This window comes from Lysinibacillus telephonicus (assembly GCF_003966145.1).
In the GTDB taxonomy this organism is placed as follows: Bacteria; Bacillota; Bacilli; order Bacillales_A; family Planococcaceae; genus Ureibacillus; species Ureibacillus telephonicus.
In genome coordinates this window covers 1-57,671 of record NZ_RXNR01000019.1, presented here as the reverse complement: position 1 = coordinate 57,671, position 57,671 = coordinate 1, and the positions used below count along the sequence as shown (strand labels likewise).

Annotated in this window: 58 protein-coding genes, 1 pseudogene and 1 other annotated feature (1 of these 60 running past the window's edge); of the genes and pseudogenes, 40 read left to right on the top strand and 19 right to left on the bottom strand. The window is 35.3% G+C overall.

Annotated elements, in window-relative coordinates:
* Nucleotides 1-215, bottom strand: partial view of a methylated-DNA--[protein]-cysteine S-methyltransferase gene (locus tag EKG35_RS08725; RefSeq protein ID WP_126294058.1) — the start only. Its footprint begins 301 nt before the window's first position; 215 of the gene's 516 nt are visible here — the first part of the coding sequence; its start codon is at nucleotides 213-215; its stop codon lies beyond the left edge, outside the window.
* A 248-nt stretch (nucleotides 216-463) separates the two neighbouring features.
* On the opposite strand from EKG35_RS08725, the gene EKG35_RS08720 reads away from it, so the two are divergent.
* From EKG35_RS08720 to EKG35_RS08690, 7 genes are all read left to right on the top strand, one after another.
* On the top strand, nucleotides 464-2,371 hold the full coding sequence (locus tag EKG35_RS08720) for an FUSC family protein (RefSeq protein WP_126294057.1): 1,908 nt from the start codon (nucleotides 464-466) through the stop codon (nucleotides 2,369-2,371).
* 168 nt (nucleotides 2,372-2,539) lie between these two features.
* Nucleotides 2,540-2,968, top strand: coding sequence for a MarR family winged helix-turn-helix transcriptional regulator (locus EKG35_RS08715; protein WP_126294056.1), 429 nt, complete (start codon nucleotides 2,540-2,542; stop codon nucleotides 2,966-2,968).
* 124 nt (nucleotides 2,969-3,092) lie between these two features.
* The gene (locus tag EKG35_RS08710) at nucleotides 3,093-3,701 is read left to right on the top strand and encodes an NADPH-dependent FMN reductase (RefSeq protein WP_126294055.1); all 609 of its coding nucleotides are present in this window, start codon (nucleotides 3,093-3,095) and stop codon (nucleotides 3,699-3,701) included.
* 538 nt (nucleotides 3,702-4,239) lie between these two features.
* Nucleotides 4,240-4,806 (top strand): GNAT family N-acetyltransferase, encoded by a 567-nt coding sequence (locus EKG35_RS08705; protein ID WP_126294054.1) that lies wholly within the window; start codon nucleotides 4,240-4,242, stop codon nucleotides 4,804-4,806.
* 17 nt (nucleotides 4,807-4,823) lie between these two features.
* Entirely contained in the window at nucleotides 4,824-5,612 is a 789-nt protein-coding gene (locus EKG35_RS08700; RefSeq protein WP_126294053.1) for an ABC transporter ATP-binding protein, read from the top strand.
* A gap of 81 nt (nucleotides 5,613-5,693) precedes the next feature.
* Nucleotides 5,694-6,251 carry a signal peptidase I gene (gene lepB / locus EKG35_RS08695; RefSeq protein ID WP_126294052.1) on the top strand — a complete coding sequence of 186 codons (558 nt, stop codon included), beginning with the start codon at nucleotides 5,694-5,696 and terminating at the stop codon, nucleotides 6,249-6,251.
* A gap of 162 nt (nucleotides 6,252-6,413) precedes the next feature.
* Nucleotides 6,414-6,902, top strand: coding sequence for an SRPBCC family protein (locus tag EKG35_RS08690; RefSeq protein WP_126294051.1), 489 nt, complete (start codon nucleotides 6,414-6,416; stop codon nucleotides 6,900-6,902).
* Nucleotides 6,903-7,300: 398 nt separating this feature from the next.
* On the opposite strand, the gene guaC is transcribed toward EKG35_RS08690, so the two are convergent.
* On the bottom strand, nucleotides 7,301-8,284 hold the full coding sequence (gene guaC / locus EKG35_RS08685; protein ID WP_126294050.1) for a GMP reductase: 984 nt from the start codon (nucleotides 8,282-8,284) through the stop codon (nucleotides 7,301-7,303).
* A 291-nt stretch (nucleotides 8,285-8,575) separates the two neighbouring features.
* On the opposite strand from guaC, the gene EKG35_RS08680 reads away from it, so the two are divergent.
* Both EKG35_RS08680 and EKG35_RS08675 read left to right on the top strand, forming a co-directional pair.
* Nucleotides 8,576-8,809, top strand: a complete 234-nt coding sequence (locus EKG35_RS08680) for a hypothetical protein (RefSeq protein WP_126294049.1) — start codon at nucleotides 8,576-8,578, stop codon at nucleotides 8,807-8,809.
* Between the two features lie 110 nt (nucleotides 8,810-8,919).
* A complete protein-coding gene (locus EKG35_RS08675) occupies nucleotides 8,920-9,135 on the top strand; it encodes a hypothetical protein (protein ID WP_126294048.1) in 216 nt (71 codons plus the stop codon).
* A 46-nt stretch (nucleotides 9,136-9,181) separates the two neighbouring features.
* On the opposite strand, the gene pdxA is transcribed toward EKG35_RS08675, so the two are convergent.
* The 4 genes from pdxA to EKG35_RS08655 all read right to left on the bottom strand — a co-directional run bounded on the left by pdxA (nucleotide 9,182) and on the right by EKG35_RS08655 (nucleotide 14,374).
* The gene (pdxA, locus tag EKG35_RS08670; RefSeq protein ID WP_126294047.1) at nucleotides 9,182-10,177 is read right to left on the bottom strand and encodes a 4-hydroxythreonine-4-phosphate dehydrogenase PdxA; all 996 of its coding nucleotides are present in this window, start codon (nucleotides 10,175-10,177) and stop codon (nucleotides 9,182-9,184) included.
* Between the two features lies 1 nt (nucleotide 10,178).
* Complete coding sequence (locus tag EKG35_RS08665) at nucleotides 10,179-11,468, bottom strand: four-carbon acid sugar kinase family protein (protein ID WP_126294046.1); 1,290 nt, start codon at nucleotides 11,466-11,468, stop codon at nucleotides 10,179-10,181.
* Between the two features lie 75 nt (nucleotides 11,469-11,543).
* Nucleotides 11,544-12,533, bottom strand: coding sequence for a 2-keto-3-deoxygluconate permease (locus EKG35_RS08660; RefSeq protein WP_126294045.1), 990 nt, complete (start codon nucleotides 12,531-12,533; stop codon nucleotides 11,544-11,546).
* Nucleotides 12,534-12,700: 167 nt separating this feature from the next.
* Nucleotides 12,701-14,374 carry a sigma-54-dependent transcriptional regulator gene (locus tag EKG35_RS08655; RefSeq protein WP_126294044.1) on the bottom strand — a complete coding sequence of 558 codons (1,674 nt, stop codon included), beginning with the start codon at nucleotides 14,372-14,374 and terminating at the stop codon, nucleotides 12,701-12,703.
* 272 nt (nucleotides 14,375-14,646) lie between these two features.
* On the opposite strand from EKG35_RS08655, the gene EKG35_RS21410 reads away from it, so the two are divergent.
* The 9 genes and pseudogenes from EKG35_RS21410 to EKG35_RS08610 all read left to right on the top strand — a co-directional run bounded on the left by EKG35_RS21410 (nucleotide 14,647) and on the right by EKG35_RS08610 (nucleotide 23,497).
* Nucleotides 14,647-15,486, top strand: a complete 840-nt coding sequence (locus EKG35_RS21410; protein ID WP_281274601.1) for a 3D domain-containing protein — start codon at nucleotides 14,647-14,649, stop codon at nucleotides 15,484-15,486.
* 676 nt (nucleotides 15,487-16,162) lie between these two features.
* Complete coding sequence (locus tag EKG35_RS08645; protein ID WP_126294043.1) at nucleotides 16,163-17,461, top strand: ammonium transporter; 1,299 nt, start codon at nucleotides 16,163-16,165, stop codon at nucleotides 17,459-17,461.
* A gap of 75 nt (nucleotides 17,462-17,536) precedes the next feature.
* Entirely contained in the window at nucleotides 17,537-18,499 is a 963-nt protein-coding gene (locus EKG35_RS08640) for a DUF294 nucleotidyltransferase-like domain-containing protein (RefSeq protein WP_246020268.1), read from the top strand.
* Nucleotides 18,500-18,526: 27 nt separating this feature from the next.
* The gene (locus EKG35_RS08635) at nucleotides 18,527-19,246 is read left to right on the top strand and encodes an exonuclease domain-containing protein (protein ID WP_126294042.1); all 720 of its coding nucleotides are present in this window, start codon (nucleotides 18,527-18,529) and stop codon (nucleotides 19,244-19,246) included.
* A gap of 362 nt (nucleotides 19,247-19,608) precedes the next feature.
* Nucleotides 19,609-20,349: a GTP cyclohydrolase II gene (locus EKG35_RS08630; RefSeq protein ID WP_126294041.1), complete on the top strand. Its 741-nt coding sequence runs from the start codon at nucleotides 19,609-19,611 to the stop codon at nucleotides 20,347-20,349.
* 11 nt (nucleotides 20,350-20,360) lie between these two features.
* The gene (gene ribD / locus EKG35_RS08625; RefSeq protein WP_126294040.1) at nucleotides 20,361-21,470 is read left to right on the top strand and encodes a bifunctional diaminohydroxyphosphoribosylaminopyrimidine deaminase/5-amino-6-(5-phosphoribosylamino)uracil reductase RibD; all 1,110 of its coding nucleotides are present in this window, start codon (nucleotides 20,361-20,363) and stop codon (nucleotides 21,468-21,470) included.
* The gene (locus EKG35_RS08620; RefSeq protein ID WP_126294039.1) at nucleotides 21,467-22,549 is read left to right on the top strand and encodes an FAD-dependent monooxygenase; all 1,083 of its coding nucleotides are present in this window, start codon (nucleotides 21,467-21,469) and stop codon (nucleotides 22,547-22,549) included. The genes ribD and EKG35_RS08620 overlap by 4 nt, the downstream gene beginning before the upstream one ends.
* Nucleotides 22,550-22,566: 17 nt before the next feature.
* Nucleotides 22,567-23,124 carry a 5' nucleotidase, NT5C type gene (locus EKG35_RS08615; RefSeq protein WP_126294038.1) on the top strand — a complete coding sequence of 186 codons (558 nt, stop codon included), beginning with the start codon at nucleotides 22,567-22,569 and terminating at the stop codon, nucleotides 23,122-23,124.
* A gap of 42 nt (nucleotides 23,125-23,166) precedes the next feature.
* Nucleotides 23,167-23,497: pseudogene (locus EKG35_RS08610) on the top strand (YybH family protein).
* A 224-nt stretch (nucleotides 23,498-23,721) separates the two neighbouring features.
* Here EKG35_RS08610 and EKG35_RS08605 read toward each other — a convergent pair.
* The gene (locus EKG35_RS08605) at nucleotides 23,722-24,273 is read right to left on the bottom strand and encodes a biotin transporter BioY (RefSeq protein WP_410799071.1); all 552 of its coding nucleotides are present in this window, start codon (nucleotides 24,271-24,273) and stop codon (nucleotides 23,722-23,724) included.
* Nucleotides 24,274-24,482: 209 nt separating this feature from the next.
* Between EKG35_RS08605 and EKG35_RS08600 the strand changes: the two genes are divergently transcribed.
* The 3 genes from EKG35_RS08600 (at nucleotide 24,483) to EKG35_RS08590 (ending at nucleotide 27,106) form a co-directional block, all read left to right on the top strand.
* The gene (locus EKG35_RS08600) at nucleotides 24,483-25,730 is read left to right on the top strand and encodes a DNA polymerase IV (RefSeq protein WP_126294075.1); all 1,248 of its coding nucleotides are present in this window, start codon (nucleotides 24,483-24,485) and stop codon (nucleotides 25,728-25,730) included.
* A 27-nt stretch (nucleotides 25,731-25,757) separates the two neighbouring features.
* Entirely contained in the window at nucleotides 25,758-26,696 is a 939-nt protein-coding gene (gene rnz, locus EKG35_RS08595; RefSeq protein ID WP_126294037.1) for a ribonuclease Z, read from the top strand.
* Between the two features lie 116 nt (nucleotides 26,697-26,812).
* Nucleotides 26,813-27,106: a hypothetical protein gene (locus EKG35_RS08590; RefSeq protein ID WP_126294036.1), complete on the top strand. Its 294-nt coding sequence runs from the start codon at nucleotides 26,813-26,815 to the stop codon at nucleotides 27,104-27,106.
* A gap of 304 nt (nucleotides 27,107-27,410) precedes the next feature.
* Here the strand turns inward: EKG35_RS08590 and EKG35_RS08585 are convergent, their stop codons facing one another.
* Genes EKG35_RS08585 through fdhF (EKG35_RS08575) form a run of 3 tightly spaced genes read right to left on the bottom strand, consistent with a single transcriptional unit; the run spans nucleotide 27,411 to nucleotide 31,889 of the window.
* Entirely contained in the window at nucleotides 27,411-28,457 is a 1,047-nt protein-coding gene (locus tag EKG35_RS08585) for a P-loop NTPase (protein ID WP_126294035.1), read from the bottom strand.
* Between the two features lie 15 nt (nucleotides 28,458-28,472).
* Entirely contained in the window at nucleotides 28,473-28,949 is a 477-nt protein-coding gene (locus tag EKG35_RS08580; protein WP_126294034.1) for a helical membrane plugin domain-containing protein, read from the bottom strand.
* Between the two features lie 15 nt (nucleotides 28,950-28,964).
* Nucleotides 28,965-31,889 (bottom strand): formate dehydrogenase subunit alpha, encoded by a 2,925-nt coding sequence (gene fdhF / locus EKG35_RS08575; RefSeq protein WP_126294033.1) that lies wholly within the window; start codon nucleotides 31,887-31,889, stop codon nucleotides 28,965-28,967.
* A gap of 613 nt (nucleotides 31,890-32,502) precedes the next feature.
* On the opposite strand from fdhF (EKG35_RS08575), the gene EKG35_RS08570 reads away from it, so the two are divergent.
* Genes EKG35_RS08570 through moaA form a run of 3 tightly spaced genes read left to right on the top strand, consistent with a single transcriptional unit; the run spans nucleotide 32,503 to nucleotide 34,704 of the window.
* Nucleotides 32,503-32,850, top strand: a complete 348-nt coding sequence (locus EKG35_RS08570) for a Na-translocating system protein MpsC family protein (RefSeq protein WP_126294032.1) — start codon at nucleotides 32,503-32,505, stop codon at nucleotides 32,848-32,850.
* A 12-nt stretch (nucleotides 32,851-32,862) separates the two neighbouring features.
* Nucleotides 32,863-33,666: a formate dehydrogenase accessory sulfurtransferase FdhD gene (fdhD, locus tag EKG35_RS08565; protein WP_126294031.1), complete on the top strand. Its 804-nt coding sequence runs from the start codon at nucleotides 32,863-32,865 to the stop codon at nucleotides 33,664-33,666.
* A gap of 21 nt (nucleotides 33,667-33,687) precedes the next feature.
* Complete coding sequence (gene moaA / locus EKG35_RS08560) at nucleotides 33,688-34,704, top strand: GTP 3',8-cyclase MoaA (protein WP_126294030.1); 1,017 nt, start codon at nucleotides 33,688-33,690, stop codon at nucleotides 34,702-34,704.
* Between the two features lie 41 nt (nucleotides 34,705-34,745).
* Here the strand turns inward: moaA and moaC are convergent, their stop codons facing one another.
* Genes moaC through EKG35_RS08545 form a run of 3 tightly spaced genes read right to left on the bottom strand, consistent with a single transcriptional unit; the run spans nucleotide 34,746 to nucleotide 36,302 of the window.
* Nucleotides 34,746-35,228, bottom strand: a complete 483-nt coding sequence (gene moaC, locus EKG35_RS08555) for a cyclic pyranopterin monophosphate synthase MoaC (protein ID WP_126294029.1) — start codon at nucleotides 35,226-35,228, stop codon at nucleotides 34,746-34,748.
* On the bottom strand, nucleotides 35,221-35,811 hold the full coding sequence (gene mobA / locus EKG35_RS08550) for a molybdenum cofactor guanylyltransferase (RefSeq protein WP_126294028.1): 591 nt from the start codon (nucleotides 35,809-35,811) through the stop codon (nucleotides 35,221-35,223). The genes moaC and mobA overlap by 8 nt, the downstream gene beginning before the upstream one ends.
* Nucleotides 35,808-36,302, bottom strand: coding sequence for a MogA/MoaB family molybdenum cofactor biosynthesis protein (locus tag EKG35_RS08545; RefSeq protein ID WP_126294027.1), 495 nt, complete (start codon nucleotides 36,300-36,302; stop codon nucleotides 35,808-35,810). The genes mobA and EKG35_RS08545 overlap by 4 nt, the downstream gene beginning before the upstream one ends.
* Nucleotides 36,303-36,424: 122 nt before the next feature.
* Between EKG35_RS08545 and EKG35_RS08540 the strand changes: the two genes are divergently transcribed.
* From EKG35_RS08540 to moaD, 5 genes are read left to right on the top strand one after another with little or no spacing between them, the layout of a single operon-like run.
* The gene (locus EKG35_RS08540) at nucleotides 36,425-37,441 is read left to right on the top strand and encodes a thiazole biosynthesis adenylyltransferase ThiF (protein ID WP_126294026.1); all 1,017 of its coding nucleotides are present in this window, start codon (nucleotides 36,425-36,427) and stop codon (nucleotides 37,439-37,441) included.
* Between the two features lie 13 nt (nucleotides 37,442-37,454).
* Complete coding sequence (locus EKG35_RS08535) at nucleotides 37,455-38,744, top strand: molybdopterin molybdotransferase MoeA (protein WP_126294025.1); 1,290 nt, start codon at nucleotides 37,455-37,457, stop codon at nucleotides 38,742-38,744.
* Nucleotides 38,708-39,229 (top strand): molybdopterin-guanine dinucleotide biosynthesis protein B, encoded by a 522-nt coding sequence (gene mobB, locus EKG35_RS08530; protein ID WP_185807688.1) that lies wholly within the window; start codon nucleotides 38,708-38,710, stop codon nucleotides 39,227-39,229. The genes EKG35_RS08535 and mobB overlap by 37 nt, the downstream gene beginning before the upstream one ends.
* The gene (locus EKG35_RS08525; protein WP_126294023.1) at nucleotides 39,226-39,699 is read left to right on the top strand and encodes a molybdenum cofactor biosynthesis protein MoaE; all 474 of its coding nucleotides are present in this window, start codon (nucleotides 39,226-39,228) and stop codon (nucleotides 39,697-39,699) included. Before mobB ends, EKG35_RS08525 begins: the two co-directional genes overlap by 4 nt.
* Complete coding sequence (gene moaD / locus EKG35_RS08520) at nucleotides 39,696-39,929, top strand: molybdopterin converting factor subunit 1 (RefSeq protein ID WP_126294022.1); 234 nt, start codon at nucleotides 39,696-39,698, stop codon at nucleotides 39,927-39,929. Before EKG35_RS08525 ends, moaD begins: the two co-directional genes overlap by 4 nt.
* 209 nt (nucleotides 39,930-40,138) lie before the next feature.
* Here moaD and EKG35_RS08515 read toward each other — a convergent pair whose 3' ends face one another.
* Entirely contained in the window at nucleotides 40,139-40,360 is a 222-nt protein-coding gene (locus EKG35_RS08515) for a PCI domain-containing protein (RefSeq protein ID WP_126294021.1), read from the bottom strand.
* Between the two features lie 247 nt (nucleotides 40,361-40,607).
* Between EKG35_RS08515 and fdhF (EKG35_RS08510) the strand changes: the two genes are divergently transcribed.
* The 4 genes from fdhF (EKG35_RS08510) to EKG35_RS20860 are packed head-to-tail and all read left to right on the top strand — an operon-like array spanning nucleotide 40,608 to nucleotide 44,470.
* Nucleotides 40,608-43,589 (top strand): formate dehydrogenase subunit alpha, encoded by a 2,982-nt coding sequence (gene fdhF, locus EKG35_RS08510; RefSeq protein ID WP_126294020.1) that lies wholly within the window; start codon nucleotides 40,608-40,610, stop codon nucleotides 43,587-43,589.
* Nucleotides 43,564-44,061, top strand: a complete 498-nt coding sequence (locus EKG35_RS08505; protein ID WP_126294019.1) for a helical membrane plugin domain-containing protein — start codon at nucleotides 43,564-43,566, stop codon at nucleotides 44,059-44,061. Before fdhF (EKG35_RS08510) ends, EKG35_RS08505 begins: the two co-directional genes overlap by 26 nt.
* Nucleotides 44,062-44,078: 17 nt before the next feature.
* Complete coding sequence (locus EKG35_RS08500; RefSeq protein ID WP_126294018.1) at nucleotides 44,079-44,288, top strand: heavy-metal-associated domain-containing protein; 210 nt, start codon at nucleotides 44,079-44,081, stop codon at nucleotides 44,286-44,288.
* Between the two features lie 38 nt (nucleotides 44,289-44,326).
* Nucleotides 44,327-44,470 carry a hypothetical protein gene (locus EKG35_RS20860; protein WP_185807687.1) on the top strand — a complete coding sequence of 48 codons (144 nt, stop codon included), beginning with the start codon at nucleotides 44,327-44,329 and terminating at the stop codon, nucleotides 44,468-44,470.
* 254 nt (nucleotides 44,471-44,724) lie between these two features.
* On the opposite strand, the gene modB is transcribed toward EKG35_RS20860, so the two are convergent.
* Together modB and modA are read right to left on the bottom strand one after the other, a co-directional pair.
* Nucleotides 44,725-45,405: a molybdate ABC transporter permease subunit gene (gene modB, locus EKG35_RS08495; RefSeq protein ID WP_126294017.1), complete on the bottom strand. Its 681-nt coding sequence runs from the start codon at nucleotides 45,403-45,405 to the stop codon at nucleotides 44,725-44,727.
* Nucleotides 45,386-46,201 (bottom strand): molybdate ABC transporter substrate-binding protein, encoded by an 816-nt coding sequence (gene modA, locus EKG35_RS08490; protein WP_126294016.1) that lies wholly within the window; start codon nucleotides 46,199-46,201, stop codon nucleotides 45,386-45,388. Before modA ends, modB begins: the two co-directional genes overlap by 20 nt.
* A gap of 449 nt (nucleotides 46,202-46,650) precedes the next feature.
* Here modA and EKG35_RS08485 point away from each other — a divergent pair, with 449 nt between their 5' ends.
* Both EKG35_RS08485 and EKG35_RS08480 read left to right on the top strand, forming a co-directional pair.
* Nucleotides 46,651-47,577, top strand: coding sequence for a helix-turn-helix transcriptional regulator (locus tag EKG35_RS08485; protein ID WP_126294015.1), 927 nt, complete (start codon nucleotides 46,651-46,653; stop codon nucleotides 47,575-47,577).
* Between the two features lie 254 nt (nucleotides 47,578-47,831).
* A complete protein-coding gene (locus EKG35_RS08480) occupies nucleotides 47,832-48,062 on the top strand; it encodes an acyl-phosphate glycerol 3-phosphate acyltransferase (protein WP_126294014.1) in 231 nt (76 codons plus the stop codon).
* Nucleotides 48,063-48,333: 271 nt separating this feature from the next.
* On the opposite strand, the gene namA is transcribed toward EKG35_RS08480, so the two are convergent.
* The gene (namA, locus tag EKG35_RS08475; RefSeq protein ID WP_126294013.1) at nucleotides 48,334-49,347 is read right to left on the bottom strand and encodes an NADPH dehydrogenase NamA; all 1,014 of its coding nucleotides are present in this window, start codon (nucleotides 49,345-49,347) and stop codon (nucleotides 48,334-48,336) included.
* A 69-nt stretch (nucleotides 49,348-49,416) separates the two neighbouring features.
* Nucleotides 49,417-50,223 (bottom strand): pyrroline-5-carboxylate reductase, encoded by an 807-nt coding sequence (gene proC / locus EKG35_RS08470; protein WP_126294012.1) that lies wholly within the window; start codon nucleotides 50,221-50,223, stop codon nucleotides 49,417-49,419.
* Nucleotides 50,224-50,309: 86 nt separating this feature from the next.
* Nucleotides 50,310-50,527 (bottom strand) — a binding site (T-box leader).
* 147 nt (nucleotides 50,528-50,674) lie between these two features.
* Here proC and EKG35_RS08465 point away from each other — a divergent pair.
* On the top strand, nucleotides 50,675-51,616 hold the full coding sequence (locus tag EKG35_RS08465; protein ID WP_126294011.1) for an MBL fold metallo-hydrolase: 942 nt from the start codon (nucleotides 50,675-50,677) through the stop codon (nucleotides 51,614-51,616).
* 90 nt (nucleotides 51,617-51,706) lie between these two features.
* Here the strand turns inward: EKG35_RS08465 and hmpA are convergent, their stop codons facing one another.
* Nucleotides 51,707-52,879, bottom strand: a complete 1,173-nt coding sequence (gene hmpA / locus EKG35_RS08460) for an NO-inducible flavohemoprotein (RefSeq protein WP_126294010.1) — start codon at nucleotides 52,877-52,879, stop codon at nucleotides 51,707-51,709.
* Nucleotides 52,880-53,082: 203 nt separating this feature from the next.
* Here hmpA and EKG35_RS08455 point away from each other — a divergent pair, with 203 nt between their 5' ends.
* The 4 genes from EKG35_RS08455 (at nucleotide 53,083) to argH (ending at nucleotide 57,257) form a co-directional block, all read left to right on the top strand.
* Nucleotides 53,083-53,520 carry an RrF2 family transcriptional regulator gene (locus tag EKG35_RS08455; RefSeq protein ID WP_126294074.1) on the top strand — a complete coding sequence of 146 codons (438 nt, stop codon included), beginning with the start codon at nucleotides 53,083-53,085 and terminating at the stop codon, nucleotides 53,518-53,520.
* 82 nt (nucleotides 53,521-53,602) lie between these two features.
* Nucleotides 53,603-54,352: an SDR family NAD(P)-dependent oxidoreductase gene (locus tag EKG35_RS08450; RefSeq protein WP_126294009.1), complete on the top strand. Its 750-nt coding sequence runs from the start codon at nucleotides 53,603-53,605 to the stop codon at nucleotides 54,350-54,352.
* 251 nt (nucleotides 54,353-54,603) lie between these two features.
* Nucleotides 54,604-55,818 carry an argininosuccinate synthase gene (locus EKG35_RS08445; RefSeq protein ID WP_126294008.1) on the top strand — a complete coding sequence of 405 codons (1,215 nt, stop codon included), beginning with the start codon at nucleotides 54,604-54,606 and terminating at the stop codon, nucleotides 55,816-55,818.
* A 68-nt stretch (nucleotides 55,819-55,886) separates the two neighbouring features.
* Nucleotides 55,887-57,257 (top strand): argininosuccinate lyase, encoded by a 1,371-nt coding sequence (gene argH, locus EKG35_RS08440; protein WP_126294007.1) that lies wholly within the window; start codon nucleotides 55,887-55,889, stop codon nucleotides 57,255-57,257.
* The last annotated feature ends 414 nt before the right edge of the window (nucleotides 57,258-57,671 follow it).

Sequence of the window (57,671 nt, the reverse complement as noted above, 5' to 3'; positions counted from 1 at the left end):
CCCTCGAAATATTCTATTAGTTCCTTTTCATAAGGTATTAACTTCTCTTTATCTTCTATTATTTCACAATGTGGAAATTGCTTATTACAGAATTGTACTAATTCTTCAAAGGATGAATGATGCATCCCGATAAAACAAAGTCCTTTAGTTGTCGCAGCTAAATACACTTTCCAATCTTTATATAGAAGCAATGATGAATAAATGAGCTGTCCCATATAATTTCCCCCCATTTTCTATATTTTATCATTAAAAAGTTAATTTTTAACATGTTTTTCTACTTGTTAAAATTGTATATTAAAATAGTGTTATAATAAAAATAAATACATAGAAAATCTTGCGGTTCTATAATAGCTATTTAACGGTATAAGAGCAATTTCATTTTCCTAATTTTCTTGTTTATGGTTAAAGGGTATAGGGGAATATGGAATTAGCTTCTTTATTTATGTTTTAAGGAGAGAATTTAATGGGGGAAACAACAAAATTATCAACTATCTTAATGGAAGCAATTAAAGTAAATAAAAAGCCATTCCCCTGGTTAAAAGCATTTAAGGCAGGGGTAGCAGCAGGGCTTCCGGTCTTTATTGGTATTTTATTTGATAATCTCCAATACGGTTTGATTGCAGGGTTAGGAGGCTTTGCTTTTCTATATACTTTTCCTATCCCGTATGCCCAATTAGCAAAAAAGTTAACATGGGTAGTTCTTGCGATTACTGCATGTGTATTTTTAGGTACAATCGCAGCTCCGTATCCAATCGCTGCGGCAATTTTAATGGGGGTGATTGGTGCCACGGCCACATTTGTTTTTGGAGCTTTTAGGTTAATTGGTCCTTCAGCACTTTTCTTCGTACTAATCTTTGCTATGACAACTGGTATGCCGATTGCACCAGAGGAAGCCTTTATTAGAGCGGGATTAGCATTTCTTGGTGGAGTTTTTTCTTGGTTGCTTGCTATGAGTGGTTGGTTTTTTAAGCCACACGCTTCAGAAAAAAATATTGTTAAAAGATCCTATATTGAACTAGCCAATTTTATCGACTCAATTGGAACTGACAAAGAAATTGAGTTTCAGTACCGCGTCATGGCCACATTGAAGGAAGCAGAACAAACACTTGTATCTGGGTATATCCCTTGGAGAACAACTAATTTTTATCATCACTTATATGTTTTATATAATTATTCAAATAAACTATTTTTACAGGTTGTGGAACATTTTATCAATCAGCCAAAAATCCCTCCAGAAATAGGAGAATCTTTAAGAATTATCGCTCGAATTTTAGATTCAAAATCAATTCAAGATGCAGCTATTATTCAGTTGCCCCAACCAAATGATATGGATGAAAAGACAGCACTACTTTATAAGGAAATTACTGAAGCAAAGGATAGTCTATTAAAATCTAATAATGATATTAAAGAACAAGTTCATATCGTATCTCCTTCAGTTAAACGAGTAATATTGGGGGAGTTTGATAAAAATTCAATTATTTTTATCAATTCATTAAGGTTTGGAGCCTTTACAATTTTGGCAGCAATTATTGCCTATGAGTTTCACTTTGCCCGCTCGTTTTGGATACCTCTTTCCTGTGTAGCGGTTATGTCAGGAGCAACTGCTGTAGCAACATTTCATCGCGCTATTCAACGAAGTTTTGGAACAATTTTTGGAATTATTATTGCGAGTCTAATTCTCGTACTCCATCCAACTGGCTATACAATCGCTTTATTAATTTTCCTCTTAACTTTCATAACAGAACTGTTCATTGTAAAAAATTATGGTCTAGCTGCGTTATTCTTTACACCAAATTCTTTAATAATGGCCGAAGTTGCATCGGTAAATAATTATTCGTTTTCTTATTTTGCATCAGCGCGGATTATTGATGTTGCAATTGGAGTGATAATTGGTTTAATTGGAGTTTGGTTTGTTGGTCGAAAATCTGCTTCCAGCAGGCTGCCACATTTAACTTCCAAAACAATACGAAGCCAGGCTCAAGTATTATACGCGCTATTTTCAAATGAAACTTATAGTAAATCCAATAAATTTAATAAAATGAAAACGAACATAAATAACTTAAAAACTGTATATGATACGGCGGTTGGTGAAATTCCTAAAGATAAAAGTGCAATAAAATATTATTGGCCGATTATTTATACCATCCAGGAGTTGGAATTTTTATTAGACAAATGCTCGAGGTTGAAAAAGCGACCTGTATTAGATGACGAAGTACTTGCAAAATATTTATTAGTTTTTGAATCAATCGCAAATGCATCAGAACATAGAAGTCATACATCAGTAAAGGAAATTCCTAAAATAGAAGGGTATCCACGTATCAAAGATACAATTGAAAGGTTACAAAAAAGCATTCTTAGTAAAAATGACTAGATATAGGAATGTATTGATTCATCTCTAAATTTTTTGAGATGAATCTTTTTTTAATTTTTGTACAAATTAGAAAGTAATGATATTTGACTTCATTAAAATCATATGATATATTTTATCTCGAAATAAAGATATTTAGTTTCGAGGTATTAGCTGGGAGGAGACAGTGATATGTCTTTAGAAAATAGAAAGCTCAAAGCCTTCACAGTATTACTTCGTTCTGCACAATCAGTTCAAGAAGCAACAAAAAAAGATTTTGCAAACTATAGCCTAAACCAAACTGAATTTGCAGTTTTAGATTTGTTGTATCATAAGGGCGATCAGCCAATTCAAGTAATAGGCAAGAAAATATTAATTGCTAGCAGCAGTATCACCTATGTTGTTGATAAACTTGAGGAGAAGGGATATGTCTCAAGAAAAGCATGTCCAACTGATCGGCGAATTACCTATGCTAGTATTACAGAGTTAGGTAAACAATTAATGAATCAAATTTTTCCTGAACATGTAAAGAAGATTGAAGAACTTTTTGAAGTTTTAACTGATGAAGAGACTGATAACATGATTTACCTATTGAAGAAGGTTGGTTTTAATTCAAAGTAAATATAAAGTATTCATATAATCTAAGTTTATGATTATTCTATTACACTTTTAGATTGAATATTTTACGACTTTGAAGGAAAAAGTAATATTGTTGTAAAAGTTCTTTAATATGGAGGACAATTTAATGGGTTTTTTTAGTAAAGTTTTTGGAAGTAATAATAAAAAAACTAATAAAGATGGAGGGAAAGAAATGTTAAAAATCGGTATCATTTTAGGGAGCACACGTGAAGGAAGAGTAAGTCCGCAAGTGGGACAATGGGTAAAACAAATAGCAGATAAACGCGGGGACGCAACCTATGAAATTATAGACATCGCAGATTTTAAATTACCATTCCTAGGTGAACCTGGTGGGGATGCATCGGGAGTTTCAGGATGGTCATCTAAAATTAACGAATGTGATGGTTTTGTATTTATTGTACAAGAATATAATCACTCGATTACAGGTGCATTAAAAAATGCATTAGATTTTCTGCGTGAGGAATGGAACAATAAAGCTGCTGGTATCGTAAGTTATGGATCTGTTGGTGGTGCTCGTGCAGCTGAACATTTACGTGGAATTTGTGGTGAGCTTCTTATAGCCGACGTTCGTGTTCACCCTGCATTGTCCTTATTCACAGATTTTGAAAATGGTATAGATTTTAAACCAAAAGAAGTACAAACACAATCTGTAAATGATATGCTGGATCAAGTTATTTCTTGGAGTACGGCATTAAAAACAGTACGCAACAAATAATACAAAAAAGACTGGCACAAAACAAAAACGTCATTTTTCTTCATAGGAAAAAAGACGTTTTTTTGACACCAAGAAAATTGATTTCCGTTCCGGGGACGCGCATTCAGAGATGGCCCAGAGCCTCCTCGGGCCAACACGATGTTGATCACGAAGCCGTTGCCACATGGATGTGGCGCTCCTAGGCATGTTCCTTGAATGCTCCTGCGGGGTCTCGAGTCACCGGCTGTTCCTGCAGGAAGCTTTGTACCTGACGCTTCTCTTTCGGTACAGAACAACATTGCTCTGTAGCGAAAGGCGCAGCTGACAGCTATACTCGCCCTTCACTCCTATCAATTTTCAAAAGTTATCCCGATTCTTATTAATAATATAAGCGAATTCTTTCAAAAAGTTCACTTATGTCCCCGTCTCTTTATTCGTCTTGTTTTCTTTAATTAACGACTTTTTTAAGTATTTATAAAATTCCCTCATTTTTAAATTTAACGGTGTAGTTAATTTTGGTAATATTAGTATAAAAAATAATATTGCTAGGGGAGTTATTATGGAACAGTTGCAAAATCATATTGTTACGTTAAAGCCGATGGAAATAGAAGATGTAGAGGGCATTTTTACTGCCGCTTGCTATAAAGAAATATGGACACATATGTCAATCGTTGTTCAAAGCAAGGAAGATATTATGAATTATGTCCAAGATGCATTAAGAGCAAAGAGAGCAGGTAGTGAATTTCCTTTTGTTATTATAGATTCAACAACAAATCAAATTATTGGTTCTACCAAATTAATGGATATACATAAAAATCATAAAAGGGGAGAAATCGGCTTTACTTGGCTTACTCCCAGTTATTGGAGAACAGCTGTAAATACAAATTGCAAGTATTTATTATTAACCTACTGTTTTGAAGTGTTGGGCTGGCAGAGAGTACAGATTAAAACGGACCATGAAAATTTCCGTTCACAAAAAGCAATTGAAAGAATTGGGGCAACAAAAGAAGGAATTCTTCGTCATCATATGATAAGAAAAGATGGTTCAACAAGACATACGGTAATGTATAGCATTACAATTGAAGAATGGCCTGGCGTTAAAAAACATATAGAAGGTTTATTATAAAAATGGGGTGTCATAAAATGATTTCGATACAGCAATTAAATGTTCGCAAGAATAAAAAGGATATTTTAAAAAATATAGATTGGAATATTAATAGAGGGGAACATTGGTCGATACTTGGATTAAACGGTTCAGGAAAAACAACCTTATTAAATATTATTAATGGATATTTGTTTCCAACCTCAGGAAAAGTTGAAGTTTTAGGAGAAGTTTTTGGAAAAACTTATATACCTGATTTACGAAAGAACATCGGATTAATTAGTCACTCTCTTCAAATGCAAATGAAAGATTTTGAAAGTGTTTTAAGCATTGTCTTAAGTGGAAAATTTGCTTCAATCGGTCTATATGAAGCGGTTGAAAAAAAAGATGTTGAACTAGCTCAACACTATCTAGAACTGCTAAACTGTTCTCATTTGCAAGATTCGCAATACGGTATTCTATCGCAAGGAGAGCGTCAAAGGGTATTAATTGCAAGAGCGTTAATGGCTACACCCAAAATACTTATTTTTGATGAACCGTGTAATGGCTTGGACATTATTGCCCGTGAAGAGCTTCTTCAATTTATTGAAAAAATTTCAACCGAACCAGATTGCCCAACATTTATTTACGTTACACATCATGTCGAAGAAATTTTGCCATGCTTTACACATACATTATTGTTGAAAGAAGGACAAGTTTTTGCACAAGGCCCTTCAGCTGAGATGCTGACAGAGTCAAATCTATCCGCATTTTACGACCGCCCTGTATCGGTTCTTGTTGAGCAAAAACGTACTTGGATTGCATTGAAGGATAATTTGCAACATAATTAAAGAAGAGGGTCTCTTCATTTGAGCGTAAATATTTTAAAAGCGATTTTTGAAAATGTAAAAAATAAAAATAGATAGGCGGTAATAATCGTGAATGAAGTCTCAAAACCCAAAAATGATTTTTTATCATGGCTGGTAGTAATTCTTTTTGGAATTGTTATTGCTTTTGTCTGTCGAGAATTTCTCTTTTCTCCTCTTATAGTAAAAGGGGCTTCTATGATGCCTACTTATGAGAGTGAAGATGTTATTATTGTTAGCAAAGTTAGTGAAATTGACCGTTTCGATCATGTTGTTTTTAAGGCGCCTTATGAGGATGAATATTATATTAAACGGGTGATTGGTCTTCCTGGTGATTCGGTAGAAATGAAAGATGATGTTCTAATTATAAATGGGGAAGAATATGAAGAACCATATGTAAATAGGAATACTGAAAATCCTTTTCAAAGAAGGGTAACGGAAAACTTTACATTAGAAGAGATTACAGGTGAAAAAGTTGTACCTGAAGGATATCTATTTGTTTTGGGTGATAATAGATTAAGAAGCTCAGATAGCCGCCACTACGGACTAATTCCAATTGATTCCTTGCTGGGGGAATCTAAAATAAGAATATATCCACTTAATCATTTAAAGTTATTTAATTAACCATTTTTAGTTTAAAACGATTTCATATTTAAAACGTCTATCCTTTATGATGGACGTTATTTTATTGTTAAGGCTGCATCGAAAGTGATAGCGACAGATGCAGGGCGCTTGGGTTTTTCTTGTTGGAAATTGTTTATAATGAATAGAAAGGAGGGATGTATATTGTTAGCATCTATAACAAAAAGCAACAATGAGTATATTGCAGTTTATGAACGGTCATTTAATCAACCGGTTGAAGTTGTGTGGGGAGTATTAACTAAAAATGACCAGTTGACGAAATGGATGAGCCATCTCGAAATAACAGATTTACGAAAAGATGGACAGATTATTTTTAACTATAATGATGGATCTAATAATTTTGAAAAAATGAAAATAACTGATTTTGAGGACCAATCAGTCATTGAGTTTGAATGGGGAAAGAATATTGTTCGATTTGAAGTTCATCCTACTGAAACGGGATCTATTTTATTATTAAAAGAATTTATAAAAGAAATTACTAATCATACACCTAAAGACTTGGCTGGTTGGCATATGTGTTTAAATGTTTTTAAGGATGTAGTAAATGGTACAGCAAATCAATTGCCTAATAATGATGAGTGGGAGAAATGGTATAAGGAATATATTCATATAGTAGGAGCAATTGAAAAGTAGTGACAGATTAAAATCAAAACCTCAAAGAAGCAGAATAGCATCGTTCTTCGAGATATGCTTGTGTCTATAATCTTTTTACTTCGATAGGAGCTAAGGTGAGAAAATGAAGTTTCTATAACGTTGAAGAAGTTACGAAAATATAAAAAGAAACGAGTAGATTACATGGAATGAAAATCTATTCGTTTCTTTTCACTTACTAGGAAATTTTAAAATTTTCACTTGTGGATAAAATGTCTAGCACACAATCCAGCTTCATCGAGATTGCGGTATGCCCCCGGTTGAAAGCTGGTAAAGCTTCATGATTCGGCTTGTAGAGTTACATTGATGTATTAGTACCGACAATGTCATAAAAGTCCTTTTACGACGAGTAAGGGTAGAAGCAGCGCTAACATTTTCTTTTAATAAACCTTATCACCGTTAAAGATTGAATTTTTAACAATTACGTAATCAACTGTACGGATAGCATCAAGCTTTTTGCCGCCTGCATATGAAATAGAGGATTGTAGATCTTGCTCCATTTCAACAAGCGTATCCATCAATGAGCCTTTATGTTCAACATACATTTTTTTGCCTTCAACGTTTTTCTTTTCACCTTTTTGAAATTCTGAAGCAGAACCAAAGTATTCCTTAAACTTTTTGCCGTCTTTTTCAATTGTTTGACCAGGAGATTCTTCGTGGCCTGCAAATAGGGAACCAATCATTACCATTGAAGCTCCAAAACGAACTGATTTTGCAATATCACCGTGTGTACGAATTCCGCCGTCAGCAATAATTGGTTTTGTTGCTGCCTTTGCACACCAGCGAAGTGCAGCTAATTGCCAACCGCCTGTACCGAATCCTGTTTTAATTTTAGTTATACATACTTTACCTGGTCCAATACCAACTTTTGTTGCATCTGCTCCAGCTTGCTCAAGTTCTCTTACTGCTTCAGGTGTTCCAACATTACCTGCAATAACAAAACTTTGTGGCAAATGTTTTTTAATATGTTTAATCATTTCAATTACTGCATTTGAATGACCGTGTGCAATATCAATTGTAATAAATTCAGGAATTAGTTCTTCTTTTGCCAATTGTTCGATAAAGTCATATTCTTCAGACTTAACACCGACAGAAATTGATGCAATTAATTTGCGTGAATGCATATTTTTAATAAATTCTGCACGTGTTTCTGGATTGAAACGGTGCATGATATAAAAGTAACCGTTTTCTGCTAATTTAATTGCAATTGATTCATCAATAATTGTTTGCATATTAGCAGGTACAACAGGCAGTTTAAATTTATATCCACCAAATGTTATAGAAGTATCACATTCAGAACGACTGTTTACAATACATTTATTTGGAATTAGTTGAATATCTTCATAATCAAATACGTTATCCATTTAAAAGCACCCCTAAATCACGAATATTTTTTTATATGTCAGGCTAAATGTTCGCCCTTTGGTAATTTACCTTATTTTTAAGTTGATGTCAAAAGATTTTATAAAAAAAACTATTATTTATAATTTGTCCGTTATATCTACAAATATAATTAATTGAAATTTGTATAGGAATTAATGATTTTCCGGAAGAGAGTATGCTCTTTTTTTATGTTAGAACATATAACGTGTAGAAGTTTTTTTGTATAAAACGGATTCTTGGTAGTTATATTAAAAACAAAGGAGAGGATATGTTTGCCTAGAAATTCAGAAAATCAACATGTAGAAGCAACACCGCATTTCGATGGCCCAAAGGAAAGTATTGTGAACGATTCAACAGCATCTGCTGGGGACAAGCTAGGTATGTTTATAGAAAAGAAAACATCATTAGAGATTGGTATGGAGAAAAATCCTTTTAAATTTACACCAAAAAAAGATCCTATGATGGAGCGTTTTGAAAAATTAATGAGAGGTACTAAAAAGGAGTAATATAAAACGATAATTCCTTTTTTAATTGTAATGTTAAGTTTTCTGTCACGACATTCGCACAGTGATTAAACTTTTTCCTTCATAAAATAGATGAAGGAGGGAGCTAATCGATGCTTGATAAAATCAAATTGTTAATAGGTCAGCCGATTGGCGTATCGTTCAAAAATGGGCTGAGTGTCTCAGGAGTATTATGTAATGCAAATGAAGACGAAATTTGTTTAATGGAATATTTATATCAAGCTAAATTTGTACAAAAATATTATGATTATGAAATGATCCAAGGAATATATATATTTCCTAGCTATGATAAAGATCTTTTAAATTGAAATAAATATAAAAATCCCCTTGAAAAAACAAGGGGATTAAGTTTAATTAAAATTTCGGAGCTAGTTCGATAGCTGAATTGATTGCGGCAATCATGCTTTTTTCACCAGCTATATTTTTCCCAGCAATATCAAATGCAGTACCATGGTCTACTGATGTGCGGATAATACCGCCTTTTAAACCTACTGTAATATTGACACCATCTTCAATACCCATTACTTTTATTGGAGCATGTCCTTGATCATGATAACAAGCTACTACAATATCAAAGTCACCGCGGCCTGCTCTAAAGAATAGCGTATCCGCAGGAAGGGGACCTGTTACATTAATCCCTTCATCTTGAGCTTTTTTAATGCCAGGTTCAAGTTTTTCTTCTTCTTCTCCATAGCCGAATAAGCCATTTTCTCCTGCATGTGGGTTAATACCGCAAACAGCTACTCGAGGATTTTCAAAGCCTGCATTTTTAAGTGTATCGTGAGCTAATTTTACAACTGTATACGTTCTTTCAGGTGTAATGCTGTTAATTGCATCAATTAATCCAATATGAGTTGTTAAATGGATAACACGTAAATTAGGTGTAGTTAACATCATAGAGAAATCTTCTGTATCTGTTAATTTTGCCAATATTTCCGTATGTCCAGGGTACATATGACCACCTAAATGCAATGCTTCCTTATTTAATGGAGCAGTACAAATAGAGTTGATTTTTTTCTCCTTTGCAAATTCGATTGCCTTTGCTAAAAACTGAAATGCCGCATCACCAGCTTTAGCATTTACTTCACCAAATGGTAAATCAGCAGGCAATAAATCTAAATGTATACAATCAATTGTTCCAAACTCGTATTTTGCATCTTTAGGATCTTGAATGGCATGAATAGTAGCTGAAGAACCAACGATTGGAACAACCCTTTCCAGCATTTTAGCATCTCCAAAAACTAATGGTTTACAAGTTTCGTATAATTCCTTATAACCTAAAGCTTTTACGATAATTTCTGGTCCAATACCAGCTGCATCACCCATTGTAATTCCGATAATTGGTTTCATTTTATTGTTCTCCCTTCAACTTTTGTAATGCATTAATAAAGACTTGTTCAGTCCCGAATCCGCCTGCTTTTGTTATTACGTATACATCATCAATTCCGAGAAACTTTGAAATTGGTACACCGATTTCAATTTCATCTAACAGTTCAAAGCCCTTTATATCACTTAGCAGACAAAATTGTTTAGCCGTATCTCCACCGGTTAAAGAATAACCTTTAAATATTCCTTCTTTTAGTAAAGAGGAACAAATTGAGCCTAAAGCTTTAACAATTTCATTACTAATTTCTGTTTTACTTAGATTTTGTTTATTGCCAGTTTTCCATGCTTTTTCAATGTCTTCTTTTTCAGCAGTTGAATAAATCACAATATCCAAGCCTTCACTAGCTTTTTGTATTGCTTCATTATAAACTCTTTCAATTTCTTCGATGCGTTCAATTTGAGAAGAAACAGCTTTAAAAGATTCAAATGCGATTGAGTGCAGATTTGGCTGATCTAAAAGATTCTTCAATTGAGATCTAGAATTTTTATTAACACTTCCAATGACAGTTAAAATTGGACCTTCATTGTTAGGAATGTGCAAAGTTTGTGTTGTTTCACGAATTTCATAATAAGCAGGAAGATAATTTGCAATACCAGCAGATCCTGCCCATGCAAAGTGATAAGGTAAATCTTTCGTATCATTAAGTATTTGCTGTAAATGAGCTTCTTCAGTTGAATCGACAATAATATATGGAATTTTCTCATTGTAGAATTTTTTCAGCATTTCTTCTATATGATTTTTACCTAAAGCAAGGTCATTTACCGTAATTGTTTCTATTCGCTGAGCTGTTTGATTTTCTAAAAGTTCAGTTAAGGAAGAAACAGTTACTGGCGTTTTAGGATCCTTTGCAATTTCTGATTCTCCCAATGGAACACCGTTTAAATAATGGACAGAGTTTAAAATAGTACGATTATTTTTCGGGTAACCAGGAGCAATCATGACAAAGTCAGGTATTAGTACATCATAAACTGCATCGATTTCGGCACCGATATTTCCACGCATAGTGGAATCCAGCTTTTTAAAGATATTTGTAAAGCCTGCATTTTTTAAAGATAGAACTACTTGTTTTACTTTGTTGTAAGCCTCCACTTTATTAATGGAACGACTATCTGTGTCATATACAACAGCCTCATAGTTTTTTACATTTTTCTCGTCTATATCAAATAATACTGCTGTTTTTAATCCGTGACGAGCAAGTTGAACTCCACTATCATTAGCGCCCGTTATATCATCAGCTACGATCGCTATTTTCATTTCTTTTTTCCTCCAATTCTTGCTGTCTTTAAGTAGAAAAGGAGAGAGGCTGCATGGAGCTCTCTCTCTAATTTTTTATTGTACTTTTGGTTCGTTGTATTTTGCAACACCGCCAGATTTTTCTAACCGTTTAACTAAGAACCCAATAAAAATAGGCAGTAATATTGCGGTTGTTACAACACTTGCCGCTACTTGAACTGTTGCAATTTCAGCAACGGGTGCAAATGCTGCATTTGCCGCTGCGATTGCTGCCGGTGTTCCTACAGCATTGCCGGCTGTTGAACCTTCAGCAGCTCCGACAATTGGGTTCCAACCGAATGCTTTAAATACAAAATAGCTTATACCGCCTGTAAGAAGTACTGTTAATACCCCAAGAGCGATACCGCCTAATCCACCTTCGATAATTGCCGAGAAGTCGATACCCATACCAAGTGAGAAGGCGAAGAATGGAACTAACATATCGCCGCCTTTTTGTAGCCAAGCACCCATTTCGTGGTCTAGGTTTCCGATAACAACCCCAACTAATACAGGTACTAACACAGCGATAAATGAAACGGGCGAGAATAGACCGTTAGTGAATCCCATTGCGCCAAAAATTGCTAAAGCTACCATTGTTAAAAATGGGCCATCATTTAAGGCTAGGATTGGATATGCCGCTTTATCATCTTCTTTCCCATATTGACCAACAAGTGCTACATATAAACCACCGTTGGAGTTTGTCATTGCAGCAATAATCGCAATAGGGGCTAAACCTAAAAATAAACCTGTTTCATCGTCTGCAAGGAAAATAGCAATTAACCCGACAGCTGCACCAATTAGCCATTTAATGATTAAAAGAGTTGTACCTTTTTTAATTGAAGATCCAGCCGATTTCAAAGTAATTTGAGTACCTGCAATTAATAAGAATAATGCAATTAATGCGCTTGAGCTATTTACAAATAATGCTTCTGTAAATCCACCAATTCTAAGAGCGTTTGGGAAGAAAGTATTGATTGTAGCTGCAAGTAGTAGAGGAACAACCATCATTCCGCCTGGAATCTTGTCAAGAGTGCGTTTAATTTTCATCTTATTTACTCCTTTTTAGGTTTTGTTTAAAAATAAAGCGTTTTCATTAAGTATATTTTACTAGATTGTGTTATAAAACACAACACTATTTTTCTAAATTGATAGATTATTTAGTTAGGTGTTTAAAAATGCAAAAGTATAAAACTAAAAAAGCGAAAACTTAAAGATTACTCTTTAAGTTTTCGCCATAAAGTTGCCCGATTAATACCTAATCGTTCAGCTGTTTTAGATTGGTTATAATTTTCTTCTTTTAAAACTATTTCTATAATTTCCTTTTCAATTTCCTTTAAAGTACCCTTGAAAGAAATTGATTTTAATGAAGCTTTTTCTTGTTGCAATACTTCTTCAACAGTTTCTTGATGTATAACATAATCATTTTCTGCAAGAGTAATTTGCTTCACTATATATTTCAAATCGTCAATGTGAGAAGGGTAATTAGCTTTTTGTAAAATACTTAAGGATTCGTTTTTAATTTTTATTGCACGAGTTCCAAGTTGTTCATGATTTTTGGAAATAAAATAATGTACAAATGGTTCAAAATCTTCTTGCCTCTCCAGTAGGGGAGGTAATTGAATTTTATTTAAATGTAATGGATTAAAAAGTGAAGTGTTTATATCTTTTTCAGACATTATAAATAGATGGATATTTAAATTCATGCATTTTTTTATAAATGGAATTATGTTATTTACATCCTTCACTGTATCTATACGGATAAATTTAATGGTTCTAACATTTTGCAGTGGGATTGTATCGATATGGTCTACATCAAATAATTCGAAATCAATTGTTAAAAGTAAACCGTCAATCTCTTTTTGTTGATGAATAAAAGTAGAGATAAAATCTTTCCCTGTCCCTTTTTCTCCAAGCAACAAGATTGGTTCATTCTGCTGGAAATAAGTTTGTAGTTGGTCATAAACAATTCGCATTCGTTCGGATTGTATTATTAAAGGTTCAAAGGAATGACTTGTCATTACGGATAAACCTTGTTGATTAAAGTTTTTTAATGGATGTTTTTTAAACGTAAAAAGTTTATATTGATTTCCTTCGAAAAAATAACCATTTATTTCAATGATATAACCATTGGTAACATATTTCCTTGAACCTTCATTTTTATTAATTTCAATAGCGGTTTTTAATATGTTAACTTGTTCCGCGATTTCTGGCTCCAGCACCATGTTTGTGAAATGCTCGTAGACGACTTCATTTCTCTCATCAAGCATTAATAAATTGTCGTATTTTTTTAAAAGCATTTGTTCAAAAATAGTTGACGTATTGTTTCTTTTATTCAAATAACTGTACAGCTGTTTGGCGTTTTCAAGTGCATTCATAATGGATTCTTTTCCTGATTGAATTAGCAATCCTTTAAGACCATACGCATTGCTTGTTTTATAAGTGATGAAATCGCCAACGATTTGTTGATAGCCTTTATTTTTCAATTCTACAATTAAAGGGGCAACCTCCTCGGAGTTTTGTACTGTATAAACTGATAAGGGCAATTCCATTAAGTCTATAATTGATTGTGCAGCAGAAGTAATATTTGAGAATCCAACAATGGCTGTTTTATTCGATAAATTAGAAGCTAATGTAAGGGAACGCATCATGTCATAGCCTGATACTTGCATATCCAGTACAGGAATGTTTACTGCCGCTTTAATTAACTTTGCTGTTCCGCCTCGACTGATAATAATGTCAGTATCCTTTTGTTCATCTAATAATGCAATTTTTACACCATTCTCCAAATCTCCGACAGATACTCTAATAGTTAATTCAGGAAAGTAGGGAATGCAATCGTTGATAATTGGGATCATTGCTTCATAAGGGGTTATTATGTGTATGTTCATATTCACTCCAACTTTCTAAAGACCTAAAGGGTGTTAATAAATTATAAAAAAGCTCCAAAAACCACTATATTCTTATATAACAGTCTACTATAACTTTTTGACAGAGTGAATCTTAGAATACTTGCGTAAGGGAATAATCCTCACTATTTTTTAATGGTTTAATCAGGTGATACTTCTATTTTTATATTATTATGTATAAATATGTAAATTTTGGGACAATACTTAGTCATATTCATACAAATTTCTAGTTTAATTGTAAGGAGGACAAAGTATTGAAAATAAAAATTACACTATTAAGTTTAATCTTCACGCTATTATTAACATCCAATGCCTATGGAATGGAATTATTCCGCTCGGCTATGCATACAGGAGAAGAAAATGATTTCTTTTATATTAATAATTTAGGAATGGACAAGGTTTTTGATGATGCATTGTACCGAGATAGGATATTTTATAAAACAGCGGAGCAGCCAAAAACGTATACCGTTGAAAAAGGGGACAACCTATTTAGAATTGCAGTAAATCACAATATTTCGTTAAATGAATTAAAAACTTTAAATAATTTAACGACAGATGTTATTCATCCAGGGGATGTTTTGGTGGTAAGTGAAGATGAAAAGCAAAAACCTATGAGCGTAGTAGCGGATGCATCCACAACTATAAAATTTCTTTTAAACAATATTATTGTAGAACAACCTGAAGAGAATGAAGAAGCTGTTAAAATTGAGCAACCAAGCCAACCAGAACGAACAAAAATAACCAAAACGCAACCAAAGCAACCTACTGTTGTTTTAGATGATGGGGCAGAACCAGCAGGCGCAGAGGGAGAAATGCTAGTTACAGCAACTGCATACACTGCGTACTGTGAAGGATGTTCTGGTACAACAGCTATTGGCATTGATTTACGATCAAATCCAAATCAAAAAGTAATTGCTGTAGATCCAAATGTTATTCCACTAGGCTCGAAAGTTTGGGTAGAAGGTTATGGAGAAGCGATAGCTGGTGATACTGGTGGAGCAATAAAGGGCAATAAAATAGACGTATTTATTCCTTCCCATGATCAAGCGATGCAGTGGGGCGTTAAAAAAGTAAAAGTGAAGATATTGAATTAAATAGGTCGACAAAAAGGTATTCAGAGAGATTTCATTCTGAATGCCTTTTGTAATTTTTTATAAATTTTTGGGTAGTTAATAGACTATTTGATAGTTAGAGAATAATCATCAGGTATTTTTTTAAACTATCTTGGGAAAATTGATGAGTTTCTTTCGATTCCTGGTGCATAAATATCTCCTGTATAAAGGATTTTTTAATCCCTCGCAAGATCGGCCATCGAATCCATATTTTCTTAAAATTTCGAGTTTGTTTATAGTCTGGCTGACTAATTGGTTTATTTTTTCTAAAAACAAAATAATATTATCACGGTGTAACAAAATGTTACATATAAGGTTGGGTTTTGGAAACTGTAATTCTTTAATAAAAGGTTCCCTTTTTACTATATTACAATCGTTCCTCCTCATTAGACGTAAGATAAATTTAATGAAAATTTATGAAATCGTATACATTATCCCCGATTATTTATGATGCTTGAACTTCTTTATACCTATTTTCCTTTTGCTCTAAGAGTTATGTCATATTTTCTGACATCTTTGAAAATAATTTATGAAAATCTTATTGACATTAAATAAATATGCGATACAATAAATGTAAATAAATCATGTTACATTTCCTTACATTATTGAATAATATAACGTAACATGTTGATTTTTATTTGAGAAGGGAGAATGATTTATGGAAGCTGTTCAAGTACTTATGGATAACCTGTGGGTAGCGATTGGTGCAATTTTAGTATTCTTTATGATAGGTGGATTTATTTTACTCGAAGCAGGTTCAACAAGAATGAAAAATGCTGGCCATGTTGCCGGTAAAACAATTTTTACAGCTGGTATTGGTACTTTAGTATTTTGGGCTGTAGGATACGGATTTATTTATGGTGATGGGAACGCATTTATTGGATTATCGAATTTCTTTTATGGTGATGCCTCGGCTGCTGATGGTGGATTAACACCAGCTGTGGATTTCTCTTTCCAAGTAATGTTTGCGTTAGTTTCTCTAACGATTGCATTTGGTGGTTTTGCTGAACGAGCAAAACTATCAGTCTATGTAATTTTCGCTGTATTATTCTCTGCTTTTATCTACCCTGTAGTTGCTCACTGGATTTGGGGGGGCGGATGGTTAGCTGAACATGGTAAACAAGACTTTGCAGGATCGACAGTAGTTCACTTAACAGGTGCAATGGCTGCTTTAGCTGCAACGATGATCTTAAAACCACGTATCGGTAAATATAATAAAGATGGTTCTTCAAACGTTCTTGCAGGTCACAACCAAGTTTATACTACTTTAGGTGTTCTTATCCTTTGGGTAGGGTGGTTTGGATTCAATGGTGCAAGTACTTTCGGAGTTGCTGATGGATTCTTAGGATTTGTCATTCTTAATACGCAATTAGCGGCAGCAGCTGGTGCGGTTGCAGCAATGTTTACAGCTTGGGCTAAAACTGGTAAAGCTGATGTGCCAACTACATTAAATGGAGCTCTAGCAGGTTTGGTTGCTATAACAGCTTCCTGTGGATTTGTAGCTCCTTGGGCTGCTGTTGTTATCGGTTTAATTGGCGGTATTATGGTAGTATTCAGTATGCAACTATTTGAAAAACTTAAAATTGATGATCCAATCGCTGCATTGTCGGTTCATGGTACTGTAGGTGTTTGGGGTACACTTTCAAACGGTTTATTCGCATTGCCTGCATTATCAACTGATATTGACTGGGGGCAAGCTGGATTATTCTATGGCGGCGGCTTTACACAGTTAGGAGTTCAAGCATTAGGCGTTGCTGCTTCAGGTATATACGCTTTTGTTGTTGCATTCATTATCCTAAAAATTATGGATAAAGTGATGGGTGGTCTTCGTGTAACAGAAGAGGAAGAAATCATGGGCTTAGATATAAGTGAACATGGAAGCTATGGTTACCCAGAGCAAATGGCATTAGAGGAAGCAAAATTAACGACAGCTGCTACTAAAGAAAAATTTTCATAATGTACTTGAAAACTTTATACTATAAGAAAAAAGCCTCTGGGAACAGAGGCTTTTTCTATAAAAGGAAGTGTGATAGTGGAAACGTATGAATCTATTAGAAAATGGAAAGATGAAGCACTGTCCTCCTTCATGAATACAAGTATTTCTCTTAATAAATTTCATGACCAAGTAATGCTTAAAGTACTTGAAGTTGCTAAAGGCAAGATGAAACAATCAACCCCGCCGTGTGAATTCACCTGGTTTATTACTGGTAGTGGGGGGCGTTTCGAACAAGGGTTAATTAGTGACCAGGATCATGGCTTAATCTATGAAATTTCAAATGAAGAAAATGACATATACTTTAAGGAACTTGGTGAAGAGATATCTTATGGTATGAATTGTGTTGGTTACCCTTATTGCAATGGAAACATTATGAGTTCCAATCCAACATGGCGTAAATCGGTAGAGGAATGGAAAATACAATTAATTGAATGGATGAAAAATGAAAGATGGGAATCTATACGCTATTTGCAAATCTTTTATGATGGAAGAGTATTGTACGGAAATACCGAATATCTTAGTGACTTAAAATCTGTTATTTTTCATTATCAACTACAGCATCCAACTTTATTGCAACGTTTTATTGCAAATGTTAAACATATAAAAAATGTCATTGGACCAATGGGGCAGTTACTTGTAGAACAACATGGAGTATATCAAGGGTGTGTGAATTTGAAATATTCAGCTTTCTTGCCATATGTAAATGCAGTACGGTTATTATCTATTAAAGAAGGTATTTTTGAAACCTCAACGATTGATAGAATAGATCGTCTTAAAGGAAAGGATGAATATAAAGAGATGCTTCGTGATTGTAAAGAGAATTTTATAACGCTTACTAAATATCGGCTTTCACTATTAAATGCACAAAATTACGATGATACCCATTATTTAAATATAAAAATTCTATCTAAAGAACAAAAAAAAGAGATAAAACAAATTTTAAAATGTGGGAAACGACTTCATGATGAAGTCATTGAACTAACATTAGCTAAAAATTAATGTTTTTATTAGAAAAGGGTGTTAATAATGGCGTTTGAACCATTCATGCAACTATTAAGGGGAATACAAGGAAGACGAGCTCAAGGAATTGGTGGTATACAAAACTCACATCAAATGGCATATTTAAGACATCTGCAAAAGGAAATAAACAAAGAAGATGCTATGCATGTTCCCTTAAATGGCTTAAATGTTGTTGTATTTGATATTGAAACAACTGGATTTTCTCCTGAAAAAGGAGATAGTATTCTCTCTATAGGTGCGATAAAAATGTGTGGTGCTAAAATGTTAGAAGAGCAAGAATTTTACTCTCTTATTCAATATGACAAAGAGATACCACCAAATATCGTACAGTTAACAGGGATTACAAATGAACAGGTAAGTACTGCGCCGCCATTAGCTGATATTTTAATTAAATTTTTTGAGTTTATTGGAGATTCTACTCTTGTTGCACACCATGCAACACATGAAAGAACTTTTATGCAGTTTGCAAGTGCTAAATTATTTAAAACATCCTTTAAACACCGAATTGTTGATACATCCTTTCTTTATAAAATAGTAGAACCACATTTTCAAAACGTAGCGTTAGAGCGGCTTTGTGAACATAACGGTATTCCAATTGTTGACCGGCACAATGCTCTTGGAGACGCAAAAATGACGGCAATGCTTTGGAGTATTTATCTTGAAAAATCATTAAAAATAGGCTGTGAAACATTAAATGATGTTTACAATTACTTTGCTAGAATGTAATTTTACAAACTTTTAATATAGAAACTTAAAGGACTGTTTAGAAAATAATATTCTTAACAGTCCTTTTACAATGTAAATATTAAATAGATTCTTTTTCCCTAAAGTAGTAGTTATAAACCTCCTTGTCGTAAGAATGCCTATCCCGTTTAAATTTTTGGAATGCGCCTTTTATTGTTAATTTTCGTTTTAAGTTTTTTGTGTGCATGCACAGCTTTTGATTTCATCAATTACATAAGCTATAGTTATATTACAGAGAAATAAAACTTATTAACTTAGTAGGTTTTTCTTTGGAAAATAACGGCTATGATAGTAGTTTTATGATGAGTAGTAGAGTGCAAACTAACGACGGATAGGTGATATAGATGAAAGACTTTTCAAATACGAAAGAAATACTTTTTAATAAAATGACATTAGTTCCATTTAATGATAATGAAAATTTATGCCTTGTAGGCCCAGTGAAATTGCCTATTAAACAAGGAGATTTCCAAACAACGTTTCAGTGGTATACATGGTTAAATATAGATAAAAAGCTTTCAAAGGAAATGGTTCTTGATGCCATTACAAATGACAATTTAGCAGTAAAACAGCAATCATCAGTTCTAGTATACGGTGATTTTACTAATGCGGAAGATGCGATTATTCGAATGCATAGTATTTGTCATACGGGTGATATTTTTGGCAGTCAAAGATGTGATTGCGGCTACCAGCTTCATGAATCAATGAAAATGATAGCTGAGCACGGCTGTGGCGCTATTTTTTATTTAGCGAACCATGAAGGTCGAGGTATCGGTTTGTTTTCAAAATCATTAGCTTACCTATTACAAGAGGAAGGCTATGATACGGTTGAGGCAAACAATGCATTAGGCTTTGAAGATGACACAAGAAATTATGAAGAAGCAATTAGTGTCCTTGAGTCATTACGTTCAAAGCCAGTAACATTAATTACAAACAATCCGAAGAAGCTGGCTGCGTTAAAAGAACACGGTTTACTTGCCCATAATCATATTCCATTATGGGGTGGCTTAACTGAGACAAATCGTCATTATCTTGAAACAAAGGTGAAAAAATCTGGCCATATTCTAGAAAAAGAATTAATTGTTTAAGGAGCACGTATATGAAAACCGATCGTGAATATATGCAGTTAGCATTAGACTTAGCTGCTTCAGCAAAAGGTAATACAAATCCGAACCCAGTAGTTGGAGCAGTCCTTGTGAAGGATGGATTAATTGTTGGGACTGGCCTTCATCGAAAAGCAGGAGAGCCGCATGCAGAAGTCCATGCCTTTAACATGGCGGGTGAGCATGCAAAAGGTGCAACATTGTATGTTACATTAGAACCTTGTTCGCACTTCGGAAAAACACCACCCTGTGCCAATTTAGTAAAGGAATCTGAAGTTAGCCGTGTAGTAGTTGCTACAATGGATCCAAATCCATCAGTTGCTGGACGAGGCATCAGACTACTACAAGAAGCTGGCATTCAAGTTGAAGTTGGTGTATTAGAGGAAGAAGCAAGAAAGCTAAATGAACGATTTATTCATAATATGTTAACAAGTCGACCATTTGTTATTTCAAAATTTGCCATGACGTTGGATGGTAAAATTGCAACACATACGGGCCATTCAAAATGGATTACTAGTGAAGAAGCTCGACTCCAAGTACATGAATTACGCAATGAAGTAGATGCAATTTTGGTGGGAATTGGAACTGTGTTGGCTGATAATCCTTCCTTAACAACAAGACTTCCCCACCGAGAAGGGAAGAATCCGATACGTGTTATTTTAGATAGTGAACTAAAAACACCGTTAGATGCTAATATTGTCAATACAATAGACGCGTCAACAATCATTGTTTGTGGTCCTAATGTGGAAGCGGCAAAGGTAAGTCAACTACAAGAAAAAGGTGTTAAGGTTATTTCTGTTACAAAAAACGATCATGGCTTAGATTTAGAAGAAATGTTAAATGAATTGTATAAAAATGGAATTACAGATGTATTAGTTGAGGGTGGTGCAGAAGTTAATGCATCCTTCCTAAGAGCAGGTTTAATTAATAAATTTCTAGCTTACGTTTCTCCTAAAATACTTGGAGGGCGCAAATCAAAAACACCATTTACAGGTATAGAAGTGGATACTATAGATGAAGCTCTTCAGCTAGAAATAGATTCAGTTGAAAAAATCGGACCTGATTTATGTATTACAGCATACCCTAAGCTTGGTAAAACGAAATGAAATTAACAACGGATGTATGTATTGTTGGGGCTGGACCTGGAGGAGCTTTACTTGCTTATTTATTGGCGAAACAAAATATATCTGTAATTCTATTAGAACGTTTTAAAGAAATTGCAAAAGAATTTCGCGGAGAACATTTAAATGAAGAAGGCGAAGAGATATTAAAAAAGTACGGTTTGTTTGAGAAAATAGAGGAGCTTGGTCTGCTGCGGATGGAAAGATTGGAGTATTGGGAAAATGGGGAATTATTCAAAACGGTTTTACCTGCCCCCAATATAGGACATTTAGGTATCCATGTTCCGCAATCCTATCTACTTGCCGTACTTATTAATGAAGCAAAAAAATACTCGCAATTTTCATTAATGACAGGTACAACTGTAACAGATTTAATAAAAGACGAAGAAGATTGTATAAAAGGTGTTAAAGCGAACAAAGAAGGAAAAGAAATTTTTATTGAAAGCAACTTAGTCATTGGCGCAGATGGACGTCATTCAATAGTTCGAAAAAGGGCTGGAATTGATGTAACAGTCCGAAAACATGGTTATGATTTATTGTGGGCAAAAATACCTGCACCGCAAAATTGGGAGCCAGCAATAAAAATGGCTTTAATAGATGGAATGCAGCTCTCTTTGTTTACTCAAGCAAAGGGCTATATTCAAATAGGGTGGAACATACCTGAAGGATCATTTCCTGCTCTTCGAAAACAGCATTTTACTCCATTTATCGATAAATTAGCCAAAGCATTTCCACAGTTAGAAACGACTGTGCGGAACCATATAAAGTCATGGAGTGACTTTGTGTTGCTTGACGTTCAAAGTAATTCTACTGATTGTTGGGGAAAAGATGGCTTAGCTTTAATTGGAGATGCTGTCCATACGATGACTCCAACAGGGGCCTTCGGATTAAATAGTGCAATGAAGGACGCAGATACATTGGCAACAATCTTAACAAAACAAACAATTTCTACAGTTGATTTGATGAATTGTGCAACAGAACGCAAAAAGGCAGTAGAAAAACTTCAAGCTATTCAAATTGAAAAGGAACAAACATTTGCAACACAATTTGTAATTTATTCATAAGGAAAGTAGGAGCTTTTGTGAAATTTGGCTTTGATATAGATGATACTCTCATTAATCTAAGGGAACATGCATTTCATATTTATAATCAAAAATTAAACCTGAATGTTGGTTTAGAAGTTTTTCGTGAATTAAAGACAGTAGAAATACACGAAGCATTTGGTTTAGACAAAGAAGAAGGCGGCAAAATGTGGTCAAATCTTCTAGAGGAAATTTATTTTACAGATTGTCCGGCTTATGAGGGAGCAATTGAATTTTTAAATAAGCTTGAAAATGAAGGGCATGAAATTTATTACATTACTTCACGTCCAAAGCAATATTGTTCCCAAACAAGACAGTGGATAAAAGAAAAAGGTTTTCCTGTAAAGGACGATCATTTTTACTGTGGTATGCAGGATCATGAAAAAACAGATATTATAAAAAAATTAAATTTAGATTATTATTTTGATGATAAACCAGCTGTTCTTGAAACACTAGAAGACGTTTCAACAAAAGTGTTTGTTAAAGATCAATCATATAATCAGCTTGTTGGAAATCAAAGGGTATATAATTGGACTTATTTTTCGATTAAATATTAAAAAGCATTATTCCTAGTTATCGGCCATATAAGGAGGCTATAGTTGGAACACGAATTGAAAGAGGTTATTAAGAATGTGACCTTTCGATAAAGCAAGAGGATTTTGATGGGTTGATGAATTACTATACGGAGAATGCAATCTTAGTCGTAAAACCAGGTACAATTGCACAAGGTAAAGATGAAATCAAAAAAGCATTTATAGCAATATCAAAATACTTTAACAATACTCTTGAACCAACACAGGGAGAAATGATTATTTTAGAATCAGGTGATACAGCTTTAGTAATTTCCCAAACCTCCTAGAAGCCGATAATATGGATAATCAATATTCAATGGATAGAAGTGCAACTTATGTATTTAAGAAAAATTTATAAGGCGAATGGCTTTGTGCGATAGATAACTCGTATGGAACAGAATTAGTTAATAGTATTAAATGAATTGGGATGACAAGTTTTTTTGTTGACATGAATTAAGACTTGTTTTGCTCAGCTTATACTTTTAAAATGTGATTTTCAGAGTTCGTCTCAATTAAAAACGAACTATTCGTTTTTTACGAGTAGTTCGTTTTTTATCGTATAAACTAGAGTAAAATAAATAATTATGCTAGCTGCTGAAGTAATTGTGCATTTAATAAACGTTTGCGAATAAGTACGCCGAGCCAAGCGGCAGCAGCTGCTTTAATAATTCCTACAATAATAAACGGAGCAGCCCCTCCCATAAAAGCAGCAGTCCAAGACAAGTCACCAACAATTTTTAACCATGTTGTTCCAAATGACAATGTTATAACCATTCCAATGATGTTTGCAATAATTGCTTGAGGGTAAGTTACACCGAACTTAGCCAAATACATTCCCATTATTAATGCTGTTGGGACGAATCCTACGATATAACCACCAGTCGGACCTACTAATATTGAAAGTCCACCTGAGAAACCAGTAAATACAGGTACACCAATTGCCCCAAGTAAAATATATAAAATAACAGAAAGAGTTCCATACCTTGTACCTAAAATTGTAACGACAAGGCCAATTGCCAACGTTTGCCCTGTAATCGGAACAAGTGGCAGTGGGATTGTTACTTGTGCTAATACCGCTATAATTGCTGCACCCATTGCTGTAATAGCATAGGCATAAGTTTTTGATTTCAAAATACACCCTCCTTTGCGTTAACCTAAAATTATAATAGGTTTACAGAAAGAGGATATAATAGTTGCATATCTTTGTCAATCACATTTTTAATAGAAATTGGAAAAAATTTTTTCATCATACGGTGATAAAATAAATAACCTTTGTATAAGAAAATAGAGTAAATACTATGATAATATCTAATGTAGACATCGATTGTTTTAAAGAATGGGGGATGAAGGTGTTGTCAAAAGGACGAATTATATTTCATGTTGATATGAATAGCTTCTATGCTTCAGTTGAACAGGCGCATAATCCTGAATTGAAGGGAAAAACGATTGCAATTGCAGGAAATCCTAAGGAGCGAAGAGGGATTATTGTTACAAGTTCCTATGAAGCCCGAGCAAAAGGTATTTATACAACAATGAATGTTGCTGAAGCTTTGCGAAAATGTCCTGATTTAATTCTACTCCCACCAGACTTTCCAAAATATCGTGCTGCTTCAAAAGCAATGTTTTCTATTTTGAGAGGTTATACAGATTTGATAGAACCAGTATCAATTGATGAAGGCTATATTGATATTACAAAGAACACCGATAATCGTCACCCAATTGAAATTGCAAAGGAGATTCAGTTAAGAATCTTAAATGAACTAGATTTGCCTTGTTCGATTGGTATTGCACCAAATAAATTTTTAGCAAAAACTGCTTCTGATATGAAAAAGCCTATGGGAATTACAGTGTTAAGAAAACGGGATATCCCTACAAAGCTATGGCCGCTGCCTGTTATTGAGATGCATGGTGTAGGTGAAAGCACTGCAAAAAAGTTGGCATCTATAAAAGTTAATACGATTGGGGATTTAGCCCATATTGAGGAGCATGTGATTCGCCAAGCTTTAGGGAAAAATGGTGTTCGTTTACGAGCACGAGCAAATGGTGAAGATAATCGTGAAGTAGACCCGAATTCGATTTATGAAACGAAAAGTGTAGGTAATTCGACAACACTTCCGAATGATGAAACAGATAATGAAATATTGGAAAAGACATTTGACACGCTGGCTAGTAAAGTAGCGGAACGTTTAGATGCGAAAAAATTATGCGGGCCAACATTAAGCATTCTCATTCGTGATGCGGATTGGCAAAATCATACGAGAAGCAGAACTTTCCATAATCCAATTTATCATAAGGATGTCATTTATGAAGAAGCGGTAAAACTATTTTATAAAACATGGGATGGTGCACCGATTCGTCTCCTTGGCGTCACAATTTCAAATGTTATCGATCGCAAACAATCTGTTGAACAACTTTCGATATTTAATTTTGAGGATTTTGCGAAGCAAGAACCAATTTATGATTTAATTAATAAAATTCAAAAGAAATTCGGTAAAGGTGCTATCCAAAAAGGGATTGAAATCGGCAAGAAGTCAAATTATGCTTCTAAAACTAGCTTTAGTAAAGACTTTTTGGATGATTTGAAAGAGTAAAGATAATGAGTAGAACGGAGGCTACTAATGCAGCTACAATTTTTAGGAACAGGAGCAGGAATGCCTTCTAAAGAACGAAATACAAGTGCTCTAGCGTTAAAGCTTTTAGATGAGCGTGGAACAATTTGGCTTTTTGATTGCGGGGAGGCAACTCAACATCGTATTTTACATACATCCATTAGACCTAGAAAAATAGAAAAAGTTTTTATAACACACTTGCATGGAGACCATATTTTTGGGTTGCCTGGATTTTTAAGCTCTCGTTCTTTTTTAGGTGGTGAAGACACGCTAACTATTTATGGACCTAAAGGGCTAAAAGAATGGATTACAGCCTCATTTGAAATCTCAAAGACGCATTTAACATATCCGCTTGAATTTGTAGAAGTTCAAGAGGGGGTTGTGTTTGAGGACGATCAATTTAAAGTTGTTGCCAAGGAACTTGAGCATGTATTACCTTGTTATGGATATCGTATAGAACAAAAACCTTTGCCAGGAGAATTATTAGTCGAAAAAACACGTGAACTTGGCGTCCCAAAGGGTCCCTTACTAGGAAAATTAAAAAATGGGGAAAATGTGACACTTGAGAATGGTACTGTTGTTTATAGTGAGGAAGTAACGGCAGCACCTAAAAAAGGTTTTATTGTAACGATTTTAGGAGATACAAAATATTGTGAAAGCTCGAAAACTTTAAGTACAGGTGCGGATATTATAGTTCATGAAGCAACCTTCGACCATGATACAGCACATCTTGCAGCTAGCTATGGGCATTCAACAAATATTGAAGCCGCAATGGTAGCACGAGATGCAGAAGCTAAAAACATTATTTTAAATCATATAAGTGCTCGCTTTTTACCTTATGATCTACAAAGTTTATTAAATGAGGCGAAAGAAATTTTCCCGAATACGTTTATAGCAAATGACTTTTCAGTTTTTACATGGAAGAATGATGAATTGATGGAAGAGTAATATTTAATTTTAAATGAAACAGCAATCATATGAACGCTATTCGCCAAAAATTAGACAATAAAAAACTTTTATATTATATAGAAAGAACTCAATAACTAGAAGGATGGATAACAATAATGAACGAGCAATTAATAGATTGGATTACGCGTTTTCAAAGGGAGAAAGATATCGACGCTCTTGCAAATTTAAAAGACTATTGCAAAGATATGATTGAACCTTTAATTATAGAATTTACTGAGAAATATGGTGAAGATGCAGGCGAATTGCTACGTTTAAAATGGGATAAAAGATTTTATTTTATTTTTACGAAGTATCAATTGAATGTTGGTTTGCCATTAGACACTTTTGTAAAAAATACGTATCGCTTTTATTTTATGCAAGTTTTAAGAAGAGCTGGTTATATAAATTAATAGGATTATGTTAGTGAATACCACTCAACATATAATACGTGTTCATTTTTTAATAATAGATAAATAATAAACATCTTCGGTTGAATTAGGGTCTACATACCTAGAATTCAATTAGAAGGTGTTTTTTTATGGAAAATAGAAATAATGTAGGCAAAATTAGAGGGGGAGTAGTTAAGTAGTCATTCAATATTTAATAATGAGTAAATACAATTAAAATGAAACAACCAGTTGCAGGGTTAATCCTACAACTGGTTGAATGCTTGTCTTATATGGAAGCGGTCTTATAACCGAACCATTTTTTATATTATCGATAAATAATATCTTCTGCTAGATGAGTAAATACTTCACCAACAACTGAGTCTTCGTCATAAACCGAAGAACCTGTGTTTTCCTCCGGCTTAGCAAATGGTACTCGAGCAATGATATGTGTATTAAGTTCATCTGCCAATTTCTCTGCTCCACCTTGACCGAATAGATAGTTCTTTTCACCATCTGCATTTTCAAAATAAGCCATATTTTCAACAACACCTAAAATCTTATGTTTCGTATGTTGAGCCATTAGACCTGAGCGCGTTGCCACATGGGAAGCGGCATTGTGCGGGGTAGTCACAATGATTTCTTCTGCTTGTGGAATCATTGCAGCTACATCGATGGCAACATCTCCTGTACCGGGTGGTAAGTCTAGTAGGAGATAATCTAATTCACCCCAGTGAGTGTTGGCAAGGAAATTGCGAATCCATTTGTTAAGCATTGGTCCGCGCCACATAACAGGTTGATTATCCTTAGAGAAAAAGCCCATCGACATGACTTTCACACCATTGCTCTCAACTGGAATAGCTGTTTGGTCAATCATTGTTGGTTTTTGATCAATTTTCATCATAGCTGGAATACTAAAGCCATAAATGTCTGCATCGACAATACCAACTTTTTTTCCAAGACGGGCAAGGGCAGTTGCTAAATTAATTGTAACAGTCGACTTGCCGACACCGCCTTTACCACTCGTAACAGCAATAAATTTGACACCGGAATTAGGTTGCAGCATTTTAGGCATCCCTTGATCTGTTACGTTTTGAGCTTTTAGGGTAGCTGTTAGTGTGCGACGTTCTTCATCCGTCATAGAACCGAATTGAAGGGAGACGCTTGTAGCTCCAATATTTTTTAAAGCTTGTTCAATATCTTGTTGAATCTTCGCTTTTAACGGACAACCTTTGATTGTTAAGATTACGTCAAGAGAAACATGGGTGCCGTCAATTTTTATATTGCGAACCATATTTAACTCAACAACGCTTTTATGAAGTTCTGGGTCTTCAACATGCTTTAGTGCATTTAAAATGTTATCGTTTGTTAACATTTCATACCCTCCTTTCTATTTTAAGCCTTTGCCAAGTCCTTTTAAGAAGTGAATGCCAAAGTTCATGGCACGATTCACATCAGGATCATTTAGCATTTTTGCAAGCTTGAAGACACTGACTTTTTCGTCAGTGTCTACCGCTTTGTTTGCTTCATCTAAGCCAGTAGTTAAACTCTCGATAAGTTTTGTTGTTTTTTCTGGGTCCATTGCCGATAAAGCACCGGCAGCCCCCATTAAGTTGTTGATGATATTTGTAACAGGCTTACGAGTTACCTGACCTAATACAATATGAGCAACTTCTTCTTTTGCTTCAAGTAGTTTTGTCACAGCTTCAAGAGCACCGATAGCATTTAAATCTCCTAAAATCGAAAAGATTTCATTTATTGTATCTTCATTTTCGGAAAGAAGTTGTTTTAAGTTCTCTAACTTCTGCTCTTTAATTTGTTCTTCTGTTAATTGTTGTTTTTTAACCGTACTAATTGGTGTAGCCATTCTTTCACTCCTTCATTAATTTGTTGTTAAGTGAACGTAGCCCGGACGATTCCATTTCCGTTGTACTTCAACACCATTTTGTGGGTGACGTTTTTTATTTCTTGGGTTTGTTCTAGGAAGTGGTGATTTTCCTTTTGCTTTCAATACTTCTACTCGAACTTTTGTTTGTTTATAAGCAGGTGTTGATGTATTCACATCGGCACCTCCACCAGTTAAGAAGTTGATCGCTGAATCTTTGCTAGTAGAGTTCATTGGTAAGAATAGTTCGTTACCTTGAACACGATCTGTTACTAGGGCATTTAATTTTAATGCGCCATATGGAGACACTAAACGTAATAACGTTCCATCTTCAATGCCACGCTCTTTTGCCATTTCAGGCGATACTTCTACGAAAATTTCAGGTACTTTCGATTGAATACCTTTCGATTTATTTGTCATGTTACCTTCGTGGAAGTGTTCTAACATACGTCCGTTGTTAATATGACAATCGTACTCTGGTTCATATTCAACAGGTTTCATCCAATCGTCTAAAGCAAAACGAGCTTTTTTGTCAGGGAAGTTAAAGCCATCTTCATATAGTAAAGGTGTATCTTTACCATCGTGACTACCCCAGTTGAAGCTGCCCCATCCTTCTAATACATCGTAGTTCGCTTGAGAGAAAATTGGAGAAAGGCTAGCCATTTCGTCAAAGATTTCGCTTGGGTGACTGTAGTTCCACTCTGCGCCTAAACGATTAGCAACTAATTGAAGGATTTCCCAATCGGCTTTTGATTCACCAAGTGTTGGTAAAACTTGATACAAGCGTTGAACACGACGTTCTGTATTCGTAAATGTACCTTCTTTTTCTAGAGATGGTGCTGCTGGTAAAACAACATCTGCATATTGAGCTGTTCGTGATAAGAACACATCTTGAACAACAAAGAAGTCTAATGATGAAAGAACTTTATCTACATGGTTCGCATCAGCGTCCACTAACGCCATATCTTCACCAACTAAATACATAGCTTTCATTTTACCTTCCATAATCGCATCTAACATTTGTGGGTTATTACGACCTGGTTTCGGTTGAATTTTCACACCATATGCTTTTTCAAACTTAGCACGTGCTTCATCATCTGTTACTTTTTGATAACCTGGTAATAGGTTTGGTAATGTACCCATGTCACAAGCACCTTGAACGTTATTATGACCGCGAAGAGGGTAAGCTCCTGCACCTGGGCGACGATAGTTACCAGTAGCTAAAAGTAGGTTCGAAATAGCAGCTGATGTATAAGAACCACCTGTATTTTGTGTAACACCCATACCCCAAAGAACACATGTACCGTCTGCATCACGAATCATTTCAGCAACATTGATTAACGTTTCTTTAGAAATACCTGTTACTTCTTCTGCATAGTCAAGTGTGTATTTTTCAAGTACAAATTTGAAAGCTCCAAAGTCATGGACATTTTCTTTAATGAAGGCTTCATCATGCCAACCTTGATCGATGATGTATTTTGTTACGGCCATTAACCAAACTTGGTCCGTACCTTGTTTTGGACGCATGAAGATATCAGAGCGTTCAGCCATTTCATGCTTACGAACATCGGCAACGATTAATTTTTGACCGTGTAACTTATGAGCACGTTTTACGCGAGTCGCTAATACCGGGTGACCTTCTGTAGGGTTTGCCCCAACAATAATAACAAGTCCAGCTTTTGCAATGTCTTTAATTGTTCCAGCATCCCCACCGAAACCAACAGTACGTAATAAACCGTCTGTAGCAGGAGATTGACAATAGCGTGAGCAATTATCTACATCGTTTGTTCCAAATAATTGACGTGCCATTTTTTGAATTAAGTAGTTTTCTTCATTCGTAATTTTTGAAGAAGAGATGAAACCAACAGAACCAGGACCAAATTCTTTTTGAATACCACCAAGTTTAGAAGCAATTAAATCTAATGCTTCATCCCATGTTGATTCAACAAATTCTTCGTTTTTACGAATTAATGGTTTTGTAATACGTTCTTCAGAGTTAACGAAGTCCCAACCAAATTTCCCTTTAATACAAGTAGAAACCGCATTTACAGGACCGTCAGAAGGTTGTACTTTTAAAATTTTGCGGTCTTTTGTCCAAACTTCGAATGAGCAGCCTACACCACAGAACGTACAAACTGTTTTTGTCTTTTTCGTACGTTTGCTTCGCATAGCAGCTTCGACTTCAGAAATAGCGAAGATACCGCTATAACCTGGTTCAACTTCTTTGATTAAATCGATCATTGGATCTAACGTATCTTGTTTCAAGCCAGTCATAAAACCAGCTTCCCCAAGCATTGATTTTTCCATTAAAGCGTTACATGGACAAACAGTTACACATTGTCCGCAACTTACACATGAAGAATCATTAATGTTAACGCCGTCATCCCAAATAACACGTGGTCTTTCTGCTTCCCAATCGATGGATAATGTTTCGTTAACCTGTAAGTTTTGGCAAACCTCTACACATTGTCCGCAGGCGATACATTGGTTCGGATCATAACGGTAAAATGGGTGGGTCATGTCCACTTCATGTGGTTCCACTTTTGGTTTGAAAGGATATTTTTGATGTTCAATTTCCATCATTTCTACTGTGTTATGTAGTGTACAGTTCCCGTTGTTATTATCACAAACAGTACAATATAACATGTGATTTTCTAGTAGACGGTCCATTGCTTCTGTTTGTGCTGCTTTCGCTTTGTCTGACTGAAGTTGGATATTCATGCCGTCTAGTGCTTTTGTTGAACAAGAACGAACTAATTGTCCATCTACTTCAACGATACAAGTATCACAAGTTTGGATAGGGTCAACTGATGGCACATGACAAATTTGTGGATGCTCAATGCCATTTTGATTAATGATATCAAGGATTGTAGCTCCTTCTGTTAGTTCATAGGATACCCCATTAATGTTAATTTTAGTCAAGGTAAATTCCTCCTTTTGCTATTTGACTATTATATGACACTAGGTTAATCCTTATGGTAAAGCCGAAAAGAGTATGTTGAGATGGTTATTCCCGATAATAAATTGTAAGAATGGTCTAATTAATCTCTTCTCTAGACTTATCGTGTCGTGTCCCTATTAAGTGATAAAGACACTCATTAACAAAGTGATCATATTGTTGACATGCTCAAAAAAATAAAAAAATCCACCATGAAACGGCATGAATTTTACATGCTGTTTATTCACGGTGGATAAAATTCTTAGCAAGCCGTGCTAAAAACTCAATCTACTTTTATTTTTTTAGATTTAATAATAGAATTCAATCATTATGATTCTTATGCGAATAGTTCAACCTTAATTTGGTAAAACAGTCACATATGAATCAAAATAAATCAATTCCATTTGTAACCACCCTATTATAACGTTTACATTCAAAATGGACAATATTTATCATGCATTTTGTTAATAGTAATAATAATCAAAAAATACTTTCACTTTAAATTTTTTAAAAGTTGCTATATTATTAACAAACTGTAAGGGTGGTCTCCGATAATAAAAATAAAAAAAGTTTAATTACGTAAGGGGAATCGTCAAAATGTCAAAAAAAGTGCATGAATTTAACGACATTATTCGTAAACTGCGCAAAGATTTATTTGGTAAAGGACCGGAGCGTATTCATACTGTTTTTGTAGAAAACATGGCAGTTTCAACATTGTATGGCAATCTGACACCAACAGAAAGATTTATTGCCAGTAAACCAGAAGGGTTAAAAATGGTTCATGCTTCAAGGACAAGTATGATTCAAGAGCTATACTCGAGAAAAACTCCAGAAGGTATGGAAGAATTGATGGGTACAAAACTGCTCCATTTATTTTCAGATATTAAAGTTGAAGAAGATTTGGCTATTTCAGTATTTATTTTTGAGGATAAAATTAGTGAATAAAGAGGAACCTTTATGGAAAAAATAGTAAACCGGGAAATTATACGGATTGAAAACAATAAAATGTTAGAAGTAGAGGATAGCGTTGTGACAGAACACGCTGTCACAGTTAAGATTAATCAGCAAGAATTTGTTACGATGGTTTGTACACCGGAGTATGTAGAAGATATGGTTGTAGGATATTTAGCGTCGGAGCGAATCATTAGCAGTTTTGATGATATTGAAGATATTTGGTATCAAGAAAAAGAAGGGTTTGTGCATATTAAAACAAAACGTATTAATCCTTTCTATCAACAAATTCAAAACAAGCGTTACATCACTTCTTGTTGTGGTATGAGCCGACAAGGTTTTGTTTTTGCAAATGACGCATTAGCATCGAAAAAGATGGAAGATGTTCATGTTCGTATTACACCAGATGATTGTTTTCGTTTAATGAGGGATATGCAAGAATCGGCTGCTACATTCCAAAAAACTGGTGGAGTGCATAATGCATCGCTATGTGATGTAAATGGGATTGTGTTAAGTCGCATGGATATCGGACGTCACAACGCTTTAGATAAAATTTACGGATATTGCTTACGAAATGACATTAGCATGAAAGGTAAAATTATCGTATTCAGTGGAAGGATTTCGTCGGAGATTTTACTAAAAGTATCAAAAATTGGGTGTGAGATTGTATTATCTAAATCGGCGCCAACCGAGCTAGCATTGCAATTGGCAGAGCAACTAGGTATTACGACGGTTGGCTTTATTCGTCAAAATACCCTTAATATTTATACACATAAAGAGCGTATTATATTACCTGAACCAACCCATTAATATGAAAGAAGGAGATTAAAAATTACTAATCTACAAGATCAATTTCAAAGACCGCTAAGAGATTTAAGGATATCAGTAACAGACCGTTGTAATTTTCGCTGTCAATATTGCATGCCTGCAGAAATATTTGGCCCAGATTTTGCTTTTTTACCTTCCGAAAAAATATTGAGTTTTGAAGAAATCGAACGATTAGTAAAGATTTTTGTCTCATTAGGTGTAAAAAAAATACGGATTACAGGTGGTGAGCCTTTACTGCGTCGTGATTTGCCAACTTTAATTGAACGCATTAATCGTATTGATGGAGTAGAGGATATTGCTTTAACAACAAATGGCACTTTATTGAAAAAATATGCACATGATTTGGCAAAAGCAGGATTATCGAGAGTTTCAGTTAGCCTAGATTCGCTAAATGAAGAACGTTTTTTCGAAATGAATGGTCATCGCGGAAAAGTGAAAACCGTATTAGAAGGTATTGAAAAGGCCGCAGAAGCAGGCTTACAAGTGAAGATTAATATGGTTGTTCAAAAAGGAAAAAATGAACAAGATATTGTTACAATGGCCCAATTTTTTAAAGAAAAACAACATATTCTTCGTTTTATCGAATATATGGATGTAGGCAACTCAAATGGTTGGAAAATGGATGACGTTGTGTCGAAGAAGGAAATTCTTGAACAAGTGCAACAAATTTCTCCATTGAAACCTGTTGAGCCTAATTATAAAGGGGAAGTTGCAACCCGTTTTCAATATCAAGATAATCAAGGTGAAATCGGTGTTATATCATCTGTAACCGATTCTTTCTGTTCATCTTGTTCACGTGCCCGTATTTCAGCAGAAGGAAAATTATATACTTGTTTATTCGCAACAGATGGAACAGATCTACGCGAATTATTAAGAAATGGGGAAGATGATGCATCCATCATCCAATGCATTTCAAATGTGTGGGAAAATAGAACTGACCGCTATTCAGATGAACGAAATGAACAGACGATGGAAAAAAGGAAAAAATCCAAAATCGAAATGTCGCACATCGGTGGTTAAAAACAAAAAAAATCGGCAACAAAATGCCGGATTTTTTTTGTTTATTTACGGGTAAAGGTGCCGCTTTTTCCACCCGTTTTTTGTACAAGATATGTTTCTTTAATAACCATATTTTTATCAACAGCTTTACACATATCGTAAAAAGTCAATGCCGCAATGGATACAGCCGTTAGAGCTTCCATTTCAACGCCTGTTTTACCACTACATTTTACAGTAGCTTGAATGTGTAGTTCATATCCAACGTCGGCTTTGCTATATTCAAATTGGAAATCTGTTCCTTGCAACATAATCGGATGACACATTGGGATAATATCAGCCGTTTTTTTGGCGCCCATTATCCCAGCAATTTGTGCTACTTGCGTAGGATCACCTTTTTTGATGCCGCCTTGTTGGATAGCTTGATAGACTTCATCGGATAAAGATATTGTACTGCGAGCAATTGCTGTACGTTCTGTAATTTCTTTTTCTGAAATGTCGACCATTTTAGGACGACCTTCTTCGTTCCAGTGGGTAAATTTATTCATAATTAGACTCCTTTTTAACTGTTTGTGCCCAATCTAGTTGAGTATTGATATTGATAAATGTTGAGTTTTCTTCTTCGAATTCAACATAACAAACTCGCACTTGATCTAACAAGGCTTTCATACTTCTTTTGTTTTGTTGGATTAATAGATTTGCTATTGGTAAAGCAGTGCGACGATAAAGAGCAGCAAGAGGTTGTAATCTTGAATCTTGTTTAGGAACAATCGCATCATATCGGTCATCGATATATGTAAGCATAGTTTGGACAAAATCTGCATTCATATAAGGCATATCACTGGCTACTACAAAAAACCATTCATTATCTGGAAAATTTGTCATGATGTTTTGCAATGCAGACAGTGGTCCTTGATGAGGCTGTTTTTCAATGATCATTTGGGTGTGTTCTTCTGCAAACTTCTTTTGCAAGCTAGCATTCGTAGCGATAATTAAAGGTTCTAGCCGACTGTGTTGTAAGGCAATGAGACTGTTTTTATACAAAGGCTGACCAGCGAACAATTCAAACATTTTTGGTTGGCCATACCTTGAAGATTGACCGCCAGCTAAGACAACTCCAGCAATTTTCATAGGCGATTCAACTCACCAACAAAATGTTGAACAGTCGGAAGAATTAGTTTTGTCATAGCAAGTGTCACTGCATTGACGGAACCTGGCAATACATAAATGGCGGATTTAGCGCGACTGCCGGCTGTGGCACGGCTGAACATAGCTTTTGGACCGATTTCTTCATAGCTTAATGAACGAAACAATTCTCCAAACCCCGTCATTTCTTTTTCAAAAAGGGGGACAATGGTGTCGTAAGTTTGATCTCTAGGTGTAAATCCTGTGCCACCTGTGATGATGATTGTATTGATTGTTTGATTTTCACACCATTTTAATACATGCTTTGATATATCAGATGGTTCATCTTTTGATATTTGGTAGTCCATTACTTCAAATGAAGCTTCTTGAAGGAGCGATTGAATTCGTTGACCACCGAGATCATCCACCTTTGTGCGTGTATCACTTACTGTTAAAATGGCAGCCACTATAGGAAGTTGGTTATGTGTAGGGTGCAAGGCAAGGGACCTCCTTTTTAAAGAGTTAAAATTTAGTGTTTATTGAAAAACAATGCTTTTATTATAATGCTATAAATGAAAAGGTCAAACGAAAATTCATAGAAAGAAAGGCAAAATACTTTATGGATAATAGATATTCTAGACAACAATTATTCAGTCCAATCGGTGAAAAAGGACAGCAATTACTAAAAGAAAAGCATGTTTTAATCATAGGTGTCGGTGCATTGGGCAGTGCCAGTGCAGAAGCTTTAGTTAGAGCAGGCGTTGGAAAGTTGACGATTATTGATCGTGATTATGTAGAGTGGAGTAATTTACAAAGACAGCAACTGTATACCGAACAAGATGCCAAAGAAAAAGTTCCAAAAGCCATCGCTGCAAAAAAAAGGCTTCAAAGTATTAACTCAACTGTGAACATTAACGCATTGATTGTTGATGCAAGTACGGAGCAATTACAAGAACTGCTTGAAGATGTAGATATTATGATAGACGCAACGGATAATTTTGATGTTCGCTTTATGATGAATGATCTTGCCCAAAAATATCAAATTCCATGGGTTTATGGGTCTTGTGTTAGCAGTTATGGTGCGACTTATACGATAGTGCCAGGCAAAACACCTTGCTTACATTGTTTGCTAAAAGTGATGCCCAACACAGGGATGACATGTGATACGGTAGGGATTATAAGTCCAACTGTTCAAATCGTAGCAGCGTATCAAGTAGCAGAAGCATTAAAACTTTTAGTAGGTGATGAAGATGCAAGACGAAAATCCTACTTAACTTTTGACGTTTGGAAAAATCAACATTATGAAATAAATGTGGAAAAAATGCGCAATGATGATTGTCCCTCTTGTGGTCATAACCCCACATTTCCGTACTTATCCTATGAAAATCGAACAAAACTAGAAACTTTATGTGGTAGAGATGCCGTACAAATTCGTCCACCTAAACCTACTCACTATAATTTAGAGCAGCTCGCTGTTCAACTTCGCCCTTATGGTGAAATACAAATAAATCCTTATTTACTCTCTTGTCAAACACCAGATTATCGGGTGGTCGTTTTCCAAGATGGACGAGTGGTCATTCATGGTATACAGGATATACAAAAAGCTAAAAGCATTTATTATCGTTTATTAGGATAAAGGAGTGTACCTGATGTTAGAAAAAAGAAAACCAATCGCAGTAGGGGAAGCTGTTCAACGTGTGATGGAATTTGCATTTCAAGAAAAAAAAGAAATTGTCCCATTACTACAAGCCCATGGGCGTTTTCTTGCAGAAGATGTCGCTGCAGATGCTGATGTTCCAGCTTTTGATCGTTCACCTTATGATGGATTTGCTATTCGTTCAATCGATAGTCTAGAAGCAAGTTCAGATCATCCAGTAACCTTTAAAGTTGTTGGAGAAATTGGTGCAGGCTTTGTTTTTGAAGAAACAGTTGGTTACCTAGAAGCAGTTCGCATAATGACGGGTGCCCCTATCCCAAAAGGGTGTGACGCAGTTGTCATGCTAGAATTAGCACATACCTTTGAAGAAAATAACGAGATGTATATGTCCATTAAACGGACTTTTGAAGCAGGAACAAATATTTCCTACAAGGGAGAGGACGTTCAAAAAGGGGCCATCCTTTTAGAAAAAGGACAATATATTAATCCAGGTGCTATAGCTTTACTTGCTACTTTCGGTTACGATCAAGTTCCTGTTTTTCGAAAACCGATTGTAGGTGTCATTGCAACCGGGAGTGAGTTGCTCGAACCAGCGGAATCACTACAACCAGGCAAAATTCGAAATAGTAATGCGTATATGATTATGGCTCAAATTGAACGTGCTGGAGCAAGCGCCAAATACTTTGGGAAATTTAGCGATGATTTGAATGTATGTATTGATGTTGTTAAAAACGCCTTACAGGAAGTAGATCTATTAATTACTACAGGAGGCGTTTCTGTAGGTGACTATGATTACTTGCCAGCAATTTATGAAGCAATTGATGCAAAAGTATTGTTTAATAAAGTAGCAATGCGGCCAGGGAGTGTAACAACTGTGGCGACTAGAGACGGGAAAGTTTTATTTGGACTTTCAGGTAATCCTTCCGCTTGCTATGTTGGTTTTGAATTATTTGTTCGTCCAATAATTCGCACAGCATTTAGTAATAAGCAGCCACATTTACGGAGAGCGTCGGCTGTTTTAGGTGCCGATTTTACAAAAGCGAATCCATTTACTCGTTTTGTCCGTGCAACAGTTTCATACGATAATGGACAATTAGTTGCAGTTCCTTCTGGTTTTGATAAATCGAGCGCGGTTTCTTCCTTAGTGGAAGCGAATGCCTTTATTGTACTTCCTGGAGGATCCCGGGGATACGAAAAAGGAATGCAAATAGATGTGTTATTGTTGGAAGATTTGCAAGGAAGTGAGTGGCCTTGGAACAACATCATAAAATCATACAAGTAGTAGGTTATCAAAATAGTGGAAAAACGACGCTAATGGAACAACTTATTAGACAAGCTACTGCTGAAGGTCTAAAAATAGGAACAATAAAGCATCATGGACATGGTGGTATTCCTATGAACGATTCAAAAGATAGCGTTCGTCATGAGCAGGCTGGGGCAAGGATAGCAGCAGTTGAAGGAGATGGTACTTTGCGTATGAGTATTCATCGTAGCAACTGGCAACTTGACGAAATACTAGCAATTTATGCTTCTTTTAAAATGGACATCATATTGATTGAAGGATATAAGAACGAACACTATCCAAAGGTTGTCCTTTTGCGAACAATAGAAGATCAAGTTTTACTTCAAAAAGTGTCCAATATCAGCTGCGTAATCTATTGGCCAACCTATCCACTAGACAAGTCACTAGATTACCCAACTTTTTCAATTCATGATAAAGCACAGTATATGGAATTTTTAATGGCAGAAATGAGGGGGAAAATATGAGTATATCTTTTTTTGAAATCGTAGATAAACCAATTGACGTTGAGGAAGTTAGACAAAAAGTTGTAGACCGAAACGCTGGTGCTATTACGATTTTCATCGGAACAGTACGCGAAATGACGAAGGGGAAGAAAACACTCCATTTGGAATATCAAGCCTATCCAGAAATGGCAATTAAAATGTTTGAGCAAATCTCTAAAGAAATACAAGAAAAGTGGCCGGAAGCAATCGTTGCGATAACACATCGCGTTGGTTATTTAGAAATTTCGGATATTGCCGTAGTTATTGCGGTGTCATCACCACATCGTAAAATTGCCTATATGGCGAATGAGTATGCGATTGAGCGCATTAAACAAATCGTTCCTATTTGGAAAAAGGAGTATTGGGAAGATGGAACAGAATGGATTGGCGATCAATTAGAAAATGTTCCATATCCGGAAAATCTACCTACCAAGAAAGGAGAACGCTCGTGATTAATATATTATTATTTGCTCACTTACAAGAAGCAATTGGTAAATCAGAGTTGAATATTGACCTGTCAGATTATACTGTTGGTCAAATTAAACAGTGGATGGAAAATCAATATCCACAACTTTCTTTGCAAAATATGATGGCAGCTGTAAATGAGGAATTTGCAACAGATGACATCATTGTAAAAGATGGAGATACACTAGCCTTTATCCCACCTATTAGTGGAGGGTGAAAAGAATCAGTTGGTACAGCTCACTTTGAACCGACACATCTTTAAAAACATACCGAGCCAATCTAAAAAAGTCGATTCCTATTTGTATAGGAATTCGACTTTTTTTGTTATCATTCATATACGATTGTTGGTGATACATCTTTAGGATGAACTTGCAATCCCTTTTATACCAAGTAAAAATTATAATGGTTTAAAATATATTCTCCTCGCTATTGGGGTAATTGATAGATTTCATAATTTGGCGGCTCAGGCAGCGTTGATTTATTTAAGCGCCCTTCTTTAATTAATTCCTCCAATCTTTTTTCAACATCCTCAGACTTTACACCAAATATATCTGCAAGTTTTACTGTAGAGAGGGCAGTATATTTCGGCTTTTTAGTTGAAGAAACAATCATATTTTGAACACGTTCATATAATACTTCCTTATCCATTTTTTCAAACCTTCCTTTTAATGAATTTCAAAAATGAATTAAATAAAGTATCCCTTATAAGATTAACCTTTAATCCTTTTTCTTATGCCTATTGATTTATAAAAATGATAAGAGTTTAGCTGCCGTTTTTTAATAGTGTAGGTAAATATAAATGATTATCCCTTTATTTATTGGACATACTTTGGAGGAAAACTGTTTTGTAGGAGCATCCATAATTATTTAAATATTGTAAATAAGGAGTAATCATATGAAAGAAACTTCATTTTCCATCCAAATTAATGGGCAAGAATTTACTGTCCATTCTGAACAAACGATTTTGGAAGTGGCACAGGCAAATGAATCCTATATACCGAGTATCTGTTTTCATCCCAATCTTGGAACCATTCAAACTTGTGATACATGTTTTGTCAATGTTGATGGAGAAATGGTTCGTGCATGTGCAACCAAAGTACAACCTGGCATGAATGTAGATACAAGTTCTAAAGTTGTAAAAGATGCTCAATATGAAGCAATGTCTAGAATATTAAAGAATCATGAGCTGTATTGTACAGTCTGTGACAATAATAATGGGAACTGTGTCGTTCATAATACAGCTGAATATTTGGAAATTGAACACCAAAAATATGAATTCGAAGCAAAGCCATACCCACCAGATCATTCACATCCATTTTACCGGTATGAGCCAGATCAATGTATTTTATGTGGAAGATGCGTGGAGGCTTGTCAAGATTTACAAGTGAACGAAACATTAACTATTGACTGGAACCGAGAGAAACCACGTGTCATTTGGGACAACGATGTACCTATTGATGAATCATCCTGTGTAAGTTGCGGACATTGTGTAACGGTTTGCCCATGTAATGCATTGATGGAGAAATCGATGCTCGGTGAAGCTGGTTATTTAACAAATATTCCACCAAAAATTTTAGAACCAATGATTGATTTAACAAAAGAAGTAGAACCAGGCTACAAAGAAATTTTTGCGATTTCCGAAATGGAAGCGGCGATGAGAAAGGCAAGAATTAAACGCACGAAAACGGTATGTACGTATTGTGGGGTCGGATGCAGCTTTGAAGTTTGGACAAAAGACCGTAAAATTTTAAAAATTGAGCCCCAGGAACATGCGCCAGTAAATGGGATTTCTACATGTGTAAAGGGAAAATGGGGTTGGGATTATGTTAATAGTGAAGAACGCTTAACAAAACCTTTAATTCGTAAAGGAAATGAATTTGTGGAAGCAACCTGGGACGAGGCCCTTAAATTAATTGCGTCAAAATTAACAGGCATTAAAGAACAATATGGACCTGATTCCATCGGATATATTGCATCATCTAAATGTTCCAACGAGGAAAATTTCCTATTCCAAAAATTTGCCCGCGCTATTATGGGAACAAATAATGTTGATAATTGTTCAAGGTATTGCCAATCCCCAGCTACAGCAGCTCTTTTACGTACAGTTGGAATTGGAGGAGATTCTGGAACAATAAGAGACATTGAAAAATCAGAATTGATTATAGTTATTGGCGCTAATCCAGCTGAATCCCATCCTGTTCTTGCAACGCGTATTAAACGTGCTCATAAGCTTCACGGACAAAAACTTATCGTTGCAGACTTAAGGGAAAACGAATTAGCGGAGCGTGCGAACTTGTTTATTCATCCGAAACCTAGTACAGATCTTATTTGGATATCCGCTGTAACAAAATATATTTTAGATCAAGGCTGGGAAGATAAAGAGTTCTTAAAAAACCGGGTAAACGGTTTGGATGAATATATTCTATCTTTAAATAAATACACACTCGACTATGCTGAAAAGGCAACAGGTCTATCAAAGGATGACATGATTCAAGTAGCTACTATGCTCCATGAATCTAAAACAGCCTGCATCCTTTGGGCGATGGGTGTTACGCAACATAAAGGTGCAACAGATACGAGTACTGCAATCGCTAACTTGCTGCTCATCACTGGAAATTTTGGACGGCCGGGAACAGGAGCTTACCCGCTAAGAGGACATAACAATGTTCAAGGAGCTTGTGATTTCGGTACAATGCCTGCATGGTTGCCAGGATATGAACCTATTCAAGATGACAAGGTTAGAAAACGTTATGAAGAAGCATGGGGAGTTACTTTACCGAAAGAACCTGGTTTAGATAATCATCAAATGCTGGAAGGGGTTAAGGAAGGCAAACTGAAGGCTTTATATTTATTCGGTGAAGAGATGGCATTGGTGGATTCAAACGTAAATTTTGTGGATTCTATGCTTGAGAAATTAGAATTTTTTGTTGTCCAAGATGTGTTCTTTAGTAAAACTGCTCAATTTGCTGATGTTGTTTTACCAGCAGCTCCGAGCCTTGAGAAGGATGGTACCTTTGTAAACACAGAACGTCGAATTCAAAGGTTTTATAAAGTGTTTGAGCCTATTGGAGACTCCAAACCAGATTGGATGATATTCCAAGAACTTGCGAATATTCTTGGAGCGAATTGGAACTACCAACATCCAAGTGAAATCATGGATGAAGCAGCAAGCCTTGCGAAATATTTTGCTGGTGTAAGTTACGAAAGACTGGAAGGTTTCAACAGTCAAATTTGGCCAGTTTCTAAAGATGGTACGGATTCACCACTTCTATACGAAAAAAAATTCGTTTTTCCAGATGGCAAAGCGCGTCTTGTACCAGTTGACTGGACGCCTCCTTTTGAAGCAGGAGATGAATATGATCTACACCTTAATAACGGTCGATTGTTAGAACATTTCCATGAAGGAAATATGACGTACAGATCTGAAGGGCTTACACATAAAGTTCCCCATCCTTGGCTTGAAATTTCACCGGAACTTGCAAAGGAAAGAGGCGTTGAAGATGGTTCTTTAGTACGACTTACATCCCCTTATGGTCAAGTTAAAGTAAGAGCCATTGTCACGGACCGTGTAACAGGAAATGAATTGTACTTGACGATGAATACACGGGAAGATGTGGAAGCTGTTAACCGTCTAACGAGTAGTTATCATGACTTAATTACCCATACACCGAACTATAAAGAAATGGGTGTCAAAATGGAAGTATTGGAACAAAAGGGAGAACCGCCGTTGCCAAAGGTAAATCATCGATTTGGAAATCGTATGCCGCAAATTAGTGTACGAGTGGAAGAGAAGTGGAAACGGGATGATTTTACCCCAATCACGGAATTGTTCGAAATAGGAGGAGACCAATATGGCGGAAGCAATCAAGCAAATTAGAAAAGAGATTCCTACTCCGGAACAGGAACAATCACAAGCAATTGCAGATATTATTGCTGCACTAGCAAGTAATCGAGAAGCGATTATATCAACAATCGGGATTATAAAACATCTCCAAGATATGGGTGTCTTAGACGCTCTAAATGGGTTGCTTGAAAAACGCGTTGATGTAGGAGCAATTGCTATACAGCAAATCAATCAGCCGGGCATGCATAATATGATAAAAAATGGCATGAACACTATTAAATTCCTTGGTCAATTGAATCCTGATGAATTGCAAATCATGTTGGATGGAGTATCTCGAGGTCTAGAAAAATTAGGGGAAAGAATCGATAAGAATGAAAAAGTCAGCTTATGGCAACTTGGAAATAGTGTTCGAAACGAAGAAGTAAGAACATCACTTTTTACTATGTTAGGTTTATTAGAAGGTATGGGTGAAGTATTTCAGAGGGATAAGCGAGAGCTACATTAAAAAGGAGATCGGGTAAATTGGAAAAAGGAAGCATTAAAATAGAAGGATTAGAAAATGAGGAAGATGTTAATAAAGTCCTTCAAGCACTAGAATCGGTATGGGGAGTTCGCGAAGCAGAAGTAAGTTTGGCAAACAAAACAGCTACCTTTACTTATGATGACAAGGCTGCCTCCCATGTAGACTTTCTTCAGGCTGTTAAAGATATAGGATTTAACGTGATGAATTAGCATATGTCGGAAAGATTATGTTAGGGAGGAGGAGCATGATGAAGGTATGTGAAGTTTGTGGTTATGAAGAAACAGAGGAACTTGAGGGGAATGAACAGAATAAAACAAGAATACTTCATATATGCGAAAACTGTAGAACTGATCGTGATATTCCATATTTTGAACATGAGGAATTACAGTAACCAGCGATAAAAGTAATATAAAGGTGCTTGTAGTTGGATTACAACAAATTGGCTTAACTTCCGTTCTTACTTATATGTGGTGAAATGGATTAATAAAGAAGTTAGAGCCCGCCATAAAATAGAACTTGTATTATACATTCTATTTTATGGCAGGCTTTTTGTTTTTTTAAAAGGAGAGTTTAAAATGGGAAGAAAGCATAAGTAATGAAGTACAACAGTAATACTTTTTAAGAAATATAAACTCACCGATTACATTATTCTTGTTTTACTCGGACTGTCAGCAGCATTAAAAAAGAAATAATGACGATTGAAATGACCCACATCCATGCCATATTCATATTACCAGAATCAATAGCTATATAAATTGCTGTAGGAATCGTTTGTGTTTCTCCAGGAATGTTGCCAGCAAACATTAGGGTGGCACCAAATTCACCTAATGCTCGTGCAAAACTTAAAATACTTCCAGAAATAAGAGCCTTTGAAGCTAGAGGGACCGAAATAAACAAGAAAACCTTCCACTCACTCGCTCCATCTAACCTAGCTGCTTCTTCAATCTCAAGATCGATACCTTGAAAGCCTGATTTTGCAGACTGATACATAAGCGGAAATGCTACAACAATTGATGCAATAACAGCAGCCCACCAAGTGAAAATGATAGGTTGATTAAAAAGCCATTCAATAGCCTGTCCAGCTATACTATTCCTTCCAAAGATGACAATAAGGATAAATCCAACAACTGTAGGAGGGAGAACCATTGGAAGCATAAGAATTGTTTCTAAAATGGCTTTTCCCCTAAAAGATTTTCTAGCAAAAATTCGGCCAATCAATGTTCCAAGCAAGATAACGACAATACCTGATATAGTCGCTATCTTGATCGACAACCAAATTGGGCTCAAAAATTCTTGCATAAAATCTTTATTTAATAGTAAATCCATATTCCTCAAACACCTTTAACGCTTCGTCGCTTTGTAAATACTCATAAAATTCCTTTGCTGCTTCATAATGTTTAGAATCGTGAATGATTCCGACAGGATAAATAATAGGTGTATGGGTTGCAGGGTCTGCAGATGCAACAATTTCTACTTTATTTGAAACCAATGCATCTGTTTTGTACACAATTCCAGCTTCAACATTACCGGTTTCAACATAGGATAATACTTGCCGAACATCCTTTGCATACACTACTTTTGACTCAATATCTTCCCATATATCCTTATTTTCGAGAAATTCCTTGGCGTATTTTCCCGCAGGCACTGTTTCAGGGGTTCCAATTGAAATTTTATCTGTTTCTGTAACAAGATCTTCGAATCCTTTAATGGACTGATTCTCTTTTGGAACAACTAGTACGAGTTCATTTCCAAGAAGATCAATTCCATCTTCTTTTGCTATCGTTCCCTCATCAACGAGTAAATCAAACTTATCTTCTGCAGCTGAGAAAAATAGATCAACCGGCGCTCCTTGAGAAATTTGTTGCTGCAATGAACCAGAACCCCCAAAGTTGAATTGCAACGTAATTTCAGGATGTTCCTCTTCGTATGTATGTTGAATAACATCCATTGCATCTTTTAAACTAGCTGCTGCTGAAATAGTTAATTTCTCATTTTCCTTACTTTCAGACGCTGTTTGTGTTTTATTGTCTGAAGATTGATCTATACTCTCGTTATTAGAACATGCTACCGTAAACAAAAGTAAAAATAAAAAAATGCTGACGAATTTAAAGCGATTTTGCATTTTTTAGCCCCTATCATCCTTAAGTGGATATTATTTATAATTAATTATAACTATTTATATCTTATTATAATTAACTATAAAAATAAATAAGTGAAAAAAATAAAGGGTGAGTTTTGGAAAAAACAACAACTACAACAACATCGTTCATACTTTCTCCATCCATTTAGAATAAGGCATTGTACGGAATCTTCTAAGCCCGCTACAAGATGTAAAAGGGGAGATTTTAGCAGACTTAAAGCCCAACTAAAACAAAAAATCTTTATCTTTAATTTGCTTTGATAATTGTGTTGATTTTAAAAAAATAAATAAGCACAATTAAAATATACATATTGCTGGATAGTATCATTCATAACTATTTATATCTTATTATAATATAATTGGTAGGGATCTAATGAAAAAACAATCTTCCATATTCAATATTCAATTAATAATCTACTAGGAGAGATCGAATGAATAATAACCCATCATATACTATAGAAGAGGTTTCTAAATTACTAAAGATATCTAAATTAACAGTTTATGATTTAATCAAAAAAGAGGATCTAGTCGCTTATAAAGTGGGCAGGCAAATGAGGGTGGACCAACAAGAGCTTGAAAGATATAAATTGAAAAATAGAACTGGGATTGTTCAAGAAGAAAGCGATTCCTCGTGGGAATATAAGGAGTATAATAAAAACCAAGTAGTGATTAGTGGTCAGGACATTGTGTTAGATATTTTAAGCAAATATATTGAAAAACATACATCTCTTATTCCTTTAAGATCATACAATGGCAGCTTGAACAGTCTTATTTCGATGTATAATGGTGAATGTGATGTTGTGAGTGTCCATTTGTATGATGGCGACACAGGTGAATATAATCTCCCCTATGTTAAACGTGTATTAGTGAACCATCCTTTTATACTTATTAATTTAGTTAGTAGAACAGCAGGGATTTATGTAAAAGAAGGAAATCCTCTAAACATAAAAGGGTGGAAGGATTTAGCTCAATCTAAGGTTACAATTGTTAATCGTGAAAAAGGTTCAGGAGCAAGGGTTTTACTAGACGAGCAACTTAGAATAAATGGCATCACTGCAGATTCACTAAAAGGGTATAACAAGGAATTAGCAAGTCACTTTTCCGTAGCTTCAGCTGTGGCGAGTGGACAAGCTGATGCAGGTGTAGGGATTGAAAATGTCGCTAAAATGGTTAATGTCGATTTTATACCAATGATCAAGGAGCAATATGATTTAGTTATTTTAAAGACAAAGGAAAACCAAGAATTGCACAAAGTAATTATAGAATCTATAAATTCTAATGAGTTTCGTTCTGAACTAGAACAATTAAATGGATATGATCTAAGTTTTACTGGAAAAGTGATCTATAAATCATTTTAAGTAAAATTCAATAGTAATATATAATGATTAAAGCCAAATTTCTTACTTACATTAGCATGAAATTTGGTATTTTTATTGAAAATATCTAAGACGTTGAAAACCATATGTTCCTAATAGTACTCCTAAATACTTTATATATAAGTTATATTATTCTAACTAAAATTGAAAATATTCCACTTAAAGCAGAAATATGAAGAAAAATATAGAATTATTGTGTAGTTTTGTTGTATGATCAATTGGGGGAGGGGACTACAATGAATCAAACGAGAATAAGTCCTGCTGTTTTGCGTTTGCTTGTTATTTTTCCAAATGTGTTAAGCTATATATTGCTCATTGGGATAATCATTTTTATTGCTACGAATTATGAAGGTTTAAAAGCAGCAAATGCCTTAAATCTTTGGCTAATAATTGCTGCAGTTCTTGGTCCAATGGCTTTTTATACAACCTATTCCATTGTTAAAAGAATACGAGCAGGAGTTTTATAAAAATATTTCTGCCTAAAACATGGGATGTAAAACGAATTGATGCACTGAATGGCTTAAACTAGAGGCTTCCCAAAACTTTATACTAATTCAAATATAAAAACGCGTGTGCATATCTCTACAATGCACACGCGTTTTAACGCGAAAAAAAGAGAAAAGTGTAAGAAAAAGAAACATAAAATAGGAAAAATTACTCTTTTCGACAACGTAAAATAGTAAAAAATGACATTTCCTAGGAAATATTTTGTTTTAAAAAGAATATTTCAACAAATTCTTACCATCCGCGTTTGTAGGAATCGTTTGGAGCTTCAATTGCTGCATCTAATTGCTGGGCTGCTCGATATGGGAAATAAGGGTCTCGTAGTAATTCACGAGCGATAAAGATTAAATCCGCTTTATTTTGTTGTAATATTTGCTCTGCTTCTTCACCAGAAGTAATGAGGCCAACAGCACCTGTTGCTACCTCTGCACCGTGTTTAATTGTTTCTGAAAATGGTACTTGATAAAGAGGGAAAGACTCGACTGGCACAGGGACATTCCCGCCTGAACTAACGTCGATTAAATCAACCTCCTGCGATTTCATCCAACGAGCAAATTGAATAAAATCTTCAGGGGTTAAACCACCTTCAGCATATTCATTTGCTGTAATTCGGACAAATAATGGACCTTGCCATTTAGCACGAATAGCATCAAGAATTTCCCGAAGAAAACGGTAGCGGTTTTCAGGTGCACCACCATATTCATCTGTCCGCTTGTTTGTAAGAGGTGATAAGAATTCGTTAATTAGGTAACCGTGAGCAGCGTGAATTTCAATGACATCAAACCCAGCTTTTGATACACGAACTGCAGCATTCGCAAATGCTTCCACAACTTTCGAAATATCCTCTTTTGTCATTTCAATAGGTGTCTTATACGTATCATTAAATGCAATTGCTGAAGGTGCATAAATGTCGCCATTAACTGTTGATTTTCTTCCAGCATGTGAAATTTGAATACCTGCTTTTGCACCATAAGCTTTTATATTGCTCACTATCTTTGATAAGCCTTCAATGTGTTCGTCGCTCCAAATTCCAAGATCGTTTTCACTAATACGTCCTTCTGGAATAACTCCTGTAGATTCCAAAATAATAAGTCCTACTTGACCAACAGCTCTTGAAGTGTAATGTGTTATATGGAAATCTGTTACGAATCCATCATTTTTAGCTTGGTACATACACATTGGTGACATAACAATACGATTTTTTAGTTCTACATTACGTATTGAGTATGGTTCAAAAAGTTTTGCCATGACAGTCTACTCCTTCGAATTTCTTATTTTGAAGTAAATTATTACTGTTTGCCAAAATTCACGGCATCGTTATTCACCTTTAGCTAGTTCTCTGGATCTTGCTTCTGCACTTTTAATACAAGCAAAAACGGCTTCATTAAAGCGGTTATTTTCTAGTGCAAGTATACCAGCTTCAGTAGTTCCACCTGGACTCGTTACTTTTTTACGTAGTGCAGTAGGCTCCTCTTTTACAGATTGAAGCATTGCAGCTGAACCTGCAATTGTTTGGACCATCAGTTTTCGAACTGTTTCCTTGGTCAAGCCAAATTCAGTCCCGACTGATTCCCAAGCCTCCAGCAAATAATATAGATAAGCAGGACCGCTGCCGGAAAGGGCAGTGACAGCATGTAATTTATCTTCTTCTACTTCTATAACAATGCCAATTGCTTCTAGCATTTGCAAGTAAAGTGTTTTTTCGATATCCGTTACTTGAGAATTAAATGCGATGCCGCTTGCTGACATACCGATAGTTGCAGAAGTATTTGGCATTACACGTGCAATTGGCCTGTTTCCCAAACCATTTTCAATTGTATCGATGGCAATTCCTGCAGCAACAGATAAAATTGCTGCATCGGGAGAAATATAAGGCCGAATTGTTTCCATTGCTTCTTTTACATCCTTTGGCTTCATAGCAAGTATAATTAAGTCCATGTTAAAAATGTCTTCTATCATTTCTAAAATGTTTACTTTGTATTGAGATTTTAGAAATTGAAGTCTATCAGCATTAGAACGATTTGTTACGTATAAATGGTCAGCTGGTATTACTTCCTGCTGTATCCATCCTTGAATTAAAGCCTCTGCCATTGAACCAGCACCAACAAATAAAATTTTCTGCATGTAAAATCGCCTCCGTTTAAATGATGTTATGTAATAAGTTGAACATTATCTAAGGACGAATAAAAAAGCGCCTTCCATCCTTACTTTATAAGGACGAAAAGCGCTTGTTCGTTTCCGCGGTACCACCTTAGTTTGCCATTAATTTAGCACAACTCTAGTTCTCATTATCGCTGAGATGACGGTCATGTTTTCATGACTGCTCCGAAGTAGGTTCAATGAATAAATTGGGCTATGCTACTCGCACCAAGGTGTAGCACTCTCTTTAACCATATATCCATTTACTTGGCTTCATCAACGCATATTTACAATTTCGAATTATCAAAATTATATGCACACTTTTAAAATATGTCAACTTTGCTACGTGACGAATTACAAAAAAAGCGATAAAATGAGTGAATAGCTATTCATTATCGGAGAATAAGTTTTTTTCATAGTTTGAGGGGGATTTTTAGTGAATATACATAAAATTGTTTTACCAACACCATATCCAATAGGGGACGTAAATGCTTTTTTAGTAAAAGGCGATACATTGACTCTTTTCGATGCTGGTCCTAAAACACAGGAAGCCTACGAAGCATTAAAATGGGGTATTAATGAAGCTGGTTATAATATGAAAGATATCGAGCAGGTTGTTCTAACACATCATCATCCAGACCACGCAGGGTGGGTAGATGCATTCCCAAATGCTGATATTCTTGGACATGAATATGTTGATCACTGGATGCGTAAAACTGAAGAGTTTATTACATACCGAAATAATTTTTATCATAAGCAACTGAAGTTGCAAGCAGTTCCAGAAAAGTATATTGAAAAAATTGTACAAGTACGTGGAGAAATGGAGTTGTTTGGTACGACGCCATTAACAGCATTTATTAATGATGGAGATGAAGTGCCAGGACATCCTGGACTAAAAGCTGTTTATACTCCAGGTCATGCACAAAGCCATTTAATATTTTTAGATCAATCTACAAATGAAGCAATCGGTGGGGATTTATTACTAGAGAATGTGGCGTCCAACCCTCTAGTAGAGCCTCCAGTCGATTTATCTGAAACTCGTCCAAAATCACTAATCCAATATCAGGATTCTTTAAAGATTTTACATGATTTACATGTTTCTAAAATATATACTGGTCATGGAAATGAAATTGAAGACATTGATCGATTAATAACAATTCGTCTAGAAAAGGATAGGCTTCGAGCTCTGCAAGTATTAGAAATTTTAAACAAGCCAAAGTCAGTGCTTGAGGTAACAATGGAATTATATGCCTCAGTATATCAAAAGCAGCTAGGTTTAACACTATCAAAAACATTAGGGCAGCTAGACTGCTTAGAAAGAGATGGATTTGTAACCCATGAGATTGTGGATGGTATAAATATTTATTCACGTATATAAACAAATTCCCCGAGCAAAGGAAAGGTAAGCCTTTGCTTGGGGGTAATTTTTAGTGATAGAAATGATTAAGGTTTTTGTGTCACTTTTCGTTTAGTTTGCGTTCGCTAATGCTTCTAAAGACATTGCTGGTCCGAAGAATTCGAAGTGAATGTTATCACCTGGTACTCCTAAATCTCTTGCAATTGAGATAACTGTTTCCATAAATGGTGCAGGACCACAGATATAAACCTCTGTGTTTTCCTTTATATAAGGCGCTAAATCTTCTTTTGTGATGTATCCTTCAGTATCGGAATATTTAACAAAGTATGAACCATTTAATTGTTCAAGTTTCTTTTGAATCTGTTCTTTAAATGCAACCGCTTTCTCGTTGCGTGCAGCTTGAACAAATGCAACTTGTCGGCCAAACTCCATCGTTTGAAGCATCGTGTTTAAAGGTGTTACACCAATCCCTCCGCTCACAAATAGAACAGGGTTGCTGTTTTCCTCAAGAGTAAATAAACCTGCAGGTGCACTTACATCAATTAAATCACCCTCATTTACATCTGTGTGAAGGTAGTTTGATACAACACCATTTGGGTCACAGTCAATTTCACGTTTAACTGAAATCCGGAATTCATTATTATTTGATGGTTGTGATAATGTGTAGTGACGGTTAGAAGTATATTCGTCTCCAGTTACCGTTACACGCACTGTAATATATTGACCAGGATTGAACTCTGGCAATTTCGATCCATCTTCAGGTACTAAGTAGAAAGAAGTAACTAAGTCGTTTTCTTTAACTTTTCTCGCTACCTTGAAAGGTTTAAATAATCTCCAGCCACCGTCTTTTTCAGCTTCTTTATATAGATCCTCTTCCACTGAAATAAATACATCTGCTATTACACCATAAGCTTCTGCCCATGCGTTAATGATATCATCAGTAGCAGCATCTCCTAATACTTCTTTTATTGCACCTAGTAAATTTTCTCCAACGATTGGGTAATGTTCAGGTAAAATACCAAGACCACGGTGTTTATGAGCAATTTGCATTACTGCAGGCACAATAGCTTGTAGATTGTCAATGTGTGCTGCTGCTGCATATACAGTATTAGCTAAAGCAGTTTGTTGACGGCCACGAGCTTGGTTAGCGCGGTTAAAATAATTTAGAAGTTCTGGGTGTTTTTCAAACATGTTTTTGTAAAAAGTTTTTGTAATTGTAACGCCATGTTGCTCTAATACAGGAACTGTTGATTTAATAATGTCGATTGTTTTTTGTGATAACATATTGTTCACGTCCTTTCAAAAGTCACTATACTCCCGGTTAATAATAAAAGCAATATTTGAAATATATGTTTAACAAATCAGACACAAATGCAGTATTTAAAATACTTCTTTTTTAATACTTGAATTTTGAAAAATTCGAATCAGATTGTAAAAATCATGCAAAAAAAATGGTATAATTATTTATGAAAGTGTGGTGTATGATATTGCGTTTAACTTTATATACAGATTATTCATTGCGTGTATTATTGTATCTTGGTGTTAAAGGTAAAGACCGTTTATCGACTATACAAGAAATTGCAGATAATTATCATATATCGAAGAATCATTTAATGAAGGTCACATATGATTTAGGTCAACTAGGATTAATCGAAACAATTCGAGGACGTGGAGGTGGAATTCGTCTAAATGTGAATCCTGAAGATATTAATATTGGACAGGTTGTTCGACATACAGAAGAAGATTTCCATCTAGTTGAATGTTTTGATGAAGCGAACAATATGTGTAAAATTTCACCTGTTTGTCAGTTGAAATTTGCATTAAATGAGGCTTTGACCGCATATTTACAAGTGTTAGATCGATATACATTGGCTGATTTCCTTTTATCAAAAGATGAAATGTATAAACTTCTAGGTATCGATTAAGATTAGGGTATAGAATTTATCTATACTCTTTTTTAAATTACCCACTTATATTTTGGAAGTGTGAAGGAGAATATACATAGCAATGAATAAAAAAAATATTTTTATAACAGGAGCAACGAGTGGTATAGGACGGATAATTACAGAAAAATGTATAAAGCAAGGATTTGCAGTCTATGCTACTGGACGTAATGAGACCGCACTTGCTCAACTTTCAAGCCTAGGTGTACATGTTTTTAAAGCCGATATAACAAATGTAGAGGAAATTGATAAACTATGTAATCAACTTCCTTCTATTAATATCGCCATTTTAAATGCAGGGGTAGGGGTGTTTCAAAACGCTTTTGATTTAGCAGATGGCGAAATTGATGAAATGATTGATGTAAATGTAAAAGCACCAATTTATTTAGCAAGCCGGCTCTCAAAAAATATGATCGAACAAAATTTTGGCCATATTATTTTTATAGGATCTCAAGCGGGGAAAGTTGCAACGAAGAAAGCAAGTGTATATGCTGCCTCGAAACATGCAATTACTGGTTTTGCCAATGGCTTACGTATGGAATTAAAACCTTATAATATCAAGGTGTCAGTAGTATATCCGGGTCCTATTGATACACCATTTTTACAAAAAGCCGATTCAACCGATAATTATAGAAACTCTATTGAAAAATTCTTATTAAAACCGGAAAAAGTAGCAGATGAAGTTATTAAGTTGATGAATAGGCCTGTTCGAGAGGTAAATTTGCCCCGAGTAATGGCAATTACAAGCAAGCTTTATGCAATTGCACCAAAGTTCGTTGAACAGATTGGAAGAGGTTTTTTTAATAAAAAATAAATAGACGTCGTTTACTAGGCAGTTAAAATTTATAAACTGCAAGTCATTTATTTGAATAGTTTCTTTACAGTTTTCCGCAAAGGGGAAGTACTTAAATAATCTTTTAAGGCTTCCCCTTTTTACTTATTTTAAAAGTCTAAAATTTTATAAAAATACACTTGTATTTATTTTTATTCCATGTTACTATTCGTGTATAAAGTTTTAATGTTATGTATAAAAATACATACCGGAGTATCGGAGGCGGATTTTCAATGGCAAATAAAAAAGTAGTTTTAGCTTATTCAGGTGGTCTAGATACATCTGTTGCAATTCCTTGGTTAAAAGAGCAAGGTTGGGATGTTATCGCTGTTTGCTTAGACGTTGGTGAAGGTAAAGACCTTGAATTCATTAAAAATAAAGCACTTCAAGTTGGTGCGATCGAATCATATATGGTAGATGCAAAAGACGAATTCGCTGAAGAATATGCACTTATTTCTCTACAGGCGCATACTTGGTACGAACAAAAATACCCGTTAGTATCAGCATTATCTCGTCCATTAATTTCTAAAAAATTAGTTGAAATTGCAAACCAAACTGGTGCAGATGCAGTAGCTCATGGTTGTACTGGAAAAGGGAACGACCAAGTTCGTTTCGAAGTTTCAATTAAAGCATTAAATCCTGACTTAGAAGTTTTAGCTCCTGTTCGCGAATGGGGATGGAGCCGTGATGAAGAAATAGAATATGCTCAAAAACATGGTGTACCTGTTCCTGCAACAATTGATTCTCCATTCTCTATCGATCAAAACCTTTGGGGGCGTGCAAATGAAGCAGGTGTAATGGAAGATCCATGGGTAGCACCACCAGAAGAAGCTTATGGTTTAACAGTATCAATTGAAAATGCGCCTGATACACCAGAATTCATTGAAATTGAATTTGTAGAAGGAAAACCAGTAGCATTAAACGGTCAGGAAATGAAACTTGCCGATTTGATTCAAGAACTAAATAAAGTTGCGGGAGCTCATGGTGTTGGTCGCATCGATCATGTTGAGAACCGTTTAGTTGGTATTAAATCTCGTGAAGTATATGAAATTCCAGGAGCAAAAGTCCTCTTAACTGCTCATAAGGAATTAGAAGATATTACGCTTGTAAAAGAGATGGCTCACTTCAAGCCTGTTATTGAGAAAAAACTTTCTGAAATCATCTATGATGGTCTTTGGTTTAATCCAATTCGTCCAGCATTAGAGGCATTCTTAAAAGAAACTCAAAAATATGTAAATGGTACAGTTCGTGTGAAATTATTTAAAGGTCATGCAATTGTTGAAGGGCGTAAATCGCCAAACTCTTTATATAGTGAAAAACTTGCTACGTATTCTAAAGCTGATCAATTCAACCACGCATCGGCAGTAGGCTTTATTGAATTATGGGGTCTACCTACAGTAGTAGCAGCAGAAGTAAATACAAAGAAACCCGCTACAGTAGAAAAATAATTCGAAGATATTACTAAGCTGAAATAATGATTGACTATAGCAGCTTAAAATAAGGTTAGGTGTGTAACATGACGAAATTATGGGGTGGACGTTTTCAAAAATCGGCTGAAAATTGGGTTGATGAATTTGGAGCATCCATTGGTTTTGACCAGCAGTTAGTATTGGAAGATATTGAAGGTAGTGTTGCACACGTAACAATGCTGGGCCATCAAGGAATATTGGATTCTAAGGATGTAGAACAAATTCTAGGCGGCTTGCATGAGTTAAAATCGAAAGCAGAGGCTGGAGAACTCGAGTTTAGTGTTGCAAACGAAGATATTCATTTAAATATAGAAAAAATGTTAACGGATCTAATCGGTCCAGTAGGAGGAAAGCTTCATACTGGACGCAGCCGCAACGATCAGGTTGCAACTGACATGCATTTATTCTTAAAAAAACGTGTAGTTGAAGTAGTTGGGTTAATTGAAACTTTCCAAAAAACAATTTTGGATAAAGCGGAGCAACATGTTGAAACAATTGCGCCAGGTTACACTCATCTGCAACGTGCTCAACCAATTAGTTTTGCACATCATTTAATGGCATACTTCTGGATGTTAGAACGCGACAAGGAACGTTTTAATGAATCAATGAAACGTATTGATATTTTACCATTAGGTGCTGGTGCAATGGCAGGTACAACTTTCCCAATCGACCGTGAAAAATCTGCTGAACTGCTTGGTTTTAGTAAAGTGTATGCAAATTCAATGGATGCTGTAAGTGATCGTGATTTTATCGTAGAATTTTTATCGAATTCATCATTATTAATGACACATTTATCACGATTTGCAGAAGAAATTATCATTTGGTCTACAGATGAATTTAAATTTATTGAATTAGATGATGCATTTTCTACTGGATCATCGATAATGCCTCAAAAGAAAAATCCTGATATGGCAGAACTAATTCGCGGCAAGACTGGTCGCGTTTATGGGAACCTAATAGGGTTGTTAACGGTTCTGAAGGGAACACCATTAACTTATAACAAAGATATGCAGGAAGATAAAGAAGGAATGTTCGATACAGTTCATACGATTATCGGTGCATTGAAAATCTTTGAGGGTATGATTCGTACAATGACTGTTAACACGGAAAGACTTCATTCAGCAGTTCATAGCGATTTTTCAAACGCAACTGAACTCGCAGACTATTTGGCAACAAAAGGTATGCCATTCCGTGAAGCGCATGAAGTTACAGGAAAGCTAGTCTTTACATGTATTCAAAAAGGAATCTATTTATTAGATTTACCGATTGAAGATATGAAAAAAGAAAGTAATCTGATTGAAGAAGATGTCTATGACGTATTGAAGCCTGAAGCTGCAGTTCGTCGCCGTCATTCTTTAGGGGGCACAGGCTTTGATCAAGTTCGTTTGCAACTTGAAAAGGCAAAAGCTTGTCTATAAGAAAGCGGGAGCGCCCTTAAAGGACTGGTGGGTACTGTATCCAGACATAATTGAAAATTTTTAAATTTACTTTAATTTTGCTATGCAAACCTTTAAGGATTTGTTATAGATGCAACTATTAATGCTGTACAGCGATACACAATAGTTAGCAGGCTTTTATCCACAAGCCAGAGGGTGACTGGTTAAAAGATCAACTTTATAAGGAACGATTCGCCTTATGCGTGTGTCGTAAACATATAAAGTTACATAAACCGTCTCGGGGTCGCGAGGCGGTTTTTTTGTTATTATTTTTGGGCTCTATAATATTTGTTGGGGTTTGAAAAAATTTCATAAATAAAAAAGCACGTAATCACCGATTTCTATATACTTGAATTGTCGAGAAACAAGCAATGAAAGGTGATACGTGCAAATGAA

What these genes read in the sequence shown, in the direction of transcription:
- EKG35_RS08720 (WP_126294057.1), top strand. Translation starts at nt 464, where the DNA reads ATGGGGGAAACAACAAAATTATCAACTATCTTAATGGAAGCAATTAAA.
- EKG35_RS08715 (WP_126294056.1), top strand. Translation starts at nt 2,540, where the DNA reads ATGTCTTTAGAAAATAGAAAGCTCAAAGCCTTCACAGTATTACTTCGT.
- EKG35_RS08710 (WP_126294055.1), top strand. Translation starts at nt 3,093, where the DNA reads ATGGGTTTTTTTAGTAAAGTTTTTGGAAGTAATAATAAAAAAACTAAT.
- EKG35_RS08705 (WP_126294054.1), top strand. Translation starts at nt 4,240, where the DNA reads ATGGAACAGTTGCAAAATCATATTGTTACGTTAAAGCCGATGGAAATA.
- EKG35_RS08700 (WP_126294053.1), top strand. Translation starts at nt 4,824, where the DNA reads ATGATTTCGATACAGCAATTAAATGTTCGCAAGAATAAAAAGGATATT.
- guaC (WP_126294050.1), bottom strand. Translation starts at nt 8,284, where the DNA reads ATGGATAACGTATTTGATTATGAAGATATTCAACTAATTCCAAATAAA.
- EKG35_RS08675 (WP_126294048.1), top strand. Translation starts at nt 8,920, where the DNA reads ATGCTTGATAAAATCAAATTGTTAATAGGTCAGCCGATTGGCGTATCG.
- pdxA (WP_126294047.1), bottom strand. Translation starts at nt 10,177, where the DNA reads ATGAAACCAATTATCGGAATTACAATGGGTGATGCAGCTGGTATTGGA.
- EKG35_RS08665 (WP_126294046.1), bottom strand. Translation starts at nt 11,468, where the DNA reads ATGAAAATAGCGATCGTAGCTGATGATATAACGGGCGCTAATGATAGT.
- EKG35_RS08660 (WP_126294045.1), bottom strand. Translation starts at nt 12,533, where the DNA reads ATGAAAATTAAACGCACTCTTGACAAGATTCCAGGCGGAATGATGGTT.
- EKG35_RS08655 (WP_126294044.1), bottom strand. Translation starts at nt 14,374, where the DNA reads ATGAACATACACATAATAACCCCTTATGAAGCAATGATCCCAATTATC.
- EKG35_RS08645 (WP_126294043.1), top strand. Translation starts at nt 16,163, where the DNA reads ATGGAAGCTGTTCAAGTACTTATGGATAACCTGTGGGTAGCGATTGGT.
- EKG35_RS08635 (WP_126294042.1), top strand. Translation starts at nt 18,527, where the DNA reads ATGGCGTTTGAACCATTCATGCAACTATTAAGGGGAATACAAGGAAGA.
- EKG35_RS08630 (WP_126294041.1), top strand. Translation starts at nt 19,609, where the DNA reads ATGAAAGACTTTTCAAATACGAAAGAAATACTTTTTAATAAAATGACA.
- ribD (WP_126294040.1), top strand. Translation starts at nt 20,361, where the DNA reads ATGAAAACCGATCGTGAATATATGCAGTTAGCATTAGACTTAGCTGCT.
- EKG35_RS08620 (WP_126294039.1), top strand. Translation starts at nt 21,467, where the DNA reads ATGAAATTAACAACGGATGTATGTATTGTTGGGGCTGGACCTGGAGGA.
- EKG35_RS08600 (WP_126294075.1), top strand. Translation starts at nt 24,483, where the DNA reads ATGAAGGTGTTGTCAAAAGGACGAATTATATTTCATGTTGATATGAAT.
- rnz (WP_126294037.1), top strand. Translation starts at nt 25,758, where the DNA reads ATGCAGCTACAATTTTTAGGAACAGGAGCAGGAATGCCTTCTAAAGAA.
- EKG35_RS08590 (WP_126294036.1), top strand. Translation starts at nt 26,813, where the DNA reads ATGAACGAGCAATTAATAGATTGGATTACGCGTTTTCAAAGGGAGAAA.
- EKG35_RS08585 (WP_126294035.1), bottom strand. Translation starts at nt 28,457, where the DNA reads ATGTTAACAAACGATAACATTTTAAATGCACTAAAGCATGTTGAAGAC.
- EKG35_RS08580 (WP_126294034.1), bottom strand. Translation starts at nt 28,949, where the DNA reads ATGGCTACACCAATTAGTACGGTTAAAAAACAACAATTAACAGAAGAA.
- EKG35_RS08570 (WP_126294032.1), top strand. Translation starts at nt 32,503, where the DNA reads ATGTCAAAAAAAGTGCATGAATTTAACGACATTATTCGTAAACTGCGC.
- fdhD (WP_126294031.1), top strand. Translation starts at nt 32,863, where the DNA reads ATGGAAAAAATAGTAAACCGGGAAATTATACGGATTGAAAACAATAAA.
- moaC (WP_126294029.1), bottom strand. Translation starts at nt 35,228, where the DNA reads ATGAATAAATTTACCCACTGGAACGAAGAAGGTCGTCCTAAAATGGTC.
- mobA (WP_126294028.1), bottom strand. Translation starts at nt 35,811, where the DNA reads ATGAAAATTGCTGGAGTTGTCTTAGCTGGCGGTCAATCTTCAAGGTAT.
- EKG35_RS08540 (WP_126294026.1), top strand. Translation starts at nt 36,425, where the DNA reads ATGGATAATAGATATTCTAGACAACAATTATTCAGTCCAATCGGTGAA.
- EKG35_RS08535 (WP_126294025.1), top strand. Translation starts at nt 37,455, where the DNA reads ATGTTAGAAAAAAGAAAACCAATCGCAGTAGGGGAAGCTGTTCAACGT.
- EKG35_RS08525 (WP_126294023.1), top strand. Translation starts at nt 39,226, where the DNA reads ATGAGTATATCTTTTTTTGAAATCGTAGATAAACCAATTGACGTTGAG.
- EKG35_RS08515 (WP_126294021.1), bottom strand. Translation starts at nt 40,360, where the DNA reads ATGGATAAGGAAGTATTATATGAACGTGTTCAAAATATGATTGTTTCT.
- fdhF (WP_126294020.1), top strand. Translation starts at nt 40,608, where the DNA reads ATGAAAGAAACTTCATTTTCCATCCAAATTAATGGGCAAGAATTTACT.
- EKG35_RS08505 (WP_126294019.1), top strand. Translation starts at nt 43,564, where the DNA reads ATGGCGGAAGCAATCAAGCAAATTAGAAAAGAGATTCCTACTCCGGAA.
- EKG35_RS20860 (WP_185807687.1), top strand. Translation starts at nt 44,327, where the DNA reads ATGAAGGTATGTGAAGTTTGTGGTTATGAAGAAACAGAGGAACTTGAG.
- modB (WP_126294017.1), bottom strand. Translation starts at nt 45,405, where the DNA reads ATGGATTTACTATTAAATAAAGATTTTATGCAAGAATTTTTGAGCCCA.
- modA (WP_126294016.1), bottom strand. Translation starts at nt 46,201, where the DNA reads ATGCAAAATCGCTTTAAATTCGTCAGCATTTTTTTATTTTTACTTTTG.
- EKG35_RS08485 (WP_126294015.1), top strand. Translation starts at nt 46,651, where the DNA reads ATGAATAATAACCCATCATATACTATAGAAGAGGTTTCTAAATTACTA.
- EKG35_RS08480 (WP_126294014.1), top strand. Translation starts at nt 47,832, where the DNA reads ATGAATCAAACGAGAATAAGTCCTGCTGTTTTGCGTTTGCTTGTTATT.
- namA (WP_126294013.1), bottom strand. Translation starts at nt 49,347, where the DNA reads ATGGCAAAACTTTTTGAACCATACTCAATACGTAATGTAGAACTAAAA.
- proC (WP_126294012.1), bottom strand. Translation starts at nt 50,223, where the DNA reads ATGCAGAAAATTTTATTTGTTGGTGCTGGTTCAATGGCAGAGGCTTTA.
- hmpA (WP_126294010.1), bottom strand. Translation starts at nt 52,879, where the DNA reads ATGTTATCACAAAAAACAATCGACATTATTAAATCAACAGTTCCTGTA.
- EKG35_RS08450 (WP_126294009.1), top strand. Translation starts at nt 53,603, where the DNA reads ATGAATAAAAAAAATATTTTTATAACAGGAGCAACGAGTGGTATAGGA.
- EKG35_RS08445 (WP_126294008.1), top strand. Translation starts at nt 54,604, where the DNA reads ATGGCAAATAAAAAAGTAGTTTTAGCTTATTCAGGTGGTCTAGATACA.
- argH (WP_126294007.1), top strand. Translation starts at nt 55,887, where the DNA reads ATGACGAAATTATGGGGTGGACGTTTTCAAAAATCGGCTGAAAATTGG.